Origin of the sequence: Maridesulfovibrio pacificus (SeqCode), from assembly GCF_048612815.1 — a bacterium.
GTDB classification, from domain to species: Bacteria; Desulfobacterota; Desulfovibrionia; order Desulfovibrionales; family Desulfovibrionaceae; genus Maridesulfovibrio; species Maridesulfovibrio pacificus.
The window spans coordinates 1,201,786-1,259,456 of the sequence record NZ_JBLZNE010000001.1; the positions used below are offsets into that span (position 1 = coordinate 1,201,786).

50 protein-coding genes (2 of these 50 only partly in view) are annotated in these 57,671 nt (G+C 46.6%); 23 read left to right on the forward strand and 27 right to left on the reverse strand.

The features are described 5' to 3' along the window. The 13 genes from ACNI23_RS05755 to ACNI23_RS05815 all read left to right on the forward strand — a co-directional run. On the forward strand, positions 1–860 hold the 3' portion of the coding sequence (locus ACNI23_RS05755; RefSeq protein WP_420247255.1) for an outer membrane homotrimeric porin. 523 nt of this gene lie to the left of the window's left edge; 860 of the gene's 1,383 nt are visible here — the last part of the coding sequence; the start codon falls outside the window, past its left edge; its stop codon occupies positions 858–860. A gap of 191 nt (positions 861–1,051) precedes the next feature. Continuing rightward, positions 1,052–2,356 (forward strand): histidinol dehydrogenase, encoded by a 1,305-nt coding sequence (gene hisD, locus ACNI23_RS05760; protein WP_420247256.1) that lies wholly within the window; start codon positions 1,052–1,054, stop codon positions 2,354–2,356. 12 nt (positions 2,357–2,368) lie between these two features. Beyond that, positions 2,369–3,268, forward strand: a complete 900-nt coding sequence (locus ACNI23_RS05765; protein ID WP_420247257.1) for a phosphoribosylaminoimidazolesuccinocarboxamide synthase — start codon at positions 2,369–2,371, stop codon at positions 3,266–3,268. 38 nt (positions 3,269–3,306) lie between these two features. After that, entirely contained in the window at positions 3,307–4,071 is a 765-nt protein-coding gene (locus tag ACNI23_RS05770; protein WP_420247258.1) for an enoyl-ACP reductase FabI, read from the forward strand. 170 nt (positions 4,072–4,241) lie between these two features. After that, positions 4,242–4,553: a 30S ribosomal protein S6 gene (rpsF, locus tag ACNI23_RS05775; RefSeq protein WP_015851899.1), complete on the forward strand. Its 312-nt coding sequence runs from the start codon at positions 4,242–4,244 to the stop codon at positions 4,551–4,553. A 2-nt stretch (positions 4,554–4,555) separates the two neighbouring features. Next, positions 4,556–4,816, forward strand: coding sequence for a 30S ribosomal protein S18 (gene rpsR / locus ACNI23_RS05780; protein WP_015851900.1), 261 nt, complete (start codon positions 4,556–4,558; stop codon positions 4,814–4,816). Positions 4,817–4,825: 9 nt separating this feature from the next. Further along, positions 4,826–5,371, forward strand: a complete 546-nt coding sequence (gene rplI, locus ACNI23_RS05785; RefSeq protein WP_420247259.1) for a 50S ribosomal protein L9 — start codon at positions 4,826–4,828, stop codon at positions 5,369–5,371. Beyond that, positions 5,346–6,773 carry a replicative DNA helicase gene (gene dnaB / locus ACNI23_RS05790; protein WP_420247260.1) on the forward strand — a complete coding sequence of 476 codons (1,428 nt, stop codon included), beginning with the start codon at positions 5,346–5,348 and terminating at the stop codon, positions 6,771–6,773. The genes rplI and dnaB overlap by 26 nt, the downstream gene beginning before the upstream one ends. 53 nt (positions 6,774–6,826) lie before the next feature. Beyond that, positions 6,827–8,122: a phenylacetate--CoA ligase family protein gene (locus ACNI23_RS05795; RefSeq protein ID WP_015851903.1), complete on the forward strand. Its 1,296-nt coding sequence runs from the start codon at positions 6,827–6,829 to the stop codon at positions 8,120–8,122. A 3-nt stretch (positions 8,123–8,125) separates the two neighbouring features. Further along, the gene (locus ACNI23_RS05800; RefSeq protein WP_420247261.1) at positions 8,126–8,629 is read left to right on the forward strand and encodes a DUF456 domain-containing protein; all 504 of its coding nucleotides are present in this window, start codon (positions 8,126–8,128) and stop codon (positions 8,627–8,629) included. Between the two features lie 105 nt (positions 8,630–8,734). Continuing rightward, positions 8,735–10,186 (forward strand): threonine synthase, encoded by a 1,452-nt coding sequence (thrC, locus tag ACNI23_RS05805; protein ID WP_420247262.1) that lies wholly within the window; start codon positions 8,735–8,737, stop codon positions 10,184–10,186. After that, entirely contained in the window at positions 10,187–10,930 is a 744-nt protein-coding gene (locus ACNI23_RS05810) for a TlyA family RNA methyltransferase (protein ID WP_420247263.1), read from the forward strand. 463 nt (positions 10,931–11,393) lie between these two features. Further along, a complete protein-coding gene (locus tag ACNI23_RS05815) occupies positions 11,394–12,686 on the forward strand; it encodes an OmpP1/FadL family transporter (protein WP_420247264.1) in 1,293 nt (430 codons plus the stop codon). A 79-nt stretch (positions 12,687–12,765) separates the two neighbouring features. Here the strand turns inward: ACNI23_RS05815 and ACNI23_RS05820 are convergent, their stop codons facing one another. Continuing rightward, complete coding sequence (locus tag ACNI23_RS05820) at positions 12,766–14,322, reverse strand: DUF4139 domain-containing protein (protein ID WP_420247265.1); 1,557 nt, start codon at positions 14,320–14,322, stop codon at positions 12,766–12,768. Positions 14,323–14,536: 214 nt separating this feature from the next. Between ACNI23_RS05820 and galE the strand changes: the two genes are divergently transcribed. Continuing rightward, the gene (gene galE, locus ACNI23_RS05825) at positions 14,537–15,523 is read left to right on the forward strand and encodes a UDP-glucose 4-epimerase GalE (protein WP_420247266.1); all 987 of its coding nucleotides are present in this window, start codon (positions 14,537–14,539) and stop codon (positions 15,521–15,523) included. 83 nt (positions 15,524–15,606) lie between these two features. On the opposite strand, the gene ACNI23_RS05830 is transcribed toward galE, so the two are convergent. The 8 genes from ACNI23_RS05830 to ACNI23_RS05865 all read right to left on the reverse strand — a co-directional run bounded on the left by ACNI23_RS05830 (position 15,607) and on the right by ACNI23_RS05865 (position 25,815). Further along, a complete protein-coding gene (locus ACNI23_RS05830; RefSeq protein WP_420247268.1) occupies positions 15,607–16,341 on the reverse strand; it encodes a class I SAM-dependent methyltransferase in 735 nt (244 codons plus the stop codon). Between the two features lie 10 nt (positions 16,342–16,351). Beyond that, the gene (locus ACNI23_RS05835) at positions 16,352–17,176 is read right to left on the reverse strand and encodes a DsbA family protein (protein WP_420247269.1); all 825 of its coding nucleotides are present in this window, start codon (positions 17,174–17,176) and stop codon (positions 16,352–16,354) included. Positions 17,177–17,263: 87 nt separating this feature from the next. Beyond that, on the reverse strand, positions 17,264–17,704 hold the full coding sequence (locus tag ACNI23_RS05840; protein ID WP_420247270.1) for an exosortase system-associated protein, TIGR04073 family: 441 nt from the start codon (positions 17,702–17,704) through the stop codon (positions 17,264–17,266). A gap of 154 nt (positions 17,705–17,858) precedes the next feature. After that, positions 17,859–21,437 carry a PEP/pyruvate-binding domain-containing protein gene (locus ACNI23_RS05845; RefSeq protein ID WP_420247271.1) on the reverse strand — a complete coding sequence of 1,193 codons (3,579 nt, stop codon included), beginning with the start codon at positions 21,435–21,437 and terminating at the stop codon, positions 17,859–17,861. Positions 21,438–21,740: 303 nt separating this feature from the next. Further along, positions 21,741–22,664: a biotin--[acetyl-CoA-carboxylase] ligase gene (locus tag ACNI23_RS05850; protein ID WP_420247272.1), complete on the reverse strand. Its 924-nt coding sequence runs from the start codon at positions 22,662–22,664 to the stop codon at positions 21,741–21,743. Between the two features lie 114 nt (positions 22,665–22,778). Further along, the gene (locus ACNI23_RS05855; RefSeq protein ID WP_420247273.1) at positions 22,779–23,918 is read right to left on the reverse strand and encodes a cyclic nucleotide-binding domain-containing protein; all 1,140 of its coding nucleotides are present in this window, start codon (positions 23,916–23,918) and stop codon (positions 22,779–22,781) included. Between the two features lies 1 nt (position 23,919). Next, positions 23,920–25,095 (reverse strand): Crp/Fnr family transcriptional regulator, encoded by a 1,176-nt coding sequence (locus ACNI23_RS05860; protein ID WP_420247274.1) that lies wholly within the window; start codon positions 25,093–25,095, stop codon positions 23,920–23,922. Between the two features lie 39 nt (positions 25,096–25,134). Continuing rightward, positions 25,135–25,815, reverse strand: coding sequence for a TVP38/TMEM64 family protein (locus ACNI23_RS05865; RefSeq protein ID WP_420247275.1), 681 nt, complete (start codon positions 25,813–25,815; stop codon positions 25,135–25,137). Positions 25,816–25,904: 89 nt separating this feature from the next. On the opposite strand from ACNI23_RS05865, the gene ACNI23_RS05870 reads away from it, so the two are divergent. Then, positions 25,905–27,068, forward strand: a complete 1,164-nt coding sequence (locus ACNI23_RS05870; protein ID WP_420247276.1) for a tRNA nucleotidyltransferase/poly(A) polymerase-related protein — start codon at positions 25,905–25,907, stop codon at positions 27,066–27,068. On the opposite strand, the gene ACNI23_RS05875 is transcribed toward ACNI23_RS05870, so the two are convergent. Beyond that, positions 27,069–27,560, reverse strand: a complete 492-nt coding sequence (locus tag ACNI23_RS05875; protein WP_420247277.1) for a hypothetical protein — start codon at positions 27,558–27,560, stop codon at positions 27,069–27,071. Next, on the reverse strand, positions 27,557–28,342 hold the full coding sequence (locus ACNI23_RS05880) for a hypothetical protein (RefSeq protein ID WP_420247278.1): 786 nt from the start codon (positions 28,340–28,342) through the stop codon (positions 27,557–27,559). Before ACNI23_RS05880 ends, ACNI23_RS05875 begins: the two co-directional genes overlap by 4 nt. A gap of 262 nt (positions 28,343–28,604) precedes the next feature. Between ACNI23_RS05880 and sucD the strand changes: the two genes are divergently transcribed. The 3 genes from sucD (at position 28,605) to ACNI23_RS05895 (ending at position 32,633) form a co-directional block, all read left to right on the forward strand. Then, positions 28,605–30,701, forward strand: coding sequence for a succinate--CoA ligase subunit alpha (gene sucD, locus ACNI23_RS05885; protein ID WP_420247279.1), 2,097 nt, complete (start codon positions 28,605–28,607; stop codon positions 30,699–30,701). Then, positions 30,694–31,785, forward strand: a complete 1,092-nt coding sequence (locus ACNI23_RS05890) for a glycosyltransferase family 4 protein (protein ID WP_420247280.1) — start codon at positions 30,694–30,696, stop codon at positions 31,783–31,785. The genes sucD and ACNI23_RS05890 overlap by 8 nt, the downstream gene beginning before the upstream one ends. A 107-nt stretch (positions 31,786–31,892) precedes the next feature. Then, positions 31,893–32,633 carry a 4Fe-4S double cluster binding domain-containing protein gene (locus ACNI23_RS05895; RefSeq protein WP_420247281.1) on the forward strand — a complete coding sequence of 247 codons (741 nt, stop codon included), beginning with the start codon at positions 31,893–31,895 and terminating at the stop codon, positions 32,631–32,633. Positions 32,634–32,719: 86 nt separating this feature from the next. On the opposite strand, the gene hysD is transcribed toward ACNI23_RS05895, so the two are convergent. The 3 genes from hysD to hysB form a co-directional block, all read right to left on the reverse strand. Next, the gene (hysD, locus tag ACNI23_RS05900) at positions 32,720–33,193 is read right to left on the reverse strand and encodes a NiFeSe hydrogenase maturation protease (protein ID WP_015851924.1); all 474 of its coding nucleotides are present in this window, start codon (positions 33,191–33,193) and stop codon (positions 32,720–32,722) included. Positions 33,194–33,416: 223 nt separating this feature from the next. Next, complete coding sequence (hysA, locus tag ACNI23_RS05905; RefSeq protein ID WP_420247282.1) at positions 33,417–34,955, reverse strand: NiFeSe hydrogenase large subunit HysA; 1,539 nt, start codon at positions 34,953–34,955, stop codon at positions 33,417–33,419. Between the two features lie 23 nt (positions 34,956–34,978). After that, complete coding sequence (gene hysB, locus ACNI23_RS05910) at positions 34,979–35,926, reverse strand: NiFeSe hydrogenase small subunit (protein WP_420247283.1); 948 nt, start codon at positions 35,924–35,926, stop codon at positions 34,979–34,981. Between the two features lie 284 nt (positions 35,927–36,210). Between hysB and ACNI23_RS05915 the strand changes: the two genes are divergently transcribed. After that, entirely contained in the window at positions 36,211–37,527 is a 1,317-nt protein-coding gene (locus ACNI23_RS05915) for a peptidoglycan DD-metalloendopeptidase family protein (RefSeq protein ID WP_420247284.1), read from the forward strand. Positions 37,528–37,584: 57 nt separating this feature from the next. On the opposite strand, the gene ACNI23_RS05920 is transcribed toward ACNI23_RS05915, so the two are convergent. Both ACNI23_RS05920 and ACNI23_RS05925 read right to left on the reverse strand, forming a co-directional pair. After that, positions 37,585–38,715 (reverse strand): YibE/F family protein, encoded by a 1,131-nt coding sequence (locus ACNI23_RS05920; protein ID WP_420247285.1) that lies wholly within the window; start codon positions 38,713–38,715, stop codon positions 37,585–37,587. Positions 38,716–38,912: 197 nt separating this feature from the next. After that, complete coding sequence (locus tag ACNI23_RS05925) at positions 38,913–40,466, reverse strand: alkaline phosphatase (protein ID WP_420247286.1); 1,554 nt, start codon at positions 40,464–40,466, stop codon at positions 38,913–38,915. A 746-nt stretch (positions 40,467–41,212) separates the two neighbouring features. On the opposite strand from ACNI23_RS05925, the gene ACNI23_RS05930 reads away from it, so the two are divergent. Then, on the forward strand, positions 41,213–41,497 hold the full coding sequence (locus ACNI23_RS05930; protein ID WP_420247287.1) for a hypothetical protein: 285 nt from the start codon (positions 41,213–41,215) through the stop codon (positions 41,495–41,497). On the opposite strand, the gene ACNI23_RS05935 is transcribed toward ACNI23_RS05930, so the two are convergent. The 8 genes from ACNI23_RS05935 to ACNI23_RS05970 form a co-directional block, all read right to left on the reverse strand. Continuing rightward, positions 41,494–42,633, reverse strand: a complete 1,140-nt coding sequence (locus tag ACNI23_RS05935; RefSeq protein WP_420247288.1) for a serine hydrolase domain-containing protein — start codon at positions 42,631–42,633, stop codon at positions 41,494–41,496. The genes ACNI23_RS05930 and ACNI23_RS05935 overlap by 4 nt on opposite strands. Before the next feature lie 115 nt (positions 42,634–42,748). Then, complete coding sequence (lon, locus tag ACNI23_RS05940; RefSeq protein WP_420247289.1) at positions 42,749–45,202, reverse strand: endopeptidase La; 2,454 nt, start codon at positions 45,200–45,202, stop codon at positions 42,749–42,751. A gap of 311 nt (positions 45,203–45,513) precedes the next feature. Beyond that, positions 45,514–48,219, reverse strand: coding sequence for an ABC transporter substrate binding protein (locus tag ACNI23_RS05945; RefSeq protein ID WP_420247290.1), 2,706 nt, complete (start codon positions 48,217–48,219; stop codon positions 45,514–45,516). Positions 48,220–48,409: 190 nt separating this feature from the next. Continuing rightward, positions 48,410–49,663 carry an ATP-dependent Clp protease ATP-binding subunit ClpX gene (clpX, locus tag ACNI23_RS05950; protein ID WP_420247291.1) on the reverse strand — a complete coding sequence of 418 codons (1,254 nt, stop codon included), beginning with the start codon at positions 49,661–49,663 and terminating at the stop codon, positions 48,410–48,412. Between the two features lie 6 nt (positions 49,664–49,669). Continuing rightward, the gene (gene clpP, locus ACNI23_RS05955) at positions 49,670–50,278 is read right to left on the reverse strand and encodes an ATP-dependent Clp endopeptidase proteolytic subunit ClpP (RefSeq protein ID WP_420247292.1); all 609 of its coding nucleotides are present in this window, start codon (positions 50,276–50,278) and stop codon (positions 49,670–49,672) included. A 251-nt stretch (positions 50,279–50,529) separates the two neighbouring features. Then, entirely contained in the window at positions 50,530–51,837 is a 1,308-nt protein-coding gene (gene tig / locus ACNI23_RS05960; RefSeq protein ID WP_420247293.1) for a trigger factor, read from the reverse strand. Positions 51,838–52,142: 305 nt separating this feature from the next. After that, a complete protein-coding gene (locus ACNI23_RS05965) occupies positions 52,143–52,457 on the reverse strand; it encodes a tetratricopeptide repeat protein (protein WP_420247294.1) in 315 nt (104 codons plus the stop codon). 183 nt (positions 52,458–52,640) lie between these two features. After that, entirely contained in the window at positions 52,641–53,663 is a 1,023-nt protein-coding gene (locus ACNI23_RS05970) for an arsenic resistance protein (protein ID WP_420247295.1), read from the reverse strand. A 96-nt stretch (positions 53,664–53,759) separates the two neighbouring features. Between ACNI23_RS05970 and ACNI23_RS05975 the strand changes: the two genes are divergently transcribed. The 3 genes from ACNI23_RS05975 to ACNI23_RS05985 all read left to right on the forward strand — a co-directional run bounded on the left by ACNI23_RS05975 (position 53,760) and on the right by ACNI23_RS05985 (position 55,919). After that, positions 53,760–54,440: a Crp/Fnr family transcriptional regulator gene (locus tag ACNI23_RS05975; protein WP_420247296.1), complete on the forward strand. Its 681-nt coding sequence runs from the start codon at positions 53,760–53,762 to the stop codon at positions 54,438–54,440. A gap of 94 nt (positions 54,441–54,534) precedes the next feature. Then, the gene (locus tag ACNI23_RS05980; protein ID WP_420247297.1) at positions 54,535–55,122 is read left to right on the forward strand and encodes a LysE family transporter; all 588 of its coding nucleotides are present in this window, start codon (positions 54,535–54,537) and stop codon (positions 55,120–55,122) included. An 11-nt stretch (positions 55,123–55,133) separates the two neighbouring features. Next, positions 55,134–55,919, forward strand: a complete 786-nt coding sequence (locus ACNI23_RS05985) for an AraC family transcriptional regulator (RefSeq protein WP_420247298.1) — start codon at positions 55,134–55,136, stop codon at positions 55,917–55,919. On the opposite strand, the gene ACNI23_RS05990 is transcribed toward ACNI23_RS05985, so the two are convergent. From ACNI23_RS05990 to ACNI23_RS06000, 3 genes are all read right to left on the reverse strand, one after another. Further along, entirely contained in the window at positions 55,920–56,324 is a 405-nt protein-coding gene (locus ACNI23_RS05990) for a hypothetical protein (protein WP_420247299.1), read from the reverse strand. It abuts the gene before it with no gap. Between the two features lie 132 nt (positions 56,325–56,456). Next, the gene (locus tag ACNI23_RS05995) at positions 56,457–56,927 is read right to left on the reverse strand and encodes an Sbal_3080 family lipoprotein (protein ID WP_420247300.1); all 471 of its coding nucleotides are present in this window, start codon (positions 56,925–56,927) and stop codon (positions 56,457–56,459) included. Positions 56,928–57,063: 136 nt separating this feature from the next. Continuing rightward, a protein-coding gene (locus tag ACNI23_RS06000) for a methyl-accepting chemotaxis protein (protein ID WP_420247301.1) crosses the window boundary here: on the reverse strand, positions 57,064–57,671 show its end. It continues 958 nt past the right edge of the window; the window shows 608 of its 1,566 coding nt (coding positions 959–1,566); its start codon lies beyond the right edge, outside the window — the gene reads right to left on this strand; the stop codon is at positions 57,064–57,066.

Consider the following 57,671-nt stretch of genomic DNA (forward strand, 5'->3'; position numbering starts at 1 on the left):
CTACTGACGCTACTTCTAAAGACGAACTGGACATCTTCTACGCAGCAATGCCCGTTACTCTTGATGGCATTTCCGCTACTCCCTACTTTGCATACGCAGTAGTAGGTCAGAACGTTTCTGCTGCAAACGTCCCCGCTGGTCTTCTTTCCCCTAACAACAGCGCTCTGACCAAGAACGAATACGCTTGGTGGCTCGGTACTTCCTTTAACATGGATATGTTCGACCCCATCGTTTTCGCAGCTGACGCAGTTTACGGTTCCGTAGACGGCGACGTTAAACAGAATGACCGTTCCGGTTTCCTGTTTGATGCATCTCTTGCTTACACCGGTCTCGATTTCGTACAGCCCGTTCTGAAGTTCGCTTACACCACCGGTGAAGACGACAACACCAGCAACGGTTCTGAGCGTCTGCCCATCATCTCTGATGACTTCGACCTCGGCACCTACTACCTCGGCGCTTCCAGCCTTACCGCTGCTGACCTTGGTAAAAACCCCCTCGGTTTCTGGGCTCTCGGTCTGTCTTTTGACAACATCTCTTTCTTCGAGAAACTGTCCCACAAACTGGCTTTCACCTACATTCAGGGTACTAACGACGAAGACCTGATCAAAAACGTAGGTACTGCTGGCGTTGGTAACACCAACATCACTGCAGATGGTAACTTCCTTACCACTGAAGACCACGTATTCGCTATCGACTTCAACACCAACTACCAGATCTACGACGAACTGGCAGCTATCGTTGAATTCGGTTACGCTGACGTTGACCTCGACAAAGGTACCTGGGAAAACTTCCGCGGTACCATCAAAGACAAGCAGGACCCCAACTTCAAGCTTGCTCTTGGTCTCGTTTACAAATTCTAAGAAATCTTAGAAATTTAGCATAGCCTTGACGCCGGGGGCCGGGAGTTCATACTCCCGGCCCTTTTTATTTTCCAGCCTGGGGCGATCTATTCTTCTCGACTTTTGGTGCTCATTACGATAAGGGTCAACACATCTTAAAGACATCTCTTCGTAAGAACCATACTCACCAATCACATCTTAAGGACAATTCTATGCCTTGCAGAGATATTACCTATTCCGGACAGCAGGATTGGCCGGAAATCAAGAAATGGCTCGAACTCAGAGTCAACCCTGACAGTAAAGTTGACTCCATTGTCAAAGACATTCTCACAAGAGTAAAAAACGAAGGTGACGCAGCCCTCGTGGATTACACGAAACAGTTCGACTGCCCGGATTTCAACCATTCCATGCTCAAGGTAAGCCGCGATCAGCGCGGTCTCGCCTATGCGGAAATAGAATCCCACGACCTCGAAATCATCGAAGAGGCAATCCGCAACATTAGAAATTTTCACCGCAGGCAGGTCGAAGAATCTTGGTGGACTACCGGAGAAGACGGAACAATCCTCGGCCAACTGGTACGTCCGGTTGACCGTGTCGGTTTGTACGTTCCCGGCGGTCAGGGTGGTGAAACACCGCTTATTTCCAGCATGATCATGAATGCCGTGCCCGCACAGGTTGCCGGAGTAAAAGAGATCGCTGTCATCTCCCCTCCCCGCAAGGACGGAACCATGAACCCCTACATCCTTGCCACAGCACAGGAATTGGGGATCACTGAAATTTATGCTTCGGGCTCTGCATGGGCTATCGGAGCACTTGCCTACGGGACTGACACCATCGCCCCCTGTGATGTCATCGCTGGTCCGGGTAACATTTTTGTTGCTACCGCCAAGGGACAGTTGGTCGGAGAAGTTGGCATCGACATGATCGCAGGCCCCAGTGAAGTTGCCATCCTTGCAGATGGTGATTCCGATCCGGCATGGATTGCCGCAGACCTGCTTTCTCAGGCTGAACACGATCCGCTTGCTTCTTCCATTCTCGTTACTTGGGATGATGAACTGGGCGTAAAAGTTAAATACGAACTCAAAAAACAGGCCGATCTTCTCCCCCGTGGCGAAATCGCCCTCAAATCTCTTGAAGACTGGGGCGCAATCGTAAAAGTTCCCGATCTTGAAACAGGTATTGATTTCGTTAACCGCATGGCTCCCGAACACTTGGAACTCGCATTCGAAGAACCTTGGGGTGCAATCGGACAGATCAAACACGCAGGAGCGATCTTCATGGGTCACTTTACTCCTGAGCCCGTAGGTGATTACTTCGCAGGCCCCAACCACGTACTGCCCACTGTCGGAACTGCCAGGTTCTCATCTGCACTCTCAGTGGAGACATTTACTAAAAAGACAAGTCTGATCTATACTGATCAGAATTACATCAACCGCCACGGCGGTAAAATTGCTAGACTGGCAAGGCTCGAAGGACTCGAGGCGCACGCCCGTTCTGTTGAAACCAGATTAAAATAAGAGGATACGCGGATGTCCAAGCATGTAGTAGAAACTGATATTAAAGAACTGAAACTTCTTTCACGCGGAAAGGTTCGTGACATATACGAAGTGGATGATGACAAACTTCTGCTGGTTACCACCGACAGAATCTCCGCTTATGATGTCATCATGCCCAACCCCATTGATGACAAGGGCAAGATTCTGAACCAGATCACTCTTTTCTGGATGGACATGTTCAAAGACATCATTCCTAACCATCTGATCGCTTCCAAAGTGGATGACTACCCTGAAGTTCTCCACAAATACCGTGACCAGTTGGAAGGCCGCTCCGTACTGGTAAAGAAAGCCAAACCCCTGCCCATCGAGTGCATTGTACGCGGTTACATCACCGGGTCCGGCTGGAAAGACTACCAGAAAACAGGCGAAGTCTGCGGGCACAAGCTGCCCGAAGGTCTCAAAGAGTCCGAAATGCTGGAACAGCCCCTGTTCACCCCCTCCACCAAAGCGGAACTGGGTGAGCACGATGAGAACATTTCAGTGGAAAAAGCTACTGAAATGCTCGGCAAAGAGCTTTTTGACAAAGTTCAGGAAGCCACCCTTTCCATCTACAAACGTGGCCGCGACTACGCACGAGAAAAGGGAATCATCATTGCTGACACCAAATTTGAATTCGGTATCTATGATGGTGAGCTGATCATTATTGATGAAGTTCTTACTCCGGATTCCTCCCGCTTCTGGCCTGTTGAAGGCTACGAAGCCGGCAAATCCCAGCCCAGCTTTGACAAACAGTTCCTTCGTGACTGGTTGACAGATATTGAATTCAATAAACAGCCTCCGGCTCCCGAAGTACCAGAAGAAATCGCTACTAAAACTCGCGACAAGTACATGGAAGCGTTCACCCTCTTGACTGAAAGCGAACTTGACGCTTAATAGCTTCTAAAAAGCAAGTATAAAACAAGGAGATATCAATGCTTCTAAAAGGTAAAAAAGCACTGATTTTCGGTGTTGCTAACAAAAAAAGCATTGCTTACGGCATCGCCAAGCAGTTTAAAGAACATGGAGCCGAACTGGCTTTCAGCTACGTTAATGATGCCATCCAAAAACGCGTTGAGCCCATCAGCGAAGAGCTGGGCGGCGCATTCACCTTCCAGTGTGATGTGCAAAGTGATGAAAGCATCGCTGCTTCTGTTGCCGAAGTAAAAGAACAGTGGGGAGATTTTGATATCCTCATCCACTCTGTTGCTTTCGCCAACCGTGACGATCTCAAGAATCGCTACATTGAAACTTCCCGCGATGGCTTCCACCTCGCTATGGACGTTTCCGCTTACTCTCTGGTCAGCCTCTGTAATGCCTACGAAGATCTGATCAGGCCCGGCGGTTCCGTCATGGCTATGACCTATCTCGGCGCAAGCAGGGTTATCACCAACTACAATGTAATGGGCGTTGCAAAAGCTACTCTCGAAGCAAGCGTGCGCTACCTTGCTGTAGATCTCGGTGAAAAAGATGTCCGCATCAATGCCATCAGCGCAGGTCCCATCAAGACTCTCGCAGCTTCCGGTATTTCCAGCTTCAAAGACATTTTCAGACACATTGAAGAGCGTGCTCCGCTCAAACGTAATGTAACTACTGAAGATGTTGGCAAAACTGCTGTTTACTACGCATCCGACCTTTCCGCAGGTGTTACTGGTGAAACCCACTTCGTGGATTGCGGTTACAACATCCTCGGAATTTAAGTTTCTCTCGGATCTCGATTCCTATGGCCGGAAGCTTTTTAAGCTTCCGGCTTTTTTATTTTTAAGATATAGTCTCTTTCCTGCTTGACAGGACTGAGTGAAGGGAATAAACATCCCTTTTGCCTTGCCCTTATATAGGAAAGGGCCATAGACCATAAGGAGGAGTTAATATGCTCAGAAAGTATGAAGTACTTTTGCTTTTGAGCCCTGAACTTGCGAGCGACAGCCGCAAGGAAATCGTAGAAGGACTCATCGCAATCATCGACCGCGAAGGCGGCAAAATGGATGAGATCGACGATTGGGGTTCCCGCCAGCTGGCTTACCCTGTCCAGAACCAGACCCGTGGATACTATGTCCGCCTCATTTTCGACGCACCCGGCCCGCTGGTTGCAGAACTCGAGCGCAACATTCGTATCACCGATGGTATCTTCAAGTTCGTAACTGTTAAACTTGATGAAACCGCTAAGGCAGAGGAGGCTTAATCATGGCATTCAAAAGAAAATTCACACCCAAAAGAAAGTTCTGCCGCTTCTGCGCGGATAAGAACCTTCCCCTCGATTATAAACGTCCTGACATTCTCAAGGACTTCGTAACCGAGCGCGGCAAAATCATTGCCCGCAGAATCACCGGTACCTGCGCTAAGCACCAGCGCCGTCTGACCACTGAAATCAAGCGTTCCAGACAGATGGCTCTCATGCACTACACTACTGTGCATAGCACCGATGTAAAGAAAAAGAGCATCTAGGGGGACTACATGAAACTTATTTTACGTGCCGACGTAGACGCTCTGGGTAGTCTTGGTGACATTGTTACCGTTAAAGCAGGCTATGGCCGTAACTACCTGATTCCTCAGGGACTGGCTATGCCCGCTTCCGAAGCTAACCTCAAGCAGTTCGAGCTTGAAAAAAGAAAGCTTCAGGAAATGGCTGACAATCTCCGCACTCAGGCAGAGGGTCTCAAAGACAAACTGGCTGAAGTTGAAGTTAAAATTGAAGTTCGTGTCGGTGAAGGCGATAAACTGTACGGTTCCGTAACCGCAGTTAACATTGCTGACGCTCTCGCGGAAATGGATTTCGACATCGACCGCAGAAAAATCCTGCTGTCCGATCCTATCCGTTCCCTCGGTGAGTACGACATCGAAATTAAACTCCACCCCGAAGTTCGCGGTGAAGTTAAACTGGTTGTAGCCAAAGTTGGCGGACCGGTTGAAGAAGAGCCCGCTGAAGAGGTTGAAGCACCTGCTGAAACCGAAGAAGCACCCGTAGCGGAAGCAGATGCAGAAGCAAAAGCAGAAGCGTAAGTCAGGCTCAGACTACAATTCGGGCGGAGCGTCTAACGACGCTTCGTCCGATCTTTTACGTAAAGTCCCGCCGCATAACCTTGAAGCCGAACAGGCTGTTCTTGGTGGGGTTTTTCTAAGCAATACCATATTCAACGACCTCGTTGACATAGTCAAATCCGACGATTTCTATTCCCCTGCCCATCGGGAAATTTTCCGAGCCTTTGAAGATCTCTATGGCCGAAATGCGCCCATCGACCTGATTACTGTCAGCGAATACCTTACTGCTAAAGATAGAATAGACTCAGTAGGCGGACCGGTATACCTTGCAGAGTTGGCTAACTCTGTTGTCAGTTCTGCCAATGCTTTGCATCATGCCGAAATTGTAGCTGAAAAAGGCATCCAACGCAGCCTGATCGATACCGCAGCCAGCATCATCAACGAAAGCTTCGAAGCCCAGAATGTCAAAGAACTTCTCGATCATTCCGAGCAGGCTATCTTTGACATTACCGACAACAAAAAGAACACCACTATCAAGGGCAGTAAAGCTCTCATTCAAGAAGTATTTCAGGATCTCGAAAATAGAGTTGCGCAGAAATCCCTCGTCACCGGCATAAACACCACATACCATAAATTCGACGAGATGACCGCTGGGCTCCAGAACTCTGACCTGATCATCATCGCAGGACGTCCCAGTATGGGTAAAACCGCTTTTGCACTTAACGTGGCAATGCGGGCAGCCCTTCATTCCGGAGTTACTACCGCTGTCTTTTCGCTTGAAATGGCAATGGGGCAGCTCATGACTCGTATGCTTGCCTGCCACGGCAAAGTCGATCTTTCCCGCTTGAGAACCGGACAGCTTGATGATGAAGACTGGGCCAAACTATATGATGCAGCTCAGGACTTGACAGAAGCCCCCATTTTTATTGATGATACTCCCGCTATCTCCACTATGGAACTGCGCGCGCGTTGCAGGCGCTTAAAATCCCAACACAATCTTGGGCTGGTAATGGTTGATTACCTGCAGCTGATGCGCTCCAGTGCCCGTGTTGATTCGCGTGAACAGGAAATTTCCGATATTTCACGGACACTTAAGGCTCTTGCTAAAGAATTGAATATTCCTGTCATTGCACTGTCGCAGCTTAACCGTAAAGTTGAAGAACGTACTGACAAACGTCCCATGATGTCTGACTTGCGTGAATCCGGTGCTATCGAACAGGATGCTGATATTATTCTTTTCCTTTACCGCGAAGATTTCTACAACAAAAAAGAAGACAAACCTATCACCAATACAGCGGAAGTTATCATAGGTAAGCAGCGTAACGGTCCCACAGGCATTGTAAAACTTGCCTTCCTCGGCCCATATACTGCTTTTGAAAACCTTGCTGCCGAACCATATCCGTCAGAATACGACGATGAATAATCGGAGTTTATTTATGACGTGATGCACAGAAAACATTTACACGGAGAAAATTAATGTATTTTCATGAAGCCGAAACCCTTGAAAGGGGTAAACTGGAAGAACTCCAAGTTCAAAGATTAAAAAAGACCATCGAACAGGCTGCCAATTCTCCGTATTATAGTGAAGTTTTCAAAAAAAACAGCATCGATCCTTCTGTCATCAAAACAGCTGATGACATAACAAAACTCCCCTTCACCACCAAAGATGATCTGCGCTCCCAGTATCCTTATGGACTGCTGACCCAGCCGCTGGATAATTTCGTGCGTCTGCACGCATCTTCCGGTACCACCGGAACCCCCACCGCTATTCTTTACACTCAGAAAGATCTTGATACTTGGGCTGATCTCATGGCCAGATCCATGTATTCAGTCGGTTTGAGGAAAAGCGACATTTTTCAAAACATGTCCGGCTACGGTCTTTTTACCGGAGGTCTGGGCATCCATTATGGTGCAGAAAGACTGGGATGCCTTACTGTTCCCGCCGGAGCAGGCAACACCAAACGCCAGATCAAACTCATCCGTGATTTTAACGTTACCGGACTTCATATTATTCCCTCTTTTGCTCTTTATTTTGCTGCTAAAGTCCGCGAGGAAGGTTTTGATCCGGCTGAAATGCCTTGGAAGGTTGCACTCATTGGTGCTGAGCCGCATACTGAACACACACGCCGTAAAATTGAAGAGCTTATGCACATCAAGGCATACAACTCTTACGGCCTTTCAGAAATGAACGGTCCGGGTGTAGCATTCGAATGTCTCGAGCAAAACGGCATGCATGTCTGGGAAGACTCCTATATCGCTGAAATCATCAACCCCGAAACCGGGGAACATGTTGCAGATGGCGAAGTTGGTGAACTGGTCATGACTACACTTACCCGTGAAGGCATGCCTATCATCCGCTACCGCACTCGCGACCTGACCCGCTTCATTCCCGGTGAGTGTAAATGCGGCCGAACCTCACGTCGCATAGACCGTATCATGGGCCGCGCTGATGACATGCTCATTCTTAAGGGTGTAAATATCTACCCCATGCAGATCGAAAAAATCATCATGGGTATCCCTGAAGTTGGTCAGAACTACCTCATTGAACTGATCAAGGAAGGCCTAATGGACCAGATCAGGGTGAAAGTAGAAATTAAGGAAGAATACTTCATTGAAGATATGCGCGCTTTGCAGGGCATTCAGAAGAAGATTGCCGGAATGCTGCGCGATGAGATTCTGATCACCCCCAGAGTAGAACTAGTACAGCATAACTCTATTCCCAAATCTGAAGGAAAGGCTGTACGTGTTGTAGACCTCAGGGATGAGGAATAGCGAATGATTACCGCATTGGCAGTTCTGGTTATTCTGCTCATGCTGTGCTCGCTGGCATTGCATGTGTTCGGCCTACCGGCAAACTGGCTGGTTCTGGCTCTTGTTGCCGGTTGGAAATTCTACCAGCCGGAAACAATGACCTGGAACTTTATCATAATTCTCGGGGTGATCGCGTTAGTGGGCGAAATCCTCGAGTTTGTGGCCCAATATTTTGGGGGTAAAAAATACGGAGCAACCGGACGCGGCAATATCGGCGCGTTCGTTGGCGCAATCGGCGGAGCAATCCTCGGTGCACCGTTCTTTTTCGGACTTGGAGCCTTACCCGGTGCTCTACTCGGCTCTTTCGGCGGCTGTCTGGTATTGGAACTTACCCACGGCAGAAGCTTCGATGAAGCCAAACATTCTGCATGCGGTGCGTTCTGGGGTAAAGCATTCGGCATGGCAATTAAAATCAGCCTAGGTGTCTGGATGTTTGCCATGAGCATTCCTAAGATCTGGCCTGCTTAAAGTTTTGATGCGCTTTGCGCTCTAAATAAATTGATTTCGACTCCGGCGGCCAAAGGAGCTAAGCCCCTTTGTAATCACTATTAGTATTTTTAAAGAGGACAAACTATGAGTCTTGCTAATAAATTTCCTGAATATCGCGGTAAAATGGAATACTATTGTCTGGGCTGCGGCTCCAGATACGACATCAACGAACTGCATTACACCTGCCCGGATTGTGGATCTGTATTCATCCTTAAAGATACGACTTTTGCTGAATTAAAAAAGACCAGCGGCAAAGAATGGCGCGAAATTTTTGATGCCCGCTGCGCTACTAAAAACGACAGCCTGCGTGGTATCTTCCGTTTTTACGAGCTTTTCGCTCCCGTGATGAAAGAAGACGAAATCCTTTATCTCGGCGAAGGTAACACCCCCATCGTTGCTTCAAGCCCTGCTCTTAATGAAGTAACAGGAATCAAGACCGCATATAAAAACGACGGCCAGAACCCCAGCGCATCTTTCAAAGACCGCGGCATGGCCTGTGCTTTCAGCTACATCAATGCCCTGATGAATAAAAACGACTGGGATGAAATCCTGACTGTTTGTGCTTCCACAGGCGATACTTCCGCAGCAGCAGCCCTTTACGCTTCTTATATGAAAGAAGGTGTTAAATCTGTAGTTATCCTGCCGCAGGGCAAAGTAACCCCTCAGCAGCTTGCTCAGCCGTTGGGCAGCGGTGCTAAGGTACTGGAAGTCCCCGGCGTTTTTGATGACTGCATGAAAGTCGTTGAGAATCTTGCTGATAACTACCGTGTGGCTCTTCTTAACTCCAAAAACTCATGGCGTATTCTGGGTCAGGAATCCTACGCATTTGAAGTTGCCCAGTGGTATGATTGGGACCTTAAAGACAAATGTATCTTCGTGCCCATCGGAAACGCAGGTAACATCACTGCGATCATGGCCGGTTTTCTCAAGCTCTACGAACTGGAAATCATCACCGACCTGCCCCGCGTATTCGGTGTTCAGTCCGCCCATGCCGACCCGGTTTACCGTTACTACTCTATTGAAGACCCTAACGAACGCGAATACCAGCCTGTCAAAGTACAGCCTTCTGTCGCACAGGCAGCAATGATCGGAAACCCTGTTTCCTTCCCTCGCGTAAAGCATTTTGCTGAAAAATTTGAAGCTATCGGCGGCAAAAAAGCATTTCAGGTTGTTCAGGTCAGCGAGCAGATGATCATGGACTCCATGCTTCTCGCCAACTCACACGGTCACATTGCGTGCACTCAGGGTGGTGAATGTTTTGCCGGACTTATCAGAGCAAAAGCACTGGGCCTGATAAGCGAGAACGAAAGCGCTGTGCTTGATTCGACCGCACACCAACTCAAATTCATCGGTTTTCAGGACATGTATTACCAGAATGATTTTCCCGCTGAATACGAAGTCACCCCGGACTCTACCCGCGCCAATAAGCCTGAGCTTGTAATTGAAGGAAGCGAGAAAGAAAGAATGTCCGAGGCCGACTATATTTCAAAGGCAGCAGAAAACGTTGTTTCCATGCTTGGTCTGGAGAAAAAATAAGTGGCAAAGAAGGAACGCGCAGACCAGATGCTTTTTGCTCAAGGGCTTTCTGAAAGCCGGGAGCAGGCAAAGCGCATGATCATGGCCGGACAGGCCCACTACCTCAAAGACGGACAGAAGCTTCCCGTCACTAAGCCGGGAATGCAGCTCGATCCTGACCTTGAAATCGTGGTTAAAGGCCGCGATCGCTTTGTAAGTCGTGGCGGTTACAAACTGCTCACAGCAATCGAAGAGCTGGGGCTTAATCCTGAGGGCAAAGTCGCTCTTGATGCAGGCGCTTCCACCGGTGGTTTTACCGACTGCATGCTCCAATTTGGTGCTGTCCGCGTCTACGCAGCAGATGTAGGCTACGGTCAGTTACATTGGAAACTACAGCAGGATGAACGAGTTACAAATCTTGAACGCATCAACCTGCGCCATGCCGAAGCAGACCTGATTCCAGAAAAAGTTGACCTGGTAGTATGTGACGTATCCTTCATTTCTTTGACAAAGATTCTTCCCGCCTTAGTTAGATTTCTTAAGGGAAACGGCGAAATTGTTTGTTTGATTAAGCCTCAATTCGAAGTCGGCCCCGGTCAGACAGATAAAGGAATTGTTCGCGACAAAGCGCTCAGACAACAAGCTGTTGATATGATAGTGAATTTTGCTTCTACTGAACTTGGGTTGCAGCTCAAAGGTTTAGTTCCTTCAAGCATTAAGGGACCTAAAGGCAATCAGGAATACCTTGCGTATTTCGTTCGCTAATCACTTATATCTATATCAAGTTACGAAGGCAGTCATAGAAATGTGGCTGCCTTTTTATTTTAATCACCATTCGTCATCTATAATTAATCAATATTAAATTCATACGAAGCATTAAATAATACTAAAACAGTCTAAAACAACAGCAACTGGCCAACATTTATACACCAATTAATCCACTACCACTATTGCATACACCTCAAAGACAACGATTAACATTGCACTATTCTACTAATACATTATAAAACTATCAAACAACTCTGTCGGAACAAACAAACATACACACATGTATGCAAAAACATATCGGTTTACCACTGTATTATTTTCACAACAATTTACAATTGCGTCAATTTTACTTTACTTAATTTAACATTCAAGATAGTCAATATATGCATTTTTATGAGGGGATGACTTTAACACATCTAAGTCATTAAGCATTTTCAGCATTTTTTTTGAAGGAGTGTATATGAGGACCAAGTTCACAGCATGTCTCAGCATGCTGATCATTTTGATGGGATTGGCAACAGTCCCCGGGTTCAGCACCAAAGCTGAAGCAGCAGGCTTTGCCATCTACGAGTGGGGAGCTCGCGGCAACGCACTTGGTGGAGCCGTGGTAGCTAAAGCAGATGATCCGTCTGCCATTGCATGGAACCCTGCGGGCATCACACAGCTGAAAGGGACACACATTCAGGCCGGTGTAGCCATGATCTCTCCGAAAATGGATCTAACTACCACCTTCAATGGTGTCAGCACAAAATCCAGTATGACCGAGAACTCTTACTTCCCGCCCAGCGCCTATATTACTCACCAGATTAATGATAATCTCTGGCTTGGTGTAGGCTCCTTTACACGCTTTGGGCTTGGTACTGAATTCGATGAAAAATGGGGTGGTAGATATGCTTCCTACAATACCGCAATTGAAAGTTACTCTTTCAACCCCAACCTAGCTTACAAATTCAACGAATACGTTTCCATCGCTGCCGGTCTTGAGTTTATGAAGGTTCGTGCTGACCTCAGAAAAAAACTTGATGCTTCAGGCGTGAAAGACCCAACCACTTATACATTCGATGTAGATCAACGCATCCTTGTCAACGGATTTACCCCCGGTGCCAACGCAGCTATTCACATCACCCCCAGTGACCAGTGGTCCATCGGCCTGTCCTGGCGCAGCAAAATGAGCCACACAGCATCCGGGTCTGCAAGCTATAACCCTTCTGCAGCTGCAGCTGCCGCGCTTCCTAATAGCTTTCAGGACTCTGATATCAAAATGACCATGAAAACTCCGCATATGCTTTTCGCCGGAGTTGAGTACAAGCCCCTGGAAAATTTAAACTTTGAATTCGACGCGATTTGGTCTTTGTGGAGTGACTACAGCCACCTTACTTATGAATTCGAAAATGTGAACGCAATCGGACGGACCTCAGTTACATCTGATAAAAAATGGAATGATGTCTGGAGATTTCAGTTCGGCGTAGAGTACCTGCCCATCGAAGACCTCGCTCTCAGAGTCGGTTACTTCTATGACCAGAGCCCGATCCCCGATGGCTACATCGATTACATGCTGCCTACCAGTGACCGTCAGAACATTTCTCTCGGTATCGGCTGGAAATATGAAAACTTCAAGATCGATGCAGCGTACAACTACCTTTGGATGAAGGACCGCACCATCGAAGCAAGACCAGCTGAAGGTATCCTTGCTACTGAAATCAGCAATTCCCGGACCCACATTGTCAGTCTTGACCTTGGATTCGAATTCTAATTTCAGATATTACAAAGTAAACAAGAAGGCCCGTTCCATATGGAACGGGCCTTCTCTTTTTTATATAGATTAATCAACCTTATCTGCCAATACCCAGATCAAGATCCATATCGTCCGGAGCCTTCATTTCAACTCCGTAATTAACAGTAGATTTTCCACCGGCAGGAACCTCTACCAGCCACTCAAAATTATCATCCTTAATTTCAGCCTTAGGCTGGGTAACAACTTCGAGCTTGATACGCTTGTCACCGGAAACGGGAGAAGGCTCCTGAACCAGAACCTTAACCGGAACCTTGCGGCTGTTCTCAAGCTCAAGGCTATACTTCCAGCTGTAAGTCTGCTTGGAATTAAACATGCCCTGCTCGCCTGATTTCTTTTCTACAGTTTTGCGCTCCGCCTTAAGCATAGGGTCAGAACCGAAAAACAATTTCTTTTCCTTACCGGAAAAGAAAAAACGCTTTTTACCGATCATGGTTCCTTCCATAAACATAAGAGCCATTCCAGCGGGATAATCCTTAGCTTCGGCTAACAATGTTTTTGAAGAAACAAACACATCGGGACTAAGTGAAGGCCGAGCTATAAATGAAAAGTCAGATTTCCATGTTTCACTTTCAACTGCATACTTACGGGTACTGCCAGCAGGAATGTTCTTTTTACCCATCTCCCATAAAGAATATGTTGCCTTGCTGACCCGTTTAGGAGCACGCTTGAAGACTCTGGTTCCTGCGCCTCCAGCAGGTGCTGAATCTGCCTCCATGGCCATATTCATTCCATCCATGGCATAACGGGCCATTTCCGGTTCTGGTTCAGGCTTAGGTTCAATAACCCAACGTCCCAGCTCTGGCGGTGAAATTCGAGAGAGCTTCTTAACCGTAGCAAGGGCAACATCGCAATTCTTGAAGTCCATGCCGCTTCCCTGATAAATTTCCGCTTCAAAGGTAAACTGAACTTTCCCGCTACCGGGAAAAGCATCCAACTTATACTTAGGTGTCCAGCCGCAATTGCGGAGCATATAACCTATTTTGAAATCGGCACTTTTCGCTCCCTTGGAAGCTACTGAAACTGTTACATTCCAGACCAGTTTGTCACCACCGGCCATTTCTTTCAGCTGTCGCTCCAAATCATTAATCAGCTCCTGCAACTCTTCAATCTTGACCGCAAGTTTTGCTGATTCAGTGTATAGTTTTGAAAGATTAGTGACTACCTGTACAGCTACATTGCCTAAATCTAGAGGCTTTATCTGCTGATCTATTCCACGCTCTTTCCAAAAAGCAATTCCGCCATCCACAGCCTGCTTCTGGGAAACTACGGCATCTTTCTTAAATTTAAGCTGATCAATTTTTTTACCCAACTCAATGGCTGCAGGCGAACGTGACAAATCGCTCCGGGCCCATGATACATCATTAATTGCGACTCCCTTGGTCAGAGAAGCTATGGTGAATGTTTCCGGCACAGCCTGCCCGGAAAGGGTAAAAATTGCATAATCACCATTTACATCCCGTTTCAAGTCAGCTTTAACATTGCTGCTAAAATCAGCTCCGGAAGGGTAAAATACCACCCTCCCGGAGGCAGCAAAAGCTGAACTGCAAAACAAAACACATAATACCAAAGTCATGCATATAATTTTTTTTTGCATATCATCATCCTCGGTTAATAATCATATTTAAATAATACTAGGTTAGACATCATAGCAGATATCGATCAGGTTCAACAACACTCAATCAGCGCTCATTTAATTAGATTCTTCTGCTCGTAACCTTGTATTGACCCTTCTCTCGACAAATCATTCAATTTGGTAAATAGTCTCTACGTTTAATACTAAATCTACTCACTACAACCGGAGCATAAAAATGAGCAACAAACTTTCTCTGCTCGTCTGCGGCGGTGCAGGATATATCGGCTCACACATGGCCAGAATGATTGCCGAAGCAGGGCACGATGTCACAGTCTTCGACAACCTCTCTACAGGGCATGCAGAAGCACTTAAATGGGGAAAATTTGTACAGGGAGACCTGCGCAGCCACGAAGACCTTGCAAAACTTTTTGCTGAAAATTCATTTGATGCTGTCTTTCATTTTTCCGGATTGATCGTTGTCAGCGAATCTGTTGAAAAACCTTTTGAATATTATGACAACAACGTAACCGGCACCCTCAACCTGCTGCAGGCCATGCGCGCACATGGTGTAAGTAAGTTTGTTTTCTCTTCCACTGCTGCGGTTTACGGTGAACCGGTGATGGAAATGATTACTGAAGATCATCCGCTCAAACCACTGAATCCGTATGGCAGAACAAAGCTTCAAGTTGAAGAAATCTTACAGGATTACGCTATTGCTTACGGACTGGACTCTGTATGTTTCAGATATTTTAATGCCGCAGGGGCCCACCCGGACAGTACAATAGGAGAAGCTCATTCGCCTGAAACCCACCTTATTCCCAACATTCTGCTCAGCTGCATTGATGAAGGGCGCAGGTTAAAAATTTTCGGCAGCGACTACCCTACTCCTGATGGAACATGCGTGCGCGACTACATTCATATTCTCGATCTATGCGATGCACATCTCAAAGCCATCGAGTTTATGAATGCAAACAGCGGAGCCCATTCCTTCAACCTTGGAAACGGTAAGGGCTTCAGCATTCTTGATGTAATCAAATCTTCAAGCGAAGTGATCGGAAAAGAGATTCAATTTGACTACGAACCCGCAAGAGCCGGGGACTCTCCACGACTTGTGGCTGATAGTTCAAAGGCTGCTGAAATCCTTAGCTGGACTCCGAAATATACTGACCTGCGTGAAATAATTGAAACAGCATACCGCTGGCACAAAAATCCGGCATACTAAAAATCAAACTATACAAATTAAAAGCTGGAGCTTACGTAAACGCGTAAACTCCAGCTTTTTCTATCAATACAGCTAAAATAGACTTAGCGGGTAATCAATAAGATATCCTGATGATTCTTAGCCTTGCGCCCGCACCAGTCACCAAATAGAATTTCTTTAATCTTGAATCCTCTCTGCTCAAACATATTCAGGGCAAACTTTTCATCGTAGCCTACCGCATCCATAGGGTCTTTGGGATCAGCGGTATAAAAGATTCCATACTTAAAAAAATCATGCGTACTTTTACCCTGATCCATCAAAGCATTGGATTCCTCGTTAACCAAAAAGAAAGTCGCAAAAATGCGGCCTCTATCAGTAAGAACCCTATCCATCTCCTTGATGTAGTTCATGATGTCTTCCGGCATCATGTGCGTAAATACGGAGTTGAGCATAATCAGATCAAAGCTGTCATCCTCATAAGGAAAAACAAAATCAGCAGCCTTGATCTGAGCGTATGGGTTGTAAGTTGAATTAAAGATATCAACAAGTTGAAACCTGAAGTTAGGAAATTCCGGTGTAATATTTTCGGTGCACCATTTTATGCCGACAGGAAAAGTATCAAAACCTTCGTAACCACCTTCCTCTGAAAGGTACTCAAGCAACGGAAAGGCAAGACGCCCGATTCCGCATCCGATATCAAGAACTTTCTCATCAGGTTGCAGGTTCAACTTATCCCGGCAAAAGCCGATCATTTTATTCCCTACACCGCGAAAATCTCCTCCACCAAAGCAGATATGCAAATCTTCAGGCGGGTCGGAAATATTAGCAACATCTCTCATATAACACCGCTTACATCTGGTTCAGGCAATCTTCGCAGACTTCACCTTCAATTGATTCCGAAGTCGCTGCTTTACCTGATTTTTCCATGATCATGTCCACCATTTGTTCAAATCTATCAGCAGGCAGGTAGCCACGAACGGAAACACCGTTAATAAGAAATGTGGGAGTGGCATCGATGCCGAATGCTCCGGCCTCTTTTTCATCAGCCAGTAAAAACTCCTGCAATTTAGGAGAACGAAGGTGTTTCTGGAGCAATTCAGGATTTACGGCGACTTCTTCCAGAATTTTACCTAAAACCACACCCTCTTTATCTTCATAAAGGTCCTTCTGACGATCAAAGGCAAGGTCATGAAATTTGTAAGCTTTATCTTTATCGAATTGTGCGATTGCCTCAAAAACAAGAGCAAGTTCGCGGGAATTCTTGTGCATAGGCAGGTGTTTAAAAATAAGCCTGTACTTTTCAGGATTTTCGGCCACAAGTCTGCTCACTACTTTCGCACCCTTGCTGCAATAAGGGCAAAGAAAATCAGTATATTCAACGATAGTTACCGGAGCATCAGGTTTGCCAAGCATGGGTCTCTCGGCCCAGATACGGGGCTTAAACGGATTTTTGATTTCAGCTTCCAGCATCGCCTCGCGCTTAAGTTTCTCACGCTGATCAATCCCCTGCTCCACAATCGTGAGCATATCCACGCTATTCTCACGCATGGCATCCAACACAATCTGTGGGTTCTCACGTATCACTTCAGCAATCTGCTCCTTAAGCATCTGCTTGTTCGCACAACCGGAAACCATCACAGCCAAACAAATTACAAGAGCAATTCTTTTCAACATAAAAACCTCTTCAGCATCAGTTCAAGAAAAAACCTCCATGCGGCTAAACCGTGGAGGTTCTTTCAATAAGTTCATATAGGAGTAGAATTAATACGCTCCAATTCCCCAGACATCACTGTAAGAATCTGTTTTTTCATCAACTTTTTCAAAAAAATCTGAATGGATAAGATCCGGGTCCATGGTAGGCACAGAAGGTCCACCAAAAGGCGATGTAATAATGTCATAAACACCGGAAACAACGCGTCCGCCTGCATATGCAAAACCGACAAACAAGCCACCGACATATCCGGCTGCCTGCTCTGCAGGAGCATCGTTTTCAGCAGCAAGATCTACTGCTTGGTTCGGAATCTCCAGAGGAGCACTTAAAATATTCGTCATACCCCGCCCCAATTTTCGTGGTGCACGGTCAGAATAATTTTCCTCATTTCCAACATAGTTTGCAGAATTAAGGGAGCAGCCACCAAGCAACATCGAAGACAAGGCCACTGCGAAAAGCAATATTTTTACAAATCTTTTAGATTTAGTCATTTCATCTCCTGTTCTTAAATATATGCCTTTGCTCCAGTTTCCTGTCAAGGCTAGCCGCGTGTTTACTGGGTCAATAAAGAGTTTTGAATAAAATTATAACAAAAAAAGCCGTCCCCGAAGGAACGGCTTTTCATGATTAACTTTCAAATCGGGATTACCATTTTTTCTTGCGCTGTTCTTCAAGAGCTGCTTCCTGCTCTTCAAAAGTGGCAAATCCGGCATGATGCATGGCATCTTCAACGGTCTGGTTCCAATCCCATGCAGAGTAGATAACCGGCTTGTGGAAGGTACCACGGAAAGTATCCATTTCCTGCCTGATAAAGGATTCTCTGGGAGAATCCATGTTATCACGAAGCTGCTCGTTAAGCCTTCTGATTTCACCTTCGTACCAGTCCTCGAGATCTTCGGGGGTTTTGTACTTTTTGATGATGTGGCTGTAACCGTTTTCTTCCATTAGTGAGGCAAGGCGTTCAAAATGACGTGCCCTGATCCACTGTCCCAACTCGCTGACTTTGATATTTTCAGCTTCAACAGCTGCCATATCAAGCTTGGTCTGCAGGTAAGTGTCAGGAACAACGGAAGCGGAAACGATCCCGGCAATGCAGACTACACCGCGCAGTATTACGCTGTTCGAAACACCCTGTCCGCAGAAACCGATCTTCTTGCTGAACTTCTGTCCGGTGAAGATTGCTGAGAGAATAGCCCAGACAACTGCCGGATCTTCTTCATCGTAGATATGCTGAAGACTGGGGTTGTCACGGTCGGTACCGAGAACCAGCTGGGTCATATCGTTGGAGCCGATGGAAAATCCGTCAACTTCCTTGATGAATTCCTTGCTGAGCACAGCGTTACTGGGAATCTCAGCCATAAGGATCAGCTTCAGGCCATCCTTGCCGGAATCAAGGTTGTGTACCTGAGACAGATAGCGCTTCATGCTGCGAGCTTCTTCGATGGTACGTACGAAAGGCAGCATGATGTGAAGGTTCTTACCGCCGAACACACCACGAGCAAGCTTGAAGGCTTCCAGTTCCCAGTCATGGATATTTCTGGAAACACCGCGATAACCGAGCATCGGGTTGTCTTCGTAATGTTCGAAGAGCAGACCGCCAAGCAGGTTATGGTATTCGTTGGTCTTGAAGTCGGTAGTTCTATAAACAATATCCTTGCCGTAAAAGGCCATCGCAAACAGAGCAAGACCCTGAGACAATGTTTGGATATAATTTTCCTTACCGGTTCTGAGACCACGGGATTTAATAATATCGCTAATGCGCTGCCGAAGAGTGGTGACTTCATCCATTTCGGACTTGAGTCCCATCTTGAGAGCCACTTCTTCACGCAGTGCTTTAATCTGTTCAATGTATTCGAGAACCACGGGATTCTCATTGGCTTTGGCAAGCATATCCGGCAGTTCATCAAGGGATTCAGTACGCTTGTAGATGAACTTGGAATCAGCATGTTCCCCGGAGTGAATACCGAGAACGCCGCGAAGATGTTCTTCGATGTCCACAGAAGTCTTCAAAGTGTAGAGACTTTCGGTGGCATGTTCGAGGTAGTAATCGAGCTTTTTGTCCAATTCACGCAATTTGCGATGCATGGCCAGAACTTCTTCGGTTCCGCGGGCGGTATTGGCGTTAGCCATGGAATCCATTTCTTCTGTCAGACCGGTCAGCGCGCCGATGTATTCCCTGAGATTAATGTTCAGGGAAATAAGCCCGGAATCAAGCTGGGTCTTCATAACTGTGGTCAGTTTTCCATCCAGCTCATCAAGCTTATCCTGAACCAGCTTATCAAGGTTTCCGTTGTCATAAGCTTCGAGGGCCAGCGGATGAACACCCACGTTACCGAGCATGAATTCAGCACGCAGCAGGCCAACTTCAAAATCAGGCACTTCCCTCAGACGGGAAAGGAACAAAGACTGTCCCACGTCCGCGAGGATCAGGCCGACCTTGGTTTTGGTAGCCGGAAGCTCTGCAACATTGATGGTTCCGCCAACCTCAATGAGAGGCAAAGCGCCGCGGTAAACCTTACCACGGGAACCGTCAACAGTGATCTCCTGACCTTCAAGAGAACGCAGAATTTCAAGTCTCTGGATACCGATAATGGCCGGGATTCCTAGCTCACGAGAAGTAATCGCAGCGTGACTGGTATCGCCGCCTACGTCAGCAAGAATACCGGAGGCAATACGCATCCCCGGAACCATGTCCGGGTCGGTACGCTCAGCGGCGAGGATGTCGCCTTTATGAATTTTGTTCAGCTCAAGAGCGGAACGAAGATACTTAACAGTTCCCTGCCCTGCTCCGCGAGATGCACCGTTACCTTCCAGAACAACTTCAGCAGATTCAAGCTCCTTGGGATCAACCTCAAGCCTGCGCATGAAGATGGAATGGGGATGCTGTTCGAATTCCTCGTTCCAGCGGGTTTCAGGACGAGCCTGAACAAACCAGAGGCGATCAGCCGCATCAAGGCAGAACTCGGTATCCATAATCATGCCGCCATAAGCAGCACTGATGGAACGAACGCCTTTAGCTACTTCTTCAGCCTGAGCAAGAGACAGAGCCCAGCGGTAAACAGCACCGGGCTGAACTTTTTCAACCTTGGTTCCACCTTTTTCGCTGTAAACAATCTTCTTATCCTTGCTGCCCATATTACGGACAACAACTTCAGAACCGTCATCACGCTGGAATACGTAAAATTTATCCGGTGTGACCATGCCGCCGACAACAGCTTCACCAAGACCATAACTGGCATCAATGGACACTAGATCCTTGCGGTCAGTCCCACGACAACCGGTGGCAGTATCAGCACTGAATGCAGTACCGGAAATAACCGGATTGATCATACGCATGATGCAGACGGAAAGGGAGGTGTTTTCAATCGCCCATTCTTTCTTGGCATCTTCTGCAATAGAAGCGTTGCCGGTATTCTCCGCCAGAGTGACGGCATCAAGAATGGCTTCGCGACGGTAGGTCATACTGCGCAGGTTGTAAGCGGATGCGCAGTCCCAGTGATATGCTTCGGCGCACTGGTCTTCGCCGACTATATTAAGATAGGTATCCTGAAGTCCGGCAAAAGCCTTTTTACGGCTGTCCTCACCGGCCGCGGAGGAACGTACGGCCACAGGCTCATTCTCAAGCCCTGCATCTTTGCAGATGGAGAGATAAGCTTCCCTGACTGCGGTTTCGACTTCCTTGGGCAGTTCCACAGAAAGAATCGCACTCTGAACAAGCACTGATCTTTTGCGTAACTGGTCAATTCCTTCAGGAGAGGTTGCAAAACCTTCAACAACGTTATTAATAAAAGTACGCAGCTGAATCTGAGTTTCAGTATGCTTGCCTGCTTCTTCTTTAATTACCTGAGCGATAGAGCGGACAAACTTCTGTAAAAATTCACTGTCACTGTTAACTTCTTCACTACTCCAGTCCACAGCGTTATATTCACTGTCCACAACAGATCTGACAACGCTTGCATTAACTTTGGTCTCATCCAGTAATTTATGGAATGCGATAGATGAAACAGCCCTGAACTGGGGAGATCTGATGCCGTCCACCTGACTGATCAATGCGGTATTATAGTTCTTCCCGCCGACCAGCAGTTCTGCATCTTCACCGATTTTAACGATATCGGCACCGGTTAGAATCAGCTTATTTTCAAGCTGTTTTTTAGCCTGGGACTTCTTGGGAGCTGCTGTTTCTGCCCTCTTAGCGGAAACTGCTTCTTCCGTCTTACCAGCCATCACTTCCTCCTTACACATCATTGTAGATATGCTCTTGGATTTTTTTCTTTAAAATCCGGGTAAATAAGATAATCAGTAATCGAAAAGAAATTAACAGAATATAAACAGACATAGCACCCTGCTTTGGCAAAAGACAAGGGCGCTGACAATAAATGATACTGATTCGGGCGCAAACGAAAGAACTCCGCTGCATTCCGGGCATTGCCGTGATCGGGTGAAAAGCTTCCCTTCAGTTCACCCGGCAACAGAGAACAAATTCCTCAGCAACGCCCGCATGTCAAGCAAAAACAGTATCTAGCTGCATTATAAAGGCATTACAGAACCAGAATATATCTCGTGTTGTTCACCATTGTGATCAACTACAAGTCCACCGTCAGAACGCAAACCGCAAATGACACCGCGATCAACGCCTTCAGGACCATCCACAATTTTAACTTCTTCACCGAACCAGACCAGACGGTCTTGAAGTTCGTAGAGGAAGTCATCTGTATTTTGCATGGAAATAATCTGCCCGAAATTGCCCCTGAAATGCTTGATCAGCTCAACCCATGTTTCCAGAGGACCAAGCTGCATTGTATCGGTATTGAGCTTTCCGGCAGGAACTGCATAATCAGCTCTAAGCATGCTTCGTTCGGGTGCATAAGACAGATTTAAACCGATGCCGACCATAGTAGAATTTCCGCGCTCTTCGATAAGTATGCCGCCTGCCTTCTTCCCGTCGATTAAAATATCGTTGGGCCACTTAAGCTGGGCATCGACACCAAGATCACGCAAAGCATTACAAGTCAGATAGCCGACAATAAGGGGGAGAATACGATTCCAGACAGGACGGACCTCACCGGGCTTTACTTCCGGGAGGGAAGGCCACTTGATGGTGCCGTACACATTCCCGGGAGGGGAAATCCATTCACGGCGAACCTGTCCGCGTCCGGTATTTTGTTCGACTGCCAGAACACTTCCCCAGTCCGAAAGATCCTCAAGTGAATTCAGACGCCATGCAACATCAAGGCTTGAGACGCAGGAACCGCATACTGCAACAGGAACTCCGGTCCGTGAACCTGATATCCATGTTGAATAAGTCCTGTACTCAGCATCTTCGCTATTCCAGGGGCCGAAGTTCTCAATGTCACGCGCCCATAAAGGGTGGGCCTGAAAAATATTTTCCGGGTTAGCCTTGGGGAGAGGACTGGAATCCTTACCGTTGATAATAGTAATTCGAGTAATCATGCTGCACTATCCCATGTTCTAATGCTGGTTGACAAGGTAAAACCTGTTTTTATTAATACTTTAGCTTAATTATATTATTAACCAAAGCCAGCGGGATGCGCAACTTCATTTTGATTATTCTTTCTTCGAGGACTTGATCTCCCTGATCATATCAATGAGTTCTTCTTCCACATCATCAGCTTCGCTCTGGTCAATTGCATCAGATGAACGAGAGTCACGGGTAATGGCTGCGGCGATCTTGCTTGAAATTGCTGCCAGAATACGCTTTTTGGCATCATCACCGGCAATAGCCAGCAGGATACCGAGCTTATAGTATCCGAGCTTGCGGAAAACCAGCTTCAAAGTTCCAATATCCACAAAAATGATATCTTCAACACCTTCAAGTTCATCAATAGACTTGCGTTTGCGCTTTGTTTCTTTGAAGTATTGCGCGCCCTTCTTCTCTACCCATTTGGACGTTGCTTCCTTATGCAACATACAAATATCTTCAGGAAAATCACCGACACCGATCTTTTTATAAATCATTTCCGGGTTGGAATCGACAATTGATGAAAAATCATGAATATCAATAAAGTCTGAAAGAAAGACCTTACCACTGAACTTATTGATATCATCGGAAAGACTCTTGGCTATCTCAAGAAAGTTGTCAGGATTAGTAATTGTCAGATAACTCTGCGAAGCAATCTTATTGACTGAAAGCATATTAAATCCAATTGCGGATTTAAGGTGGCGCTCAACATCATGTTGCGATCCATTTGTAATTTCGCAATATTCCTGAGACAACTCTTCAAGGGTAATCCCGATAGGCGAGTCCTCGCCTTTAGGAGCAGTTTTAAAAATACGATGCTTCATGTGCAGCAGGCGGCAGAAAGTAAGCCATGAATTATCGCTGCGACTTTCGGAGACAGCCCGGTCCGCACGGGCAAGACGCGAAGCCAGTACTCTGGTCAGGTGAAAAACAGTAGGATGACTTTTCTTAAGCAGCAAAAGAATCAACCGCGCAGTCAATTCCAACAGAACGCACTCTGAAGCAGCCTCCGCCCCGGCAACCCTTTCACACTTTGAAATAATTGCCATTTCGCCAAAAAGCTCCCCCGGTCCCAAAGTAGCAAGAATCTGTCTTTTGCCTTTGATATTTTTGACAATATTCACAGAACCGGACTGGATCATGTAAGCTGCATTACCCTTTTGTCCTTCCCGGAAGATAACATCGCCCTTTAGAAAAGTCTTAGATTGTGGCTTAACTGCTGCCATACTACTTCACTCCCTTCAATTTTCGCACAATATCAAGGAGTTCGTCGCAACATTCAAGCACTTCCGGATCACTTGGATCCCGGTCAACGGGAGGTTCACGCAGTAAAATTTGAGCAACCTTTTTCCCTACGTTTCGCTTAAGCTTATCCCTGCCCTGCTGATCCATAGCTGAGTAGAGAATTGAAATATTATAAAAATTAAACCCCTCAAGAGCCTTTTTAAGGGTCGGATTATCAATAAAAATAATGTCTTCTACAGACTCAAGATCTTCAAGGGCCTTGCGGGGCCTGCGAAACTTCTTAAAAAAGTCAGGGTCCTTGCCTTTGCCCCACTCAAGGGCTTTCTCCCGGTTAAAAAAGAGCAGGGTTTCGGGCATTTCTTCCTTAATGAGCTTTTTATAAATCTGTTCCGGTGTACTTCCGGTCCTTTCTGCCAAGTCAGTGAAACTCATAAAAGTCATGCGTTGATCTACATTCGCACCAAGCTCACGCATCTGTTTATAGAGATTACGCAGATGAGGCATGAACTGCTCGAAATTATTAATATTAATATAGCGTTCAACAAATGCACTCTTATCGCCCTTCTTGATACTTTTCATATCGATCAAACGAAGCTTGAACACTATCTCCAAGAAAGATTCAATTTCAAGATTTGAAAAGGCAGCAAGACTTTTAACTGTATCGGTGTAGGATTTCACCGAAAGTCCCATCTTGTAATTCTCAATCTCCTGCTGCTTATTACGGGGAGTGTATGCAAATTCCTTGTAGGCAAGGCTGAGAATAGTTGCGAGTGCAATAAATGAATCATTCTGCTCTGTCCCGGAGGCCTTCACATCTGTAGCAGCTACTCTCTTAGCTAATAGTTCCAGCATCTTACGAACAGTCTCAGGAGAAGCCCTAAGCAGCTTGTTCATCATTTCTTCAGTAAGCACCACTAATTCACAAAAGCTGGAAGCCTCTGCACTGGCCGTACGTTTCTGATTAGCCAGTAAAGACATTTCGCCAAAGATATCACCGCGTCGCAGGGTTCCCAAGACAGTCTTTTTCTTGTCGATAATTTTAAAAATATCGACAGTCCCAGACTTGATCATATAGGCAATCTTACTTTCCTGCCCTTCGCTGAAAATGACCTTACCCTTATGGTAGGTCCGAATACTTGGTGCTGTCCTTACAATCATCGTTAACCGTACTTAATAAAAAATGAAACTATCTAAAGATTACACATTCCGTCGTACCTTAACAAGTCCAACAATTTTCTTCACAACCAATGGGAATAGCCCCAACAGCACAAAGGAGATCAGCACTCCGGGCTGAACTATCCCGGAAAGAGAATCGATCCGACCAAGTTCTTTTCCGGCATTAACATAGACCATTGTCCCGGGCAGCATGCCCAGTTGTGAAACCCAATAAAAAGTCCTCAACCTGATCGTTGTAAGTCCCATAAGCAAATTGATAACCACAAAGGGAATGGCCGGGATAAGCCGCATTGTGAAAAGATAAAACGCACCTTCTTCTTCAATACCCCGGTTAACCTTTTCCAGCCGGTCCCCGAACTTTCGCTGCACGTAATCCCTGAACAGATGGCGCGAAAAAAAACAAGCCAGAGTGGCACCGATAGTGCTGGCAAATGATATAGTCAGCACCCCTACAGTAAAACCGAACAAAGCCCCACCAGCCAGCCCAAGCACAGTTGCACCGGGAAGATTCACTCCGACAACCAGCACATAAACCAGAAAAAATGAGAAAACAGTTAAAAATGGGTTCTGATCATAAAAAACTTGAAACTCCTGCCTTGAATTTTTTATATATTCCAGAGTCAGGAACCTATCCAAATCAAAGGCAAAAAACAGTGCCACGACAATTGCAATAAACGTAATTATGAGTATTTTATTTTTCATTGATCATACGATACCATCAAACCTGAATTAATCAAGAACGCTGCTGGCCTCAGGCTTATTATCAGCCACCAGAATAGAAAATGCAAGAAATGACTAAAAAACACAATAATTTAAAAATATTAATAGCCGGGGGAGCTGTTAGAGACCTGTTACTCGGCAGGTCTCCAAAGGATTTGGACTACCTTATTGCATCCGGTTCTCCTGAAGAATTTCTTGCTGCTTTTCCAAAATCCCGTCCAGTGGGAAAATCTTACGAAATATTTTACCTTAAAGGACTGGAATTCTCTTTCCCGCGAGCTAGAGGTAACGACACTGAGGAAACAATAGATCTTGACCTCAAGGCTCGCGACTTTACGGTTAACAGCTTTGCGCTGGACGAAGACGGAGAACTGTACGCTCACCCTAATGGATTAGAAGACTTACGTAATCGGGTTTTACGGCCATCCTTTCCTGATAGTTTTAAAGAAGACCCGCTGCGTGTATTCAGGGCGGCAACCTTTGTAGCCCGATTCCCGGAGTTCAGCCCACACCCGGAACTGATTGCAGAAATGAAACGTTGCGCAGAAAACGGTTGGCTTGCAGACATTGCCCCGGACAGAATCGGCGTAGAACTTCGTAAAGGCTTAAGCGGAGCTAAACCCGGGAATTTCCTGCGTTTGCTGATTCAAGGTAATTGCCTTGAACCATGGTTCACTGAGTTTACCGGTGCTGATGGTATCCCGGCCGGACCGCCTGAATACCATGACAAATCAGTTACTGGACACACTGCTGAAATTATGGATGAAGTTGCAGGCAATCCCCTGACCTGCTGGATGGCCATGTGCCATGATCTGGGCAAGGTCCTGACAGCACCGGACATCCTCCCATCACATTATGGACATGACAAAGCGGGTGTAATTCCGGCTCAGAAACTGGGCAGCAGACTAATGCTCCCGGTAAAATTCATTCGTGCCGGGGAAAGCGCAGCAGGCCTCCACATGAAAGCCGGTAACTATCGGGAGCTAAGACCCGGAACCAAAGTAGATCTATTGATGAAACTGCATATTTCCGGACTTCTGGAAAATATGATCAGCCTTTGCAATGCGGACAGGGGTGAAGGAGTGCTTAAGAATGCTCCCGCAGACCTGGCAGAGATACTTAAGGTATCCCTGCCGACCCACGAAAGAAATCTTGGTAAAGAATCAGGGGAAAAGCTGCGCAACATGAGGGCCATGAAAATAAAGACCTTCAACGGCAGCAGAAAGAGGATTTAACTACTCGAATAAATACTTATATTCCCCAGCTACCTTGTCTGTAGTATTCATTAGTCCGGCAGCACTGTTTTCCACATTACGGGAATTCACAAGACCAAGTTCCTGTTTAAGATAAAACGGCACAACGCCCTCGCTCTCCGCAAAAGTCCAGACCACTGAATAAACAGAGCCGATCTCCGGTCTTTCATTGAATTCACTACGCGACTCAATAATGACCCGTACAGCCTTCCCATCTTTTCCAGCCAATTTAAAAAGCACGGACTTCCTAAAGTTCTCCTTTAACTTTAATGCCAAAGTACCACCCAACACGTCATCACCACTATGAATGACCGCTACAGGAACTCCTTGTTTTTCAGCACTCTGCTCTACTTTTTCGACCGGAGCAGGTTTAGCCTTGGAATTTGGCACTGCCTTTTTCTCTTCAGCTGAAGCGATTGAACCCAAGCAAAGCACAAGCAGCAATATCAGTACGGAATTCATCACTTTTTTCATAACAACTCCTTATTAGCATTCGTTTTCAACTCTTCTATCAAGGCTTTCACCCGGACCTTGTCACGCGTCCAGACCTGTGAACAGTAACCGGAAATATACGTTGCAACGTCCTTACGATTCGGCAGGTCCGGAAAGGCTGGAAAATCAATATCCTTAATTGTGATCACAGTGAAAGCCATCTCATCATCGATTACCTTACATTGAGGCCCCACACATCCGGCTATGTTTTCCTTCCTTACTGATTCAGGATCAAGAGACTTGGTAAACTTAAGCACATCCGAAGCTGAAACGTTCCTGTTAACTTTTTCAATTTGAATGTTAATTTCTTCGGCCATTTTGAAAAAATCATCCCGATTTACTGACCGCACTTTACGTCCATTCTTATCCTTTTTGATTGAACCGTGCATGTATTCTTCAATACTTGCGGAAAGCATATCGTAGCCAATACCAAACCACTTGATATATTCCCCTCTGCCGGTAAAAGCGAAAGGTGGGCTATCTATGATGTCAGCACATTCTACCCCGGCAGGATGATAAAAATGGCATCTGTTCATTCCGGCAGACACCCAGAAATCATTGAAACCTGAAGGCCCCAGACAAATTTTCTCAAGCAACGCGCAAGCTCGAAAAACCTGATAAAGTTTAACATGGAGTTTTTCCGAGACATCGTGAAATAACTCAAGAGCATCATCAACATCCACGCGGGCACCAAAGAAGGAATCCGCCATGTCGCTCAGAACCTCATCCGTCAAAGCATCGGTTAAATCTTTAAAATCAGCCATAATATTTCCTTTAAAACTGTAGCTCAAAAACTTTATACGGATATTTTTTATTTCCGCTCTATCCTTTTGTTTTTAGCATTTTCCAGACTAAACAGGCATTCAAACTACAAATGAAATCATTAATTAACCTTGAGAGTGCCATATAATTGAATTATACGCCAATGGTACGAGTATCATTCAAATGATGATTGTTCGATAAAATTCAACAGTTAAATTACCTGCTCAATTTAACTGAACCCACATCAGACATACTGGAGGGAGTATGCTGCTCAACGAACATTTAAGTAAAGTACTGCTCAAAGAGGCCGCCGGACTTCCTGTACCCACCGGGGTGAAAATCACTGAAAAGGATTTGCCCGGACTGGAACCATACTTTCCTCTGCCGTGGATTCTGAAAGCTCAGGTTCCTGTTGGCGGACGCGGTAAGGCCGGAGGTATCCAAAAAGTGGATTCACGGGACGAATACGAAAAAATCGCCCGCCAGATTCTAAGTATGGAAATCAAAGGAAACAAGGTCCCCTTTCTGCGGGCCGAGCCTGCGGTGGACATCCGTAAGGAATTTTATCTTTCCCTGACTCTTTCCCGCCAGCGCCGCAAGGTTATCATGACAGTTGGCCGTGAAGGCGGAGTTGAAATCGAAAATATGGGCCCTGAAAACCTGCTCATTCAGGAAATCAGCCTTCCCGGTGGATTGCAGCCCAACCAGATTCGTGCTGCCTTTTTCCATATCGGCATTGCCAAAGAGCTTTTCGCGGATTTCAGCAACATCGTTAAAAATCTTTACAACACCATGATCGATTACGGTCTGCTGCTGGCTGAGATCAATCCGCTGGCCCTGACCGGATACGGCAAGCTGCTCGCCCTCGACGGTAAAATCGAAATGGACGACAACATCGTCGACCTCAACCCCGCTTTTGAAAAATTTTACCAGCCGGAGCACTCCACTCCGGTGGAAAACATTGCCCGTGATGCCGGAATGAGTTTTGTATCGCTTAAGGGCTGGGTAGGTCTGATCGCTAACGGTGCAGGTCTTGCTATGGCCTCTATGGACGCTTTGAACTTCTCTGACCTTCCGGCAGCAAACTTCCTCGACCTTGGAGGTGCTGCGGACCAGAAACGCATTGAAACAGCCCTGCGGCTGCTCTTTGATGATGATCAGGTCAAAGCAATCCTGATTAACCTCTTCGGCGGTATCCTTTCCTGTGAGCTGGTTGCCAAGGCCCTCGTAGCGGCTCTAGGCGGCAAGGAACCGGAAAAGCCCATCGTGGTGCGTATGTCCGGTAACAGTGCAGAAGAAGGCCTTGAAGTGCTCAAGCAGGTTAAAGGCGACAAACTGCACCGGGCCAGAAACATGCAGGAAGCCCTCGACCTGCTGGCTAAGCTCAAGCCCGCTGATACACCTAAAATCGAATTCCCCGACCCCATCGCGGCTATGCCTGATTCCCGACCCAAGGACATCGGCTACAAATCGCCGCACACCTTCGGTATCGACAAGGACACCCCCATTCTCGTACAGGGTATTACCGGTGCGGAGGGACGTCTGCATACCAAGCTCATGCTCGAATACGGCTCCAACATCGTTGCCGGGGTGACTCCGTTCAAGGGCGGTCAGGAAGTGCTCGGAGTTCCGGTTTACAACTCCATCAAAGAAGCACAGCGCCACCACGAAATCGGGGCCAGTATTATTTTCGTACCTCCCAAGCTGGCAACTGATGCCATTTTGGAAGCGGCATCCTGCGAAATCCCATGGGTGGTCTGCATCACCGAAGGCATTGTCCAGTCGGCCATGTTGAACGTGCTGGAGCAGATTAAAGGCAGTAAATCCCGAATTGTCGGTCCCAACACCCCCGGCATGATCGTACCCGGACAGACTAAAATCGGAATCCTGCCCACCACCCCGTTCTCTCCCGGTCCGGTTGCGGTCCTTTCTCGTTCCGGCACCCTGACCTACGAAGTAGCCGACCGCCTCAATCAGGTAGGTATCGGGCAGTCCCTGTCTATCGGTATCGGCGGAGACTCATACATCGGCACCACCTTTGCGGATGTTTTCGAGATGCTCAGAAACCACGATGAAACCAAGGCTGTTATGGTTCTAGGTGAAATCGGCGGTACTGCGGAACAGGATCTTGCAGACTATGTAATTGAAACAGGATTTGACAAACCCGTACTTTCCTTTATTGCTGGTCAGACCGCACCTCCGGGCAAACGTCTGGGCCACGCAGGTGCGATCCTTCAAGAAGGAACCGGGGTACAGGGCAAGCTGGAAAAAATGCGCGCAGCAGGATTCACAGTCTGCCCCAGCCTTGAGTCAATACCACAGCTGACAGCAGACGCACTTGGAATTAAGTTAAGTGAATAAAAACATATGCTTCTTTAATAGCAATAAAGCCTGGGGCGGCGGGGAGAAGTGGAACCACCACTTTTCCCTGCTCCTCCGGGATCAAGGTTACAACGTATTCGTAGTAACCAACCATAAATCCGAACTTAAGAGCCGCCTTGAAAACGAACCGGGCATCACCCTGCATAGCGAGCCGATCGGTAATCTTTCCTTCCTGAATCCCGTTTTGATGGGCCGTTTGAAATCTTTTTTTAAGGCCAACGACATCCAGACTCTGATCACCGCCCTGCCATCCGACCTCAAAAGCGGAGGCATAGCCGCTAAGCGCGCCGGGGTTAACCGCGTAATCTACCGCAGAGGAATCGCCGTTCCGGTAAAAAACTCATTACTCAACCGCTACATATTCAAGAACGTTGTTGACCGCTTAATTGTTAATTCCCTTGAGACAAAACGAACTGTTTTAGCCAACAACTCTGAGTTGATAGATGAAGGCAAAATCCGCCAGATATACAACGGCTTCGATGTTGCTGAATTTGATAAACAAGACTTTTCACCACTCTACACTCCCGAAAACGGAGAGGTAGTGATCGGAAATGCGGCACGTTTAACCGCTCAAAAAGGCCAGAAACATCTCATTGATTGCGCAAAAATCCTCAAAGGAAAGGGCCTGAATTTCAAAATACTCATCGCCGGGAAAGGCGAAATGGAACAGGAACTGAAAGATTACGCCGCAGAACTGGACGTGAATGACAAGGTTTCTTTCCTCGGTTTCATCAAAGACATGAAATCATTCCACGCTTCGCAAGACATTTTCTGCTTACCGTCTTTATGGGAAGGGTTCGGTTATGCCCTCGTGGAAGCCATGACACTAGAAAAACCAGTAGTAGGATTTGATATCAGCTCCAATCCCGAAGTTGTTGCAGATAGTGAGACTGGAATTCTTGTTCCGGTAGAAGATACTAAGAAACTTGCAGCAGCTTTAGAGAAGCTGATTCTTGATGTGGATTTGCGCAAAAAAATGGGTGCTACCGGACGTCAGCGGGTGTTAGAAAACTTTAATACGCCGTTGGTTTTGCGAAAGTTAATTGAGGTTGTGGAGGAATAGCGTAACCTTTTTAGGTTTATGTCAATTTCATTCTATATCAATTAAGATTGCTCTGACACTGTTAATTGTGTTCAGATGTAGCAAGAATTATTGATCTGGAGTGAATAATGACTGACCTGAAAGAACATCTTTTTGAAAATGCCAAACAATGGGGCGCAGACCTGATTGCTGTGGCGGACACAACCCGTATGGCAGGCATGGAAACCCGCCCGGACGATCTGCTTAACAATTTCCCACGGGCAATATCAATTGCGGTTCAGCTTGCTGACGGTATCATCGATACAATTGTAGATACCCCAACCGAAATATATTCCCAGCACTACCAGCGCGTGAACGCCCTGCTCGACAACATAGCCTGCCGTGTAAGCAGTTTTATCCAGAACAATGGAGCTAAGGCACTACCAATTCCGGCCAGCCAGATTCTCTGCAAAGAACGGTTCGTTTCCTATATCTCGCACAAAGCAGTAGCAATTAATGCCGGATTAGGATGGCAAGGCAAATCATTATTACTGGTTACTCCGCAATACGGACCGCGCATTCGGCTGGTCACTATCCTCACTGACCTAGACATTCCGGCAGATGAGCCAATCAAAAACCGTTGCGGAAAGTGCACCAAATGCACTGAATCCTGCCCTGCCGGAGCAATTAAAAACGTCAATACCGAGTTGCATTATTCATCGCGCAATGAAGCCGTGGACTTATCGTCCTGCGTGGATCATTTGAATAAGGTATCGGGGTACGGAAATTTGATGCCGTATATTTGTGGGGTTTGTGTGGCTAGTTGTCCGTGGGGGAAGAAGAAACGGCAGCCCCGCAAAAAGACTGCCGCTCAAATGAAGCTCGACTAAATCATTCCTCCAGTCCCAATAATTAAGATTTTTTGGGATTCTTAAACCCTTTTGCAAAAGGGTTTAAGCCGCCGGAGGCATTTTTCTTACTGATCAAACTCCTCAATAAAGCGCTTGATCTCCTGACGGGCCCGCTCAACATAACCGGGAAATACCGCTTTGCAGGTATCGGTCATTTCCATGGACCAGTCAGTGTAGTTCTCAGGCTCCATGCCCAGAATGCGCATTTCCGGACGCTTGCCAATTGCTCCGGCCATATTCAGGGAATCGACCAGATCAATGTCGTGCAAGGACAGGCGCTGCTTCTCGTTGTCGATAATATCTTTTTCCTCAAGATAGTAGACAGTGCCGCCGTCCTTTCCGCCATGGACGATATCGAGCACCAGCAGGCCGTCGTAGCCTTCCAGAATATGGAAAATATCGTGGGTGAATGTGCCGCCGTCCACCAAGTGGACATATTCGGGCCATTCTTCTTTCTTCAGTTCTTCTACAGCATGCACCCCGACGCCCTCATCGCCGAGGAGGATGTTACCAATCCCAAGTACCAACAGTTTCTTCATTATGAAATCCTTAGATGATGCGCTTTCGCGCTTTTGACGAAAGATTTCGCCTCAGGTGGCCAAAGAGAATAATCCCCTTTTGATTCCGTGATAGTTTGAAATAAAACAACTGGAAACTCCACCTCAAAATCTTCATACGTACAAATTTACCCGTATGAAAAAGAAACTCCCGGCCCCAGTTATACTGAGCCCGGGAGTTTATATACAGTGAAACGTCGTTACGTTAGCAACCTTCGCCTACGTGAACAACATGTTCTTCACCGGTCTCTGCGTGCAGCACGTGCACGGCACAACCCAGTCACGGGTCAAAGGATCGAATGATCCTTGAGATGTCAACAGGGTTCTTCGGATCAGGAACCGGAGTACCTACGAGGGCTTCCTCGATTGTACCGCGATGACCTTTGTCATCACGAGGGGTGCTGTTCCAGAGGGTCGCGGGGATCATCTGGTAGTTCGCAGTCTTGGAATCCTTGATGTTGATGTAGTGCAGCAAGGAACCGCGGGGTGCTTCGGTAAGACCGAGACCTTCTGCGGACTCAGGAATTTCAGTCTTGACGTAGGTTTCTTCGCCGGGCTGAACTTCTTTGAGCCATGCATCCTGGATTGCGTTTGCAACCATGTAAGCTTCTTCTGCGCGTGCAACGTGGCGGCCCATAAGGGAGAATGCCATGTCTTCGCCCAGATCGCGGAACATCTTGGCTTCGATGCCGAAGAGATCCTTGAGCTGTTTTTTACCCATGGGGCTGAGCTCGGGGTTATGAACCCACATACGTGCAAGGGGACCAACTTCAACAGCTTTGCCGTTGTAGCGGGAAGCCTTACAGAAGCTGTAAGCGTCCTTCTTGTGTACATCCGGAATGGTTTTACCTTCGCTCGGATGCAGGTCGGAACACTCATCAGTGTACCATGCGTACTTGGTGTATTCCTTGATAAGTTTCTGATCAAAACCTGAATCTTTGCCGTCGATGTAAACACCGGGCTTGAGCAGGAATTCGGACTCAGCATCATCCATGGGGAATACGCCGTAAGCCATTGCGTTTTTGTAACCGCCACCGATCTTGAACAGATCTTTGTAAACGGAACCGATAAGGTAAACGGTGGGTACGTAGGTTTCTTCGATGAATTTCTGAACCTGCTTGAAGCGGCTTGCGTATTCAGCGAGCTTTTCCTTGGTCGGAATTTCAGTTGCACCACCAACGACCTGACCGGAAACGTGAGGCATTTTACCACCGAAAAGAGCTACCATTTCATGGCAAATACGGCGGATTTCAAGAGCCTTAACGTACTGGTCAACAGCTACCTTGTTGGTTTTTTCATCAAGACGCAGGTCAGGATGTTCGAAGCGGGGGACAAAGGGAGCTTTGCCGGGACCGCGTACGAAATCCAGAGCTGCAAGATGGTAGAAATGCAGAATGTGAGACTGCAGGTAGTTAGCACCGAAAATGAGGTTTTTGGTTACGCGACCGTTAGTGGTCAGCTTAACGCCAAAAGCATCATCAAGAGCGCGGGTAGAAGCAGTAGAGTGAGCTGTGGGGCAAACACCGCACAGACGCTGGGTCAGCTGGGCTGCATCGCGGGGATCACGTCCAATAAGGATGTTCTCGAAACCACGGTACATGCCGCCGGAGAGCCATGCGTCGGTTACTTTACCGTCTTTAACTACGACCTCAGCCTTAAGGTGACCTTCGATACGGGTTACCGGATCAATGGCAATCTTAATTTTCCCGTCTTTACCGGCGGGTGCATGAGATTTTGAAGACATAAGGAATTATACTCCTTTTCCGGTTAACCGGCTTCGTAGAAGGGGGACATTTCATCCGGGAATCCCGGTTCTACACAGCCAATACATACTGAGTTTTCAACACACCAGTTAACGCCGCCGTTCCATTTGCGTTTGAAGCAATCGGAGTTGGCGCTGGGACCTTTACAGCCCAGCTCGTAACGACATTTAACCGGATCGGTGAAGATTTCAGCATATTCATCGTTGTCGAACGCCTCAAGATAGGGGCAGTTGTCATGGATGTTTTCACCGAAGAAAGGTGTAGGACGACCGTTATCATCAAGAATCTTGACAACTTCAGCCAGACCGCCCTGCAGTCCTTTTGCTTCAATGGCATTGATAGCGACAACGAGGGTGCCTACCATCCAGTCAGGATGGGGAGGACAACCCGGAATGTTAACAACGGGAGTCTTCACGCCGTTTTCTGCGAGGAAATTGGTTACAGACATGGAGCCGGTAAGGTTTCCTTCAGCAGCGGGGATACCGCCGTATGCAGCGCAGGTACCAACGTTTACAACCACAGCAGCATTTTTAGCCATTTTAAGAGTGGCTTCAGTCATGGTGTATTCTTTGTGATCTGCTCCTGCACCAACGATACAGTAGTGGCCGTTCTCAGCTGTGGGAACGGAACCTTCAACAATAACGATGTACTTACCCTTATTAGCTTCAGCCTGACTCATCATGTAATCCCAGGCTTCGTGGCCTTCGGAACCCATGATAGTCGGATGGTAATCAAGGTTAATTACATCAAGAAGAACCTCTGCGATAGAGGGATGCACTGAGTTAAGAATGGAAACCGAACAGCCGGTGCAGCCCTGTCCCTGCAGCCAGAAAACATTCGGTACAAACTTCTTCAGCGCATGCACAACACTGGGGTTGAACATCTGGGAAATCCCAAATCCAGCCACAGTTCCTGTGCACATTTTCACGAAATCTCGCCTGGTCAAACTCATCCCTACCTCCTTGGTGGTTGCCGGCGTAGTAAGGCACTGTCCTTACTAAGTAAAAAAAACCGCCACGGCGACGATATTTTTTAAAACCAAATACACACTCCAGCATTTTTCGTCAACAATATCCGATACAAAATTGACACATGTATAGATAAAGCTGATGCCACATATAGACATTTTCTTTTTTTACAATGATGTGTGTTGAACCTTACGCCCGTTTATGTTTAATGTGGGTGCGAGTACAAACGATGTACGACGAAAACGATTCAACAATTTAAGGATATGTAATGGCTAAGAAAAAAAGTCGTATCGGACAGATTCTCCTACTGATGATTCTAGCTGCTGTAATTGGCACAGGGGCTTACCTGCTCTACAAGGATACTACAGCACCCCAGGCAGCTTTGACACCGGCGAACGGATTCGTCACCTATGAGACCCCTATCAACGTAAATATCAGTGATACGCAATCCGGACTTAAGGCGGTTAAGATCGTACTTTCTCAGGGAGAGAAAAAACTGACTCTCACAGAAAAAAATCTTCCCAAAGGAACATTCGATTACAATGAAGACATTCTGATTAAGAAAAAACAGATTAAGGAAGGACAGTTTGAACTGGCAGTTTGGGCTGTTGATACCTCCCTTGCCGGATTCGGCAGCGGTAATGCTGTAATTGCGCGAGGCAACTACACCCTTGATACTATCGCTCCCAAAATTACCGTTCAGACCACCACCCATAACTTCAATCAGGGCGGCTGTGGACTCCTGATCTACAATGTTGATGAAACTCCGGCCAAAACCGGTGTTCAGATTAACGATGATTTCTTCCCGGCCTATAAACAACCGGACGGAACCTATGCCTGTCTTTTTGCAATGACTTACTACACCGACAAGAAAGATTTCAATCCGGTGCTTATTGCTGAAGATGCAGCAGGTAATGTTCGCAAAGGCTCATTCTGGTATCATGCCAACGGCAAGACCTACCGTCATGACCGGATCAACATTTCCGACCGTTTCCTGAACACCAAGATGCCCCAGTTTGAGGGAGACTATCCCGGTCTGCCCAGTCAGGTGCAGCTTTTCCTGAAGGTTAACCGCGAACTGCGCAAGAAAAACCGTGCAGAACTCCATCGCGTTGCCAAGGAGACCTCCCCAACCTTCCTTTTCGAAGGTAGTTTCAAGAGACTGCCTAACGCTGCAACCCGCGCTGGATTCGGTGATAAACGCAGTTACTACTATTCTGGTAAAGTCATCGACAAACAAACCCATCTGGGTATTGACCTTGCCAGCACCCGTCAGGCTCCAATCCCGGCAGCAAACAACGGACGAGTTGTCCTTGCTGAGTCTGACTTCGGTATTTACGGCAATGCAGTCATCATCGACCACGGACTCGGTCTGCAGACACTCTACTCTCACCTGAGCCAGATTGATGTGACCCCCGGAGACATGGTCGCAAAGGGACAGATCATCGGTAAAACCGGAGCCACAGGCATGGCAGGCGGAGACCACCTGCACTACGGTGTTATCTGCGCCGGCATCCCGGTTAATCCTGTAGAATGGTGGGATGGACGCTGGATCAAAAATAATATCACCAGCAAATTGAAATAGAAAAAACAAAGCTAGTTGTAAAAAGAAAGTCCCGGACAATTTCTGTCCGGGACTTTTTTAATTTGATCTCTTTTTAATTTCCTTAAATCCGCACAAGATAAATCCTGCTAATATCGCCGTGATCGGTGCAACCAGCACCAAACCGACACTTCCTACCAGAGTACGAAATATTTCCGCCGCCACCAGCTTAAAGTTGAGCATACGGGTAAAAGATGTTCCCTTGGTGACAAAAAGCATGAGCATGGTCAGGTAACCGCCGGAATAAGCCAGCAATAAAGTTGTGGTCATTGTTCCGGTAACCATACGTCCCACGTTGAACCCGGACTTAATTAATTCATGGCGGGTGATATCGGGCTTCTTATCTAAAACTTCATTCATGGATGCGGCAACATCCATGGCAATATCCATAGCTGCACCTGAAGCCCCTAAAATGACTGAAGCATAAAATATATCAAGCAGATCCAATGTGTAGTGACCGGAAAAGATCAGCATAGTCGCAAATGGAGCTGTCATACCCGCCATCTTGAGTTTCGCCCCAAAGAAGAGGGTCAACCCCAAGGCCAGCAGCAATCCGCTTAGAGTTCCTAAAATTGCCACCACAGTAACCCGCGAGAATCCCGCAACGCAGGTAATGATCACCACAGTAAGCAGCGTAAGCGTAACTACAGTCAACAGGATAGGACTTCCGCCGCCAAGTAAGCCGGGTATGAAAAATTTCCAGATAATGTAAAAACTGGTGATAAAGCTGAACAGGGCTTTGAGTCCGATTGAACGGGCATAAATCAGCAGAATAACCACAAACAGGCCGAACAGGGCCAGCTCCCAGCCTTGCCGATACTGGTTAACAGCACGGGCTTCCACGGCTTTTCCGTCATTTACGCGCACAGCCATAAGGATGGTATCACCGGGATGGAAAATCTCGTCCATTTCCGGCTGCCCTGTTAACTGGTTGACGCCGATGACAGTCTGACCTTTGACCTCACCTTCCATTAAAATCGCGGTTACGTGCTGCCCGCCGATACGAGCCGTTCCCATTTCCACCAATGCGGAGTTATCCACACCGGTGACAGTAGCGCGCAACTCATGCATGCCTGAATACGGATCAGGTCCGGCATGCTCATATTTCAAGAGTCCGATAATTCCGACAATCATCAGGACAAAAAATATCGGAGATATAAACCTTTTCATGGAGACCTCATTAATAAGCAGACAGCTAAGAAAGTGCCAGATGCAAGAAACTAAAAAAAGACTGGAACGATGCGTATACAGACATACGTGAGTTTCAGCCTTTTTTGCAGTGACGCCGCAGATGGTGCTTTATCAGCTGTCTGAGGCCCCCGCCCAAGCGGGGACCTTATCAAAACAGATTCTATCAACTAATATAATTACTTGTTGTAAGGAATCTTAGCGTATTTTTCCTGAGGACCGAAGGTTTTACCCAGCAGAGCCTTGGAATCGGTGTGCTTGATGTCAGAAAGTTTAACTTCCATGACTTCAGCCATACGGTTGGGGATATCGGTGTTGTCGATGAAGCCGTTGAACTTCTCGGCACCTACACCGATGGAAGTTGCGGGAATGAATGTTCCGGTATGAACAAAAGAGGTCCAGAACATACGGGCGCGCTGAGAAATCAGGTCGGTAACAGCAACCATAGTGGGGGTGTAAGCATAACCGTAGTTGGTCTGCTTGTCCGCGGGCAGGTGCTGGTTTTTATCCTGAACAACCATTGCGTCAGCAAGAACTTTGTCTTCGGCAGGAGTGCGATCGGTCAGGCCCCACTCTTTTTCAGCGTAGGCGATGAAAGCAGCGTGACGCTTTTTGAGATCAGACTCTTTCGCACAGAGCTTGTTGTAGTATTTATCAAGGTTGTCTTCAGCGGAAACCTGAACTTTTTCGAGTTCTTTGAGGTTAAGGAAGTAACCCTTGGAGTCCATGGAGATACCCAGTGCAACACCACCGGTTTCGTGGTCGGCAGCAGTTACGATAAGGGTTTCTTCAGGGTGCTTCAGGTAGAAGTCGTATGCAACTTTAACTGCTTCATCCATAGCAATGGTATCCAGGATAGTGGACTTTGCATCGTGAGCGTGAGCAGCGTGGTCAATACGGCCGCCTTCAACCATAAGGAAGAAAGGCTTATCCTGAGCGGAGAGAGACTGAACAGCCTTATCAGTCAGTTCGTAGAGAGCAGGCAGTTTGTTTTCGGTAAGCTTACTGTTACGACGCTCAACCTCGTAGGGAAGGTGGCTGTAGGTCAGAGCTGCGAAAACCTTTTCGCCTTTTTTAGGCTGGTAAGCACGGAAAGCATCGCGGGTGGAATCACCAACGAAAGTCTTGTAGCCTTTGTCTGCAAACATTTTAACTACGTCTACATCATCTTTACGCTTGGACTTCAGACCCTCAGCATTGTCCTTTGCAACGAAATGACGGTAGCCGCCACCAGCGAAGAAATCAAAGCCGGATTTAGCCTGATCGATAGCAATTTCGTTTGCTGCGTTACGATCGGGGTTGTGAGCAGAGAAAGAAGCAGGAGTAGCGTGAGTAAGACGGGTGGAGGTAACGATACCTACAGCGTAGCCGTTTTCCTTGGCAGCTTCAGCAATGGACTTGATGTTGGAGCCATCGGGAAGTTTACCGATGTAGCCGTTTGTGGTTTTGTAACCACATGCCAGCGCGGTACCGCCTGCTGCGGAGTCGGTGATCAGGGTGTTGTCAGAATAAGTGGTAACCAGTGCAGACTGGGGAAAAGTGTTCATGATCAGCTTAGCATCAGCGTCATTCTTTTCCATTTTGTTGTACAGCTCAGCTGCCATGCGCTGGGTGGGTCCAAGACCGTCACCAATAAAGTAAAATACATACTTGGGCGCACCTGCAAATGCAGTAGCCGCAACCATTGCCAGACAGACCGCCAGAACCAACGGGCGAATAATCCTTCTAAACATTTTCACATTCCTTACCGTTTAGAGTTATGCTCCATGCTGAAAAAACAGCACGAAGCTGCAACGCTCCCCTCGCAAAAATTCACAGCATCACTCCACGCTGCAAATTCACGAAGGTCACAATTCAACATTGCATATAGGTAATTGCGAAGTTCAGGCAGGATCAGCCCGCATTTTAATGATCCTCCGACTCCTGAAAGGAGCCCTTCAAAACCCACTGCAACAACATAAAATTTCTACTTTTTTATGAGAAATTTGAATCACTTTAGAGTTATTGAAGTTATTGTCAATAGGGGTTTTGTGACTCAATAACGAGAAAAGATCGTAACACAACTGTAACAAACTGAAATCTCATTTCTATTTTGTGTTGAAAAAGTTAACTAAAATTCAAATTATTTTTTTGTTAACGTCAATTTTATCGTTAAACGAGCCAAATCTGTCTCATTTCGAAAATAAAGCACTACTAAAATTACTCTAAAATTCACAGCTGAACCAAACAAGTTCGTATCTGAAAAGCTAATTACTTACATATTCCCTGTATTAGACACAAGCCCGAGTCACTGCTTCAAAATCTTTCCGTCTCAACAAGATTCAAAAATCGATTATTTTTCCTAGCTGAACAGATACGGAATCACTTCAATTTTAAGCATCCACTTGAATTATTGAACATACAACACAATGGTCCATATTTTGTATAATTTCATACGACAAGGGGAGAAAATTTCCGCAACTCAACGGGAAGGTGGAATATGTGGAAATCAATAATTGTTACGACAGCACTGATGCTCTTCGGTTCAAACAATGTATTTGCTGCTGATTTCGGGTATATTGAAGATACGAAACCGAAACAAACAGTAATAAGTATGGAAAAAGAATTCTCATTTACTGACTTTGTAACTGGATTAAACATAACCGATGACATGAAGACAGGATTAATTTTTGGTCTGGATAACCAGGACACAGAATTACATGCCGGTCCTGACGCACCCCCCAGTGCCACGGGGCTTGGATTGGGATTCAGCTTCAGCTTCTAATTAAATAACTTCGACCTCTCTACAACTCGCCAGAAAACAGACTCTGCGGTTGCTTTACGTCCTCCACCTTCTGCCTGCCCATTTGTCAAAATCACAAAGTAATATCCCCGGAATTTAAAAGCCAGTGAAGTATAGATACCGGCAAAGTTACCGTTATGCCCTACTGCGGTGTATTTATTCATGATACCGAGGCCATAAGATATTCCGTCATAAGTAACTGGTCTAAAATCCATTTGTTGGGCCTGAAGACCGGAACTTATCCCGAATCCATTTAAATATGCCTTCAACCAAATCAGCACATCCGAAGCAGTGGAAACACCGTTCCCGGAACACCACGCCCATGATGGATTGATCTTCAAGCTTAAATCTTTAATTTTACCGGTCTGGGGGTTGTAGTCATGACCCCGGGCGAACGGCTCAGAGATATTGGCACTTCTAGCAGGAAACGTTGTCGATTTTAAGTTCAATGGACTAAGTATCCGCCGATAGACCTGATTCTCAAAACTATCACCGCTCACTTTTTCGATAATCAAACCAAGAAGTACATAATTTGAATTGTTATATTCAAATTCCTTACCTTCCCTGCAATAATCCTTGTGTCCGAATTGCAGCAAATGTTCCGGGCTCCAATGCGTCCACGGCCTCTCCCTGAACAACTGCAAAAAATCCTTATCAATTGTAAAATTGCCCAGACAACTGCGCATCTGCAATAAGTGACGAATGGTCAGAGGACTACCTACAGGCACTATATCCGGCAAAAGATCAGAAACTTCGCTATCAAGGCTGATTTTGCCTTCATTTACCAGCATGAGTATTACCGAAGCTACAAATGTCTTGGTTATGCTGCCTATGCGGAATTTGAGATTGTTGCCCATCGGCTTACGGCTTCCGATCCTGCGCACCCCTGCCCGGAAAGCCAAGACCTGCCCTTGCGGAGTTTCAACCATCATCACTGCACCGGGAATTTTTAAATCCCGGATAGATTCACGCAAAATCTGATTGAGATCATTATGACCGGAGGCTTCCGAACAGATATAAATCAGCAGCACAAAGAGAACGATAAAGCCACCAGTTATCGCGCAACGAAACTTGCACGCAAACTCACAACCTTTATATATCCGATATCGATCTCTCATACTCAATCATAACATGAAATCCTGCAGGGATGGAATCGCAGTGTTTCTGCTCTCGAACAAAAAAAGGATGCCCCGGCAGGGACATCCTTTTCTAAAATCAATCTGTATATGAAACCTAGTGCGGCTGAGCCTGAAACTCATCCTTAATCAGGTTGAGCGCGATGGGAGTGACACTGTCACGCCCACGAAACAGCTCTTCAGCGGTAAGGTTATCCAAGGCGCAACTGAGCACTTCATCCATGTTTTCCACCGGTATAATTTCAAGATCCTTGAGGATTGCATCAGGCACATCCTTGAGGTCCTTCTTATTGTCGATGGGGATGAGCACAGTCTTGGAAAGCCCTCTATGAGCAGCAAGCAGCTTTTCCCTCAAACCGCCGATGGGCAGCACACGACCACGGAGGGTGATTTCCCCGGTCATAGCCAGATCATGGCGGACAGGAACGTTAAGGAACGCAGAGGCCATAGCCGTACACAGGGTAATACCGGCTGAGGGGCCATCCTTAGGAGTAGCTCCTTCGGGAACGTGCACGTGAATATCAATCTTCTCATGGAAATTCGGTTTCAGCCCGAAAAGATCGGAACGGGACCGGATATATGAAAGTGCAGCCTGCGCTGATTCCTGCATGACTTCACCGAGCTTACCGGTAATAACCACTTTACCTTTACCGGGCATAAGCACGACTTCCACCATGAGCATTTCACCGCCCACCTGAGTATAAGCCAGACCAGTGGACACACCTACCAGAGATTTCTCTTCACTGGCTCCGAAACGGAATTTGTGTACCCCGAGAATCTTGCTCAGGTTGGCTGTGGTAACATGTATACTTTTGCTCTTGTCATCGGATTCCACAATCTGCATAGCTGTCTTACGACAAACCTTGGCAAGCTCACGCTCAAGGTTACGCACTCCGGCCTCACGGGTGTAAGTGCGGATGATATCGATCATGGCATTATCGGAAATGGCAAGGTTATCTTCCTTAAGGCCATGTTCCTCTACCTGCTTGGGGAGCAGGAAATCCTTAGCAATATGCATCTTCTCGGTTTCAAGATAACCGGGAAGATTGATTATCTCCATCCTGTCCTGAAGCGGCAGCGGGATGGAATGAAGGTCGTTTGCAGTGGTGATGAAAAAGACCTTGGAGAGATCGTAATCAAGATCAAGGTAGTGATCGTTGAATGTTCCGTTCTGCTCCGGATCAAGCACTTCAAGGAGAGCCGCAGACGGGTCACCTCTGAAATCAGTGCTCATCTTGTCCACTTCATCAAGACAGATAACCGGGTTGCTATATTCGCAGCGCCTCAAGGACTGAATGATCTTACCCGGGAGCGCACCGACATAGGTACGGCGGTGACCACGGATTTCAGCTTCATCACGGACTCCACCAAGAGAAAGACGGACGAATTCACGATCCATTGCCCGTGCAATGGAGCGGGCAATAGATGTTTTACCTACACCGGGGGGGCCTGCAAAACAAAGGATAGGCCCTTTTATGGTTTCAACCAAAGCCTGCACAGCCATATATTCAAGGATGCGTTCTTTGGGCTTTTCAAGACCGTAATGATCTTCATCCAGAATCCTGCGTGCTTCCGCTATATCCAGCTTGGTTTTTTTGTATTCGTTCCATGGAAGCTCCATAACCCAGTCCACATAGTTGCGAACAACGGTATACTCGGCAGAGGAAGGAGCCATCTGGCGCAATTTTTTGATTTCTTTGCGCACCCGCTCACGTGACTCTTCGTCCATGATCTTTTCATTAAGCTGCTCTTCAAGGTCGTGGGCTTCCGCTTGAGGATCATCCTCACGGCCCATTTCTTTATTGATAGCCTTGAGCTGCTCGTTGAGATAATATTCACGCTGATTCTTTTCCATCTGTCCTTTGACACGGTTTTTGACCCGTTTTTCAATGGACACGATTTCAATTTCACCGAGCAGAAGCTCATAAACCGCTTCCAGCCTTTCAATGGGGTCAACCATCTCAAGAATGCTCTGCTTTTTGAGAAACTCCACCTTAAGGTGAGGCATGATTGAATCAGCAAGCTTGCCGGCAGTCCGGATGGTTGAGATCGCCAGAATGGTCTCGGGAGCAATTTTCTTGTTCACTTTGCCAAATTTTTCAAGGGCTTCGTGAACAGAACGCACCAGAGCCTCGGTTGTATGCTCTTCAGCCGGAAGGTCATCAATCCTGTTGATATTCACCAGCGGAAAATTCTCACCGAAAACAACCTCATCTGAATCAGGATTCCAGCTGGCACGATACATCCCTTCGAAAAGCACCTTGATAGTGCCGTCAGGAAGTCTGAGCATTTGCAGAATCTTACTGACAGTCCCTATCCGGAAAAGATCTTCCGGTTCGGGTTTTTCTTTCTCGGGGAATTCCTGAGTGACCAGAAAAATCTTTTTATCATAATCGGAAATAGCTTCTTCAATCGCTTTGATTGAAGATTCCCGACCGACAAAAAGAGGCACAATGGAACGCGGGAACATTACAACTTCCCGCAGTGACATCATCGGAAGAATATTCTGTTCAGTGGATGTATTGCCACCTTCAAATTCTGTGGACGACATTTATCCTCCTGCTTTTAACCCGGAAACGTCTTTAAACCAAACGAGAACAAACACTACGTCCGTTCACAGGATGGACACCTAATCAGGTAAAAAAGTTATGTTGGAACGTCAGTTAAACAAATAACAGCGACGATTAATTTTCAAAAAACAACTTATAACCATACAGAAACATGAAATAATACCTGCTTCCGTTTTGTCAAACGACAAATCGTCATTAATTACATTATACATGAAAATAAACAGCTGGCGATGCCCCAATTACACGTATCGGAGCAAAATCAATATTGATTACCCTGATGAGGCTGGAAATGCTAGTTTTTATAAAAATTTGAAGCAGATTGCCCCGAAAGAGACTGCTGAATCGGCAACGAAATAACAAACTTTGTCCAATTACCGGGAGACGAGTAAACTTCCATATTCCCTTTATGCAGATCAGCTATAATAAAATATGAGATAGCAAGTCCGAGTCCGGTTCCTTCGCCCACTTTCTTGGTTGTGTAAAATGGTTCAAATATACGCTTGCGCACATTCTCATCTATACCCTGCCCGTTATCTTCAATCTCAATATTAACCCAATCGCTCTTTTCATAGGCCCGGAGTATAAATTTCGGTCCACCTTTCTCATAACTCTTTGAGGTCATGGACTGGGCACTGTTTTTCAGTAAATTCAGAAAGACCTGCTGAATCTCGCTGCCTTCACACAAGACAGTAGAAATTTTATCTTCAAACTCACGTACTATTTCGATCTTCTTGAAATCATACTTAGTTGAAAGGTTGTATTCATTATCCGCAAGCTCAATTGTGTTATCCAACAACTCCGAAAGGTCATGCTGCTTAAAATTATCCTGATTCTTGCGGCTGAAGCTAAGCATATTTCTGACTATTTTAGCGGCTCGATCCACAGATGCAGTTATGCCGTGAACGATCTTAGGGATATCCCGGTCATGCATATAATCATGCAGATCCTCGAGATTAATATTTCTGGCTTCGGCTGCCTTTCTATTACCATTCAGATCTCCTAAAACGCGTCTGGTAATATTCTGGGCTCCCTGTGCAATAACCCCGAGCGGATTATTAATCTCATGGGCCATGCCTGCTGCAAGCCCGCCGACAGAAAGCATTTTCTCGTTCTGTACCAGCATATCCTCGAGCCTTACCCGCTCCGTAACATCTTCAATCTGAACAACAACACCATCCTGCTCTCCAGCGGAAAGAGGATAAATCATAATATCATCATAAAAGACATCACCATCCTGCTTGCGGGCAACTCTTGGGTCAGTCCAAACCTTTTGACTGCTCAATGATTCCCTGACCTGCTTCATATAAGGCGAAAGTCGGGGAAACACCTCTTCGACCAATCTTCCTACAGCCTGCTCATCGCTGATCCCTGCTACTTCCGAAGCCTTTCTGTTCCAACGGGTAACCCGCCCTTCACTGTTCAGGCCGACCAGAATAACAGGCATGGAATCGATAATGCTCTTAAGCTGATTGCGGAGGTCTTTGATCTCCTCAAGTGAATTTTTCAATTCGGTAATGTCAGTGTGTGTACCGATCATCCTTATGGCCTTTCCGGACTCATCCCTTTCCACAGCATTGCCACGTCCAAGAATCCACAGCCATTTACCGTCCTTGGCCTGCATCCGAAATTCGACTTCGAAGTTCTCAATCTCATTGTTGATACACTTGCTATTCACACTAAAAGCATGAACGCGATCATCTTCATGGATAAGATCAACCCAGGAATCAACATGCGAAGGCAGTTCATTTTCACCATATCCGAGCATAGCCTTATAGCCGGGGCTGTAATACACATCGTCAGTTTTAATATTCCAGTCCCACACACCGTCCTTATTGGCTGCCATTGCAAGAGCAAAACGTTCCCTGCTTTGCCTTACCTCTTCCTTGGCATTGCGCAATTTCATATAAGCTATGGATAAGGCGATAGAAAAAACAAGCAGCGCGGCAATAACAAAAAGACCTGCAATTATTTCAATTTTATGGACTCCCCACACTGACTCATTATCATTTAAAATGAGAGCGTTAGCTGGCAGCTTGGAAGACTTAATCTTAAATCGGTCAAGAACAATACGGTCAAAAATAAATCTGTTGGCATCCCCCCCCTCCACTACGGGGATATCTTTAACCGCTTTGCCTGATAAAATATCCAGAGCAATACGCCCTGCTATAACTCCCTGCTCATAGTGCGAAATAACTTTTCCACCGATAAGCCCTTTACCCATGCCATGTTCATAAAGATGGAAAACAGGACGACTGCTGCTCGAAAGAATCTCTTGCAGTCCCTCCTCAAAAGATTTTGCAACCCCATCTTTATCCCGGTAAGCGGAAAGCAAAAGGACAGCACTATCTTCAGGAAGTCTGCCAAGGATTTCTTTCATTTCCGCCCAGTTCATTCTGTTCAAGGGGATCTCAACAAGCTTCATATCCGGAAATTCTACACCCAAATTATTCGCAGACTGTAAATCGGCCTGACCGCTGGGAGTTTCATCAACGACCAGATATACAGTCTTGACTCCGGGCATTAGAGCAGCGATCTCCTGCAGGTTATCCCGCAGAGAAACGGCCTCGATAACTCCGGTAATACTCTCATTGTTATCCATAGAACGGGCCAAATCCAGATTGTTAACCCCACAAAAAACAATCGGAGTATCCGGGAAAAATTCTTTTCTATTTTCTAAAACAAAATTTAGGGCATTATCATCTGAAGTAACGACTATATTATATTTATCTAAAGAAGCGAGTTTCATTTTGAGCATATTACGGAAAGCGGAAAGATTCTCTTTATTCATGAACCGCTTGGAATCCATAAATTCTACATCAAGATGAACTCCTGCCGGGGAAAGCACGGACTTGAGACCATCAATTTGCTTAAAAAAAGTAGGGAAACCGGGATGATAAGAATTAATCAGCAATACATGTGACTTTGCAGCTAAGACAGCAGGGCAAAAAGAAAGAATCGCCCAAAAAACTAAGGCTACAATTAATATGAGCTTCTTCATGAACTGGCCGACCTGAGAAGTATAAAATTTGGTTAAAGTTTTTCATACGCCATTACTAGGATAAAGCCAATCCCATATAATATAAAAACACACTTTCTCATAATAAAAATTATAAAAAACTCCAGATAAAACAAAAAGCCTCCGATCCTGAAAGAATCGGAGGCTTCATAAAAGCGAAACTAGATTTCAGCTATGCGCTTTTCACTTCATTGTGGAAAAACAGAATGGGTTCAATTCCATTATCAACAACGCTTCTGTTGATCACGCACTCTTTAACTCCGCTCATAGAGGGAAGCTTGTACATGATATCAAGCATGATGGATTCAAGCACATTGCGCAGACCACGAGCCCCGGTTTTACGCTCAACAGCTTTAGACGCGATGGCCTTAAGCGCGTTGGCAGTAAAAGTCAGGCGCACACCGTCAAGCTCGAACATTTTCTTGTACTGCTTGACCAATGCGTTCTTGGGCTCCTGAAGGATGCGCACAAGATCTTCCTCGCTCAGCTCGGAAAGAGCCGTCTGAACCGGAATACGGCCGACAAATTCGGGGATAAGACCGAATTTGACCAAGTCCGCTGGTTCCGCCTTAGCGAAAAGCTCACTGATGCCCTTATCGGACTTCTGCTCTACCTTTGCACCGAAACCGATACCGGAACCCGACATGCGCTGCTGCACAATGGTATCCAGACCGATGAACGCACCGCCGAGGATGAACAGGATATTGGAGGTATCGAGCCTGATGAATTCCTGCTGGGGATGCTTACGGCCGCCCTTGGGAGGAATGTTGGCTTCGGTTCCTTCAATGATCTTGAGAAGAGCCTGCTGTACACCTTCACCGGAAACATCACGGGTGATGGAAGGACTGTCCCCCTTACGGGAAATCTTGTCGATCTCATCAATGTAGATGATCCCGCGTGATGCGGCGTCAATGTCGTAATCAGCGTTCTGCAAAAGCTGCACGAGAATGTTTTCTACATCCTCACCAACGTAACCGGCTTCGGTCAGTGTGGTGGCATCCGCAATGGCAAAGGGAACTTTAAGAACTCTTGCCAGAGTCTGTGCCAGCAGTGTTTTACCGGACCCGGTAGGCCCGATCAGCAGAATGTTGCTCTTATCGATTTCAATATCATCAGAGCCGCTGGACTGGGTGTAGTACACACGCTTATAATGATTGTGAACAGCAACAGCCAGAATCTTCTTGGGATGTTCCTGACCGATTACATATTCATCAAGCAGTTCTTTAATTTCCTGTGGGGACAGGAGCTTACCTGCATCAAACTCCTCACCGACCGCTTCCTGAGCCATGATGTCATTACAAAGCTGAACACACTCGTCGCAAATGTAAACATCAGGTCCTGCGATCAGACGCTGCACCTCATCCTGAGATTTGGAGCAAAAGGAGCAATGAAGGTCCTGTCCTGAACCTTGGTTTTCATTACTCATCAGGAATTAACCTTCCTTGGATTCAATATTTCCGCGATTCTCCAATACTTTGTCAATGAGGCCGTATTTTACAGCTTCCTGAGCAGACATGAAGTTATCGCGATCCGTATCCTTCTCAATCTCTTCTACAGTTCTGCCGGTATTTTCGGCCATGATAGAGTTGAGGGATTTTCTAAGTCTTAAAATTTCACGGGCCTGAATATCAATGTCAGTAGCCTGACCCTGTGCACCGCCCAGAGGCTGGTGAATCAGGATACGGCTATGCGGCAGAGAGTAACGCTGCCCTTTCTCTCCTGCGCTGAGCAGGAAAGCACCCATGCTGGCGGCCTGCCCCATACACAGGGTAGAAACCGGGGCGGAGATATACTGCATTGTATCGTAAATGGCCATACCGGCAGTTACTACACCGCCGGGAGAGTTAATATACATATAGATTTCTTTCTCGGGATCTTCTGATTCCAGAAAAAGAAGCTGTGCGCAAATTACGCTGGCAACATGGTCATTAACTTCGCCGCTGAGCAGGATGATTCTATCCTTGAGAAGACGGGAATAAATATCGTAAGCGCGTTCTGTGCGCCCGGTAGTTTCAACAACAATAGGTATGGTTCCAGACATCTATATCTCCCGGAAATATTTATTTATAAAAGGGAATTGAAATTAATAACACCGCCCGAACCGGTACGGATAATCACTTAGAAATTCATCCTAATCATTTGAATGCTTGAGTACAAGCACAAATCCGGCGGGTCAAACTCTACACTTGTTAACCGCATATAGAATTATTAACAACCCGTTTTCAAAAAAAATCAAAAGGCGGCGCGGTAAGATAACCACGCCGCCTAACTTGTTTATTTAAACGGTCGAGATTACTTGTCGTCCTTTTTAACGGGATCGATTTCAGTAACGTCTGCGTTTTCGTAGATGAACTCAGCAGCCTTGTCAGCAAGGAGACGGTCCTTGAGGGGAACAATAAGGTTGTTCTCTTCGTAGTAGGACTTAACGGAGCTGAGATCCTGCTGGGTCTGCTGTGCGATCTGGTAGAGAGCGCCTTCAACTTCCTGAGGTTCTACGGAAAGCTCTTCACGTTTTGCAACGTTGAGCAGGAAGATTTCAGTACGTGCGGACTCTTCAGCCACGGGACGCTGTTCTTCACGGAGTTCTTCCATGGATTTGCCGAGAGACTCAAAGCTCTTACCGGAACGCTCTGCGCGGCCGATAACATCAGCAACCATGCGCTGCAGGCGGTCTTCCATGAGGGAAGGAGGCAGCGGGAAGTCGAGTTCTTTAACAATACCGCTGATCAGCTGAGTCTGAGCTGCAGACTTGTTGAGCTGTTTGCGGTTTGCGGTGTAAGACTGTTTAACGATCTCACGCATTTTTTCAACGGATTCGAAACCGCCGGCCTGTTTAACGACATCGTCGGTAAGTTCGGGCATTTTGCGTTCTTTAATAGCGTGAACAGTAACCTTCATGGTTGCAGTCTTGCCTGCGAGATCGGAGTTGATGAAATCTTCGGGGAAAGTGATGTCGGTTTCACCGGACTCACCAGCTTTCAGGGTCTTAACAAATTCTTCGAACTCTTCGAGGGAGTGACCTTCACCGATGGGCAGGTCGAAGTTGTCAGCCTGTACGCCGGGGATGGGCTCGCCGTCCATTTCTGCGGAGAAAGTTACGGATGCGAGTTCACCGTCTTTAGCGGGGCGATCGTCCTCAATGGGAGCAATTTTAGCCATGGACTGCAGGAGTCTGTTTTCAACTTCCTTGAGTTCATCTTCGGTAACTTCAGCACGCTCTTCTTCAACGGGAAGACCGAGGTAACCGGGAGTATCGAATTCAGGAACGATTTCGAACTTGATTACGTAACTGAAATCTTCACCGCGAACGAGTTCCTTAGCGTCAACGTCAATTTTAGAAACGGGAACGAGGGACTGGCCGTTGAGGATATCGTTGATCTGGTAGTTGATCAGGTCAGTGGTAGCTTCGTTGATGATCTGTTTTTTGTACTTGGACTGGATAACAGAAGCAGGAACTTTACCCTTTCTGAAACCTTTAACCGGGGTCTGTACTTTGTACAGGGCTACGGTTGCGTCCAGAGCAGCACCGACTTCCTCAGCAGGTACGGAAACTTTAATCTCTCTCTCTACCGCTGAAACTTCTTCAATATTAAAATCCATCTTAGGCATCCTCCTAGAAAATATATCTGCCATGAGCAAACCGCTACGGCAGTTGTGTACTTTGGCTTGTGTCGGTCAACGTGAAGACTTTCACATTATTCCAACAAAAGAACTGGGATTATTTAGGCAGTTTCCCCACAAAGTCAACCCCCTTAAGGGAGTTGATTCGCAAATAATGAGGATAAAATGAATTTTTCTCCCAAAATTCCCGCAAGATGCCCTCTTCTCCATATCATTAATAAATAAAGCGGAACCCCGGTACAGGATTCCGCTTAAGCAAGGAGGAGATGCGTATTGAATAAAATTTATGCAGCGAGCTTCTGCTTCAGTGCATCCCGCTTGGATTCAAAGCGCTCAATCAGTGCCGCCTGCCCTTTGTGCCCCGGATTGAGAAAACCAATGGCGAGGTCATATGCATGAACTGCCTCATCGGCTTTACCCGACATCTGCAAGACCACCGCAAGATTGTTGTGCAGGGTTGCCCGATGGATTTTCTTGGACTTGCACTGAGACATTCCAATAGCGGCTTTCAAACTATCTTCCGCCTTCTTGAAATCGCCGTTGTTACAAGCCTGCATACCTTCCCTGTTCAATTCCCATGCTTTTCCGAGTTTGCACATATTACTCTCCTGAAATATATTTAAAATTATTTGAAAGTCTTTTTCCCTCTTGGTTGAACTCAAGATATTGAAAACGATTTTCAATGTCAAATATAAATTTTAAAAAAATAAACCATATCAAAACTGACATGGTTTATTTCCTCGTGGAATAAGCACTTACACGGTGCATTCACTGGAATGCTATCATCCCTGACAGGCAAACCTCGGTGACTCTGGCTGGTTATTTCCAAAGATTCTATCAGTAAAACGTACATACCATGCCGCAGACTGCACCTGAAGAATGTAGGCCGCTGCAATTACAAGGGCAGCATCAGAGCCCTGCGCTCCAAATGCGTTAATAGCGATAGCCAACGCAATAGACAGGTTTCGCATAACCGAACCGTAAACAAGGGCAATGGCATCACCCCGCGGCAGAAAAGCCTTCCCAACCAGCGTGCTTAAGGTAAAATTGAATAAGTAGAGAAGCAACAACGGCACCAAGATACTCAGCAGAACTTCGGGTGCTGCAGCAATGGTCTTAGCCTTAAGGGCAAGGGCTACAAATACGATTCCAAGCACTCCCAGAGTCGAAAGGGGCGGAAATTTCGGACCTACAGACTTCTGGAAATCAGCCTGACCATACCTTTTCACGAGAAACCGCTGGGTCATAAAACCAAGAACCATAGGCAGAAAAACAATAAATACGATCTGCTTAAATACCGCCAAAAGATTGATCTCAATAGAAGCACCCATCAACCACTTTACGAAAACAGGGGTCAGCAAAGAGCCTACGACCAGACCTACAACTGTCATCTTCACCGCGGCTGACATATTCCCCTTGGCAAATCCGGTCCATGAAATGGTCATTCCACTAGTCGGAACCAATCCCGCAAGTAACAACCCCAGAGCCATGTAGGGCCTATCCGAGAAGAAATAGATCCCGAAACCAAAGGCGACAAAAGGAACAATCCCGAAATTGATCAACTGGGTCAGCAGCTGCGCTTTGCCGTCTCCACCTTCAAAAACTTTCTTAATCTTTAAAGTAACCATCATGGGATAAACCATTAAAAAGGTGAACGGAATGATCATGGACTTGAGCCAAGTGGGATCAAAGTTCAATCCATAAATAAATCCTGCAAACATCATCATCGGAATAGCCAAAATCAAATTTTTTGTAATCTTCTGCAAAATGATCCACATATCCTTCTCCAATTCATTAAAGTTCATTCATTGCCCTACCCCGCTCTCATGAGTTAAAAACTACAGCATACAAACCAAACGAACATTGACCTCGATCAACATGACTCATTTCTAGGAAAAACTATGAATAGAAAAAATATTGAAAAAGAGATCGGCAAATTACCCCTATTTGCCAAATTAAAAAAAGAACAGCTGGAAAGACTTTCCCAATATGCGGTAATTAATGACATCCCTAGGAAATCCATTTTCTTTAGCGAAGACAAAGCATCAAAGGGACTACACGTGTTGCTGACTGGAAAAGTTAAACTTTTCAAAATTTCCGACGAAGGCAAAGAGCAGACAATCTTCGTATTCGGCCCCGGAGAGCCTTTCTGCCTGTGCTCAGTCTTTTCCGATGGCGTGCTCCCGGCAAACATGAGTGCTTTGGAAGACAGCCGGGTTCTTTTCATCAACCCCACCGAATATGAAAAACTGGTTCAGGAAGATCCCACTATCCTGATGCAGATGATGCGGGTTATGTCCAGACGACTTAAAGATGCCATGGAAATGATCGACTCTTTATCACTTAAACAAGTACCATCAAGGCTTGCTGCCTATTTCCTGAGCCACGAAAAAAATGGTCAAGTAAACATGGATATATCCTATCGTGAGCTTTCCAAAATCATCGGGATCACACCTGAAGCACTTTCCAGAACCATGAAAAAAATGGGCTCCAATGGCTTAATTTCAGTTGATGGCTCCGAAATTGAAATCATCGACCGCGAAGAACTGAGCCGTTGCCGGGAAGGAGTATGTCTGAGCTAAACACATCTCTCAGCAAACTGAGCAACTTTGTACTATCCGGTTAAAACCTGCCTGTGCCACTTTCTACTCATACTGAGAATGAGGAGAAAGACATATGAACATACTGGCATTTCTGGCCTACAGCATTGTGGTGACATTCACCCCCGGCCCTTCAAACATTGTAATATTTTCCACAGCGCAAAACCACGGATACAAAAAAGCACTTGAATTCGTGGCCGGAGCAACACTGGCTTTCGGCATACTCCTGAGTCTTTCCGCTGCCCTGAACAGCTACCTTTTTAATATGATGCCGCAGGTCCAAACCGTCATGGCTGTTATCGGGACAAGCTACATGCTCTATCTCGCATGGAAAATCCTGCACATGGATGACGGCGGAAACTCAAAAAAGAGCGGCGGATTCATGACCGGATTCACCATGCAATTCATCAATCCCAAAGTAGTTCTTTTCACCCTGACCGTCATCGGCAGTTTTGTAATCCCTGCTTTCTCCGATCCTCTGGACATTGCCCTGTATGTACTTATACTGACCTTTATCGGCTTCTGTGCCTACAGCTCGTGGGTTGTGCTGGGAACTCTTTTCCGTCGCTACCTGCGGCCCTACCAGAAACAGGCAAACATGATCCTGGCATTGACCATGATCTACTGTGCATGGTCCATTTCCGGACTGCAAAATCTACTTTAAGTGTACTAGTTATGCGGGAATTCAACTACACACACCATGAAGACCTGACGGTTCTTTCAGCCAGATTTGACGAATTCAAATACAGGAAGCACTCCCATGAGGAATACGCCATAGGAGTGACCCTGCAAGGAATTCAAAAATATTGGCTGGAAGGGGAAATGCTGTATTCGAAACCGGGCCGAATCATGCTTTTCAGCCCGGAACAATTGCACGACGGATGCTCTGGCGGAGAAACAGGCCTGGAATATGTGATGACCTACATCCCGCGGGATCTATTTGAAGAAGTTTCCGGCAAAAAGGATGTGCTGAAATTCTCCACTCCTATAATAAATGATCCGAATCTGGCGACACACATCGTTAACCTGACCCGTTCCATCGAGTCAGGCCAAGGCGACCTGCTGACCAGCGAGCTGATCATGAACGTCATAGACCGAACAGCAAAGACAGTCGAACCACGGCGCGTATCCCGAAACTATAAAGCAGTGCAACGCGCAGTGGAAATGATGCATGACAATTTTGAAGCACCACTGAAGCTGGATGAAATCTGCAAGGAAGTGCAGATGTCCAAATTCCACTTCATCCGTCAGTTCAAGGCCGTGAAAGGGCTTTCGCCCTATCAGTTCTTCCTCAGTTGCAGAACAGAGCAGGCCAAAAAGCTTCTTGATGCCGGAGAGGAACTATACGCAGTCATGCTCAATTGCGGGTTCTATGACCTTTCCCATTTCAACCGCCAATTCAAAAGCGTCTACGGACTCACCGCCTACGCATACTCAAAACTGTTGAATAAGCCCTGCTGATCAATCATTGATATCAAAGTCGCCGCCGGAATCGAAATCCGTATCAATATCCGAATCAACATCCCCTGAGTCAAAATCATTATCCGCAGAGTCATGCATGGTTGAAGCCATATAATGAGCTTGAGCCATAGCCATCCCCGTAGCCGCGTCTTCATCATCCTGCTCTCGGCGCATACGGGCTGTCATATACTTACCCCGGCGATAAACTTTACGCATCGCCCACCAGATCAGCAATCCACAAAAGCTGAGCAATCCGCCCATAAAAAACATGGCCAGCGCGTCATCCGAACCCATATCAGGTTCCATAAATCCGGACAAAACCAACAACGCACCCGGGAAAAACAGTATTGCCCCCAGAAGAAACAGAATAACCACCCTGACCCGTACTCCCCAACTGACTCCCATACTCACTCTCCTTACTGAGATTATTATGACTCATTTCGAGAATAGCACATTTCGGGCCACATCTCACGATTTAGAACAAAAAAAACCGTCCCCTCGCTGAAGGGACGGTTTATTCTCACAAGCATTTGCGGATTAATTATCTATATCTTTCTGCATCGTTGGAAGCTCATAATGGTCGACCTTACCGGAAAGCATGTCCATCAATTTATAGATACGCACCTTCCCGTCCTCCCATTTATAGCCATCCCATTTCCCGATATCCAGCCAGGCTCGCCCGGCCTCGGAGCCATCACGATAAGCCGTGATCTTTGCATCAGCCAGGTACAAGCCGACCATCCATGACCAGCGCCCTTCGTACGTGAGAGACCACTCACAAATATCTACGGAAGTATCCTGCGGATATATGTCAGGAGTAATCCCCTGCTCCCGCATCCATTCTTTAAGGGTTGTCTTAAAGAGCTCACGGGTATCATCATGTACAACGATACAAACCTTCTCCGCCTGCAAAATATCCGGGACTGGTTCATTCACAACAGCAATAGATGAACAACCAGCCATACCCCCCAGAATCAGCACAACAAAATATAACTTTAAGTATTGCAAATCTCCCCCTCAATCATTGCTTAAGCGGGGATATAATGGTTCCACAACAGTGGTCAAGATCCCAATCTTAAAAAATGAAACAGGTCGCACTGTAAAACAATGCGACCTGCTTCGGACAATGGAGTACGGGACTGTACTAGGAAGAAAGTTGTTTAATCAAAGTATTAAGTTCATCACTCATCCGGACCAGTTCGGAACTGGCTTCATTAGCGGCATGCATGCCTTCCGCTGTCTGGGCGGCAATGGAGTTGATATCATCAACTGCCCGGTTGATCTCCTCACTGGTGGCGGATTGCTGTTCCGCCGCGGTTGCAATGGACTGAACCTGATCGGAGGTACCGTTAACGATTTCTGCAATTCTTTCAAGTGTCTGACCGGAACTGTGTGCAATTTCTGTTGACTGCTCCACCGCATCACTTGCAAGGCGCACGCCTTCAATGGAACGCTGAGCCCCATCCTGAATAGCCTTGATTGCTGTACCCACTTCATCAGTAGCAGTCATGGTTTTCTCAGCAAGTTTGCGGACTTCATCGGCAACAACCGCAAAACCGCGCCCAGCTTCACCTGCCCGGGCAGCCTCAATAGCAGCGTTCAACGCCAGCAGGTTGGTCTGATCAGCAATATCCTGAATAACTGTTATAACACTTCCCACGGAATCTGTCTGCTTTCCGAGATCACTCATGAAAGTACCCAGATTTGTAGCGTGTGTATTCATGGTCTCAATAGATTCAATCAGCTTACGGC

Excerpts from the sequence above, each read along its gene's own strand:
- lon (WP_420247289.1), bottom strand. The coding sequence starts at position 45,202 with ATGTCGTCCACAGAATTTGAAGGTGGCAATACATCCACTGAACAGAAT.
- dnaB (WP_420247260.1), top strand. The coding sequence starts at position 5,346 with ATGCAGAAGCAAAAGCAGAAGCGTAAGTCAGGCTCAGACTACAATTCG.
- sucD (WP_420247279.1), top strand. The coding sequence starts at position 28,605 with ATGCTGCTCAACGAACATTTAAGTAAAGTACTGCTCAAAGAGGCCGCC.
- ACNI23_RS05765 (WP_420247257.1), top strand. The coding sequence starts at position 2,369 with ATGTCCAAGCATGTAGTAGAAACTGATATTAAAGAACTGAAACTTCTT.
- rpsR (WP_015851900.1), top strand. The coding sequence starts at position 4,556 with ATGGCATTCAAAAGAAAATTCACACCCAAAAGAAAGTTCTGCCGCTTC.
- ACNI23_RS05845 (WP_420247271.1), bottom strand. The coding sequence starts at position 21,437 with ATGGCTGGTAAGACGGAAGAAGCAGTTTCCGCTAAGAGGGCAGAAACA.
- ACNI23_RS05985 (WP_420247298.1), top strand. The coding sequence starts at position 55,134 with ATGCGGGAATTCAACTACACACACCATGAAGACCTGACGGTTCTTTCA.
- ACNI23_RS05800 (WP_420247261.1), top strand. The coding sequence starts at position 8,126 with ATGATTACCGCATTGGCAGTTCTGGTTATTCTGCTCATGCTGTGCTCG.
- galE (WP_420247266.1), top strand. The coding sequence starts at position 14,537 with ATGAGCAACAAACTTTCTCTGCTCGTCTGCGGCGGTGCAGGATATATC.
- ACNI23_RS05840 (WP_420247270.1), bottom strand. The coding sequence starts at position 17,704 with ATGACTAAATCTAAAAGATTTGTAAAAATATTGCTTTTCGCAGTGGCC.
- ACNI23_RS05865 (WP_420247275.1), bottom strand. The coding sequence starts at position 25,815 with ATGAAAAATAAAATACTCATAATTACGTTTATTGCAATTGTCGTGGCA.
- ACNI23_RS05965 (WP_420247294.1), bottom strand. The coding sequence starts at position 52,457 with ATGTGCAAACTCGGAAAAGCATGGGAATTGAACAGGGAAGGTATGCAG.
- ACNI23_RS05970 (WP_420247295.1), bottom strand. The coding sequence starts at position 53,663 with ATGAACTTTAATGAATTGGAGAAGGATATGTGGATCATTTTGCAGAAG.
- ACNI23_RS05945 (WP_420247290.1), bottom strand. The coding sequence starts at position 48,219 with ATGAAGAAGCTCATATTAATTGTAGCCTTAGTTTTTTGGGCGATTCTT.
- ACNI23_RS05895 (WP_420247281.1), top strand. The coding sequence starts at position 31,893 with ATGACTGACCTGAAAGAACATCTTTTTGAAAATGCCAAACAATGGGGC.
- ACNI23_RS05930 (WP_420247287.1), top strand. The coding sequence starts at position 41,213 with ATGTGGAAATCAATAATTGTTACGACAGCACTGATGCTCTTCGGTTCA.
- ACNI23_RS05915 (WP_420247284.1), top strand. The coding sequence starts at position 36,211 with ATGGCTAAGAAAAAAAGTCGTATCGGACAGATTCTCCTACTGATGATT.
- tig (WP_420247293.1), bottom strand. The coding sequence starts at position 51,837 with ATGGATTTTAATATTGAAGAAGTTTCAGCGGTAGAGAGAGAGATTAAA.
- ACNI23_RS05980 (WP_420247297.1), top strand. The coding sequence starts at position 54,535 with ATGAACATACTGGCATTTCTGGCCTACAGCATTGTGGTGACATTCACC.
- ACNI23_RS05795 (WP_015851903.1), top strand. The coding sequence starts at position 6,827 with ATGTATTTTCATGAAGCCGAAACCCTTGAAAGGGGTAAACTGGAAGAA.
- hysB (WP_420247283.1), bottom strand. The coding sequence starts at position 35,926 with ATGAGTTTGACCAGGCGAGATTTCGTGAAAATGTGCACAGGAACTGTG.
- ACNI23_RS05770 (WP_420247258.1), top strand. The coding sequence starts at position 3,307 with ATGCTTCTAAAAGGTAAAAAAGCACTGATTTTCGGTGTTGCTAACAAA.
- ACNI23_RS05875 (WP_420247277.1), bottom strand. The coding sequence starts at position 27,560 with ATGAAAAAAGTGATGAATTCCGTACTGATATTGCTGCTTGTGCTTTGC.
- ACNI23_RS05835 (WP_420247269.1), bottom strand. The coding sequence starts at position 17,176 with ATGTTGAAAAGAATTGCTCTTGTAATTTGTTTGGCTGTGATGGTTTCC.
- ACNI23_RS05855 (WP_420247273.1), bottom strand. The coding sequence starts at position 23,918 with ATGGCAGCAGTTAAGCCACAATCTAAGACTTTTCTAAAGGGCGATGTT.
- ACNI23_RS05880 (WP_420247278.1), bottom strand. The coding sequence starts at position 28,342 with ATGGCTGATTTTAAAGATTTAACCGATGCTTTGACGGATGAGGTTCTG.
- ACNI23_RS05830 (WP_420247268.1), bottom strand. The coding sequence starts at position 16,341 with ATGAGAGATGTTGCTAATATTTCCGACCCGCCTGAAGATTTGCATATC.
- ACNI23_RS05860 (WP_420247274.1), bottom strand. The coding sequence starts at position 25,095 with ATGATTGTAAGGACAGCACCAAGTATTCGGACCTACCATAAGGGTAAG.
- clpP (WP_420247292.1), bottom strand. The coding sequence starts at position 50,278 with ATGTCTGGAACCATACCTATTGTTGTTGAAACTACCGGGCGCACAGAA.
- rpsF (WP_015851899.1), top strand. The coding sequence starts at position 4,242 with ATGCTCAGAAAGTATGAAGTACTTTTGCTTTTGAGCCCTGAACTTGCG.
- ACNI23_RS05815 (WP_420247264.1), top strand. The coding sequence starts at position 11,394 with ATGAGGACCAAGTTCACAGCATGTCTCAGCATGCTGATCATTTTGATG.
- hisD (WP_420247256.1), top strand. The coding sequence starts at position 1,052 with ATGCCTTGCAGAGATATTACCTATTCCGGACAGCAGGATTGGCCGGAA.
- ACNI23_RS05975 (WP_420247296.1), top strand. The coding sequence starts at position 53,760 with ATGAATAGAAAAAATATTGAAAAAGAGATCGGCAAATTACCCCTATTT.
- ACNI23_RS05870 (WP_420247276.1), top strand. The coding sequence starts at position 25,905 with ATGACTAAAAAACACAATAATTTAAAAATATTAATAGCCGGGGGAGCT.
- ACNI23_RS05935 (WP_420247288.1), bottom strand. The coding sequence starts at position 42,633 with ATGAGAGATCGATATCGGATATATAAAGGTTGTGAGTTTGCGTGCAAG.
- ACNI23_RS05925 (WP_420247286.1), bottom strand. The coding sequence starts at position 40,466 with ATGTTTAGAAGGATTATTCGCCCGTTGGTTCTGGCGGTCTGTCTGGCA.
- rplI (WP_420247259.1), top strand. The coding sequence starts at position 4,826 with ATGAAACTTATTTTACGTGCCGACGTAGACGCTCTGGGTAGTCTTGGT.
- thrC (WP_420247262.1), top strand. The coding sequence starts at position 8,735 with ATGAGTCTTGCTAATAAATTTCCTGAATATCGCGGTAAAATGGAATAC.
- ACNI23_RS05990 (WP_420247299.1), bottom strand. The coding sequence starts at position 56,324 with ATGGGAGTCAGTTGGGGAGTACGGGTCAGGGTGGTTATTCTGTTTCTT.
- clpX (WP_420247291.1), bottom strand. The coding sequence starts at position 49,663 with ATGAGTAATGAAAACCAAGGTTCAGGACAGGACCTTCATTGCTCCTTT.
- hysD (WP_015851924.1), bottom strand. The coding sequence starts at position 33,193 with ATGAAGAAACTGTTGGTACTTGGGATTGGTAACATCCTCCTCGGCGAT.
- ACNI23_RS05920 (WP_420247285.1), bottom strand. The coding sequence starts at position 38,715 with ATGAAAAGGTTTATATCTCCGATATTTTTTGTCCTGATGATTGTCGGA.
- ACNI23_RS05820 (WP_420247265.1), bottom strand. The coding sequence starts at position 14,322 with ATGCAAAAAAAAATTATATGCATGACTTTGGTATTATGTGTTTTGTTT.
- ACNI23_RS05850 (WP_420247272.1), bottom strand. The coding sequence starts at position 22,664 with ATGATTACTCGAATTACTATTATCAACGGTAAGGATTCCAGTCCTCTC.